Origin of the sequence: Streptomyces sp. NPDC002742, from assembly GCF_042888885.1 — a bacterium.
In the GTDB taxonomy this organism is placed as follows: domain Bacteria; phylum Actinomycetota; class Actinomycetes; order Streptomycetales; family Streptomycetaceae; genus Streptomyces.
Genome location: NZ_JBIAQF010000028.1, coordinates 1 through 57,671 on the forward strand (window position 1 = coordinate 1; position 57,671 = coordinate 57,671).

The 57,671-nt window shown below is 70.2% G+C and carries 40 protein-coding genes and 3 pseudogenes (1 of these 43 running past the window's edge); 27 read left to right on the forward strand and 16 right to left on the reverse strand.

The window, feature by feature from the left end:
* Nucleotides 1-128: 128 nt before the first annotated feature.
* The 5 genes from metF (at nucleotide 129) to ACFYW8_RS35800 (ending at nucleotide 4,899) form a co-directional block, all read left to right on the forward strand.
* The gene (metF, locus tag ACFYW8_RS35780; RefSeq protein WP_389088734.1) at nucleotides 129-1,001 is read left to right on the forward strand and encodes a methylenetetrahydrofolate reductase [NAD(P)H]; all 873 of its coding nucleotides are present in this window, start codon (nucleotides 129-131) and stop codon (nucleotides 999-1,001) included.
* Nucleotides 991-2,442, forward strand: coding sequence for an adenosylhomocysteinase (ahcY, locus tag ACFYW8_RS35785; RefSeq protein WP_389088329.1), 1,452 nt, complete (start codon nucleotides 991-993; stop codon nucleotides 2,440-2,442). The genes metF and ahcY overlap by 11 nt, the downstream gene beginning before the upstream one ends.
* A gap of 87 nt (nucleotides 2,443-2,529) precedes the next feature.
* On the forward strand, nucleotides 2,530-3,597 hold the full coding sequence (locus ACFYW8_RS35790; protein ID WP_389088334.1) for a glucose-1-phosphate thymidylyltransferase: 1,068 nt from the start codon (nucleotides 2,530-2,532) through the stop codon (nucleotides 3,595-3,597).
* Nucleotides 3,594-4,610 (forward strand): dTDP-glucose 4,6-dehydratase, encoded by a 1,017-nt coding sequence (gene rfbB / locus ACFYW8_RS35795; RefSeq protein WP_389088339.1) that lies wholly within the window; start codon nucleotides 3,594-3,596, stop codon nucleotides 4,608-4,610. Before ACFYW8_RS35790 ends, rfbB begins: the two co-directional genes overlap by 4 nt.
* A 28-nt stretch (nucleotides 4,611-4,638) precedes the next feature.
* Nucleotides 4,639-4,899 (forward strand): hypothetical protein, encoded by a 261-nt coding sequence (locus tag ACFYW8_RS35800; protein WP_389088344.1) that lies wholly within the window; start codon nucleotides 4,639-4,641, stop codon nucleotides 4,897-4,899.
* Between the two features lie 130 nt (nucleotides 4,900-5,029).
* Here ACFYW8_RS35800 and ACFYW8_RS35805 read toward each other — a convergent pair whose 3' ends face one another.
* From ACFYW8_RS35805 to ACFYW8_RS35825, 5 genes are all read right to left on the reverse strand, one after another.
* On the reverse strand, nucleotides 5,030-5,791 hold the full coding sequence (locus ACFYW8_RS35805; RefSeq protein ID WP_389088349.1) for an SDR family NAD(P)-dependent oxidoreductase: 762 nt from the start codon (nucleotides 5,789-5,791) through the stop codon (nucleotides 5,030-5,032).
* A gap of 86 nt (nucleotides 5,792-5,877) precedes the next feature.
* Nucleotides 5,878-7,476: an FAD-dependent oxidoreductase gene (locus ACFYW8_RS35810; protein WP_389088356.1), complete on the reverse strand. Its 1,599-nt coding sequence runs from the start codon at nucleotides 7,474-7,476 to the stop codon at nucleotides 5,878-5,880.
* Nucleotides 7,469-7,768, reverse strand: coding sequence for an antibiotic biosynthesis monooxygenase family protein (locus ACFYW8_RS35815; RefSeq protein ID WP_389088361.1), 300 nt, complete (start codon nucleotides 7,766-7,768; stop codon nucleotides 7,469-7,471). The genes ACFYW8_RS35810 and ACFYW8_RS35815 overlap by 8 nt, the downstream gene beginning before the upstream one ends.
* Nucleotides 7,769-7,871: 103 nt before the next feature.
* On the reverse strand, nucleotides 7,872-9,434 hold the full coding sequence (locus tag ACFYW8_RS35820; protein WP_389088366.1) for a class I adenylate-forming enzyme family protein: 1,563 nt from the start codon (nucleotides 9,432-9,434) through the stop codon (nucleotides 7,872-7,874).
* Nucleotides 9,427-10,395, reverse strand: coding sequence for an aromatase/cyclase (locus ACFYW8_RS35825; protein ID WP_389088371.1), 969 nt, complete (start codon nucleotides 10,393-10,395; stop codon nucleotides 9,427-9,429). Before ACFYW8_RS35825 ends, ACFYW8_RS35820 begins: the two co-directional genes overlap by 8 nt.
* A gap of 206 nt (nucleotides 10,396-10,601) precedes the next feature.
* Between ACFYW8_RS35825 and ACFYW8_RS35830 the strand changes: the two genes are divergently transcribed.
* From ACFYW8_RS35830 to ACFYW8_RS35860, 7 genes are all read left to right on the forward strand, one after another.
* Nucleotides 10,602-11,054 carry a nuclear transport factor 2 family protein gene (locus ACFYW8_RS35830; protein WP_389088376.1) on the forward strand — a complete coding sequence of 151 codons (453 nt, stop codon included), beginning with the start codon at nucleotides 10,602-10,604 and terminating at the stop codon, nucleotides 11,052-11,054.
* A 209-nt stretch (nucleotides 11,055-11,263) separates the two neighbouring features.
* Nucleotides 11,264-12,535, forward strand: coding sequence for a beta-ketoacyl-[acyl-carrier-protein] synthase family protein (locus ACFYW8_RS35835; protein ID WP_389088382.1), 1,272 nt, complete (start codon nucleotides 11,264-11,266; stop codon nucleotides 12,533-12,535).
* Complete coding sequence (locus ACFYW8_RS35840; protein ID WP_389088387.1) at nucleotides 12,532-13,791, forward strand: ketosynthase chain-length factor; 1,260 nt, start codon at nucleotides 12,532-12,534, stop codon at nucleotides 13,789-13,791. The genes ACFYW8_RS35835 and ACFYW8_RS35840 overlap by 4 nt, the downstream gene beginning before the upstream one ends.
* A gap of 67 nt (nucleotides 13,792-13,858) precedes the next feature.
* Complete coding sequence (locus ACFYW8_RS35845) at nucleotides 13,859-14,128, forward strand: acyl carrier protein (protein ID WP_389088392.1); 270 nt, start codon at nucleotides 13,859-13,861, stop codon at nucleotides 14,126-14,128.
* A gap of 29 nt (nucleotides 14,129-14,157) precedes the next feature.
* Complete coding sequence (locus ACFYW8_RS35850; RefSeq protein WP_389088397.1) at nucleotides 14,158-14,922, forward strand: SDR family oxidoreductase; 765 nt, start codon at nucleotides 14,158-14,160, stop codon at nucleotides 14,920-14,922.
* A gap of 9 nt (nucleotides 14,923-14,931) precedes the next feature.
* On the forward strand, nucleotides 14,932-16,236 hold the full coding sequence (locus ACFYW8_RS35855; RefSeq protein ID WP_389088402.1) for an FAD-dependent monooxygenase: 1,305 nt from the start codon (nucleotides 14,932-14,934) through the stop codon (nucleotides 16,234-16,236).
* A gap of 3 nt (nucleotides 16,237-16,239) precedes the next feature.
* A complete protein-coding gene (locus tag ACFYW8_RS35860) occupies nucleotides 16,240-17,013 on the forward strand; it encodes a cyclase family protein (protein ID WP_389088407.1) in 774 nt (257 codons plus the stop codon).
* A 112-nt stretch (nucleotides 17,014-17,125) separates the two neighbouring features.
* Here ACFYW8_RS35860 and ACFYW8_RS35865 read toward each other — a convergent pair whose 3' ends face one another.
* The 4 genes from ACFYW8_RS35865 to ACFYW8_RS35880 all read right to left on the reverse strand — a co-directional run bounded on the left by ACFYW8_RS35865 (nucleotide 17,126) and on the right by ACFYW8_RS35880 (nucleotide 21,654).
* Nucleotides 17,126-17,869 carry an SDR family NAD(P)-dependent oxidoreductase gene (locus ACFYW8_RS35865; RefSeq protein WP_389088413.1) on the reverse strand — a complete coding sequence of 248 codons (744 nt, stop codon included), beginning with the start codon at nucleotides 17,867-17,869 and terminating at the stop codon, nucleotides 17,126-17,128.
* Nucleotides 17,870-17,871: 2 nt separating this feature from the next.
* Nucleotides 17,872-19,134 carry a methyltransferase domain-containing protein gene (locus ACFYW8_RS35870; RefSeq protein WP_389088418.1) on the reverse strand — a complete coding sequence of 421 codons (1,263 nt, stop codon included), beginning with the start codon at nucleotides 19,132-19,134 and terminating at the stop codon, nucleotides 17,872-17,874.
* A 91-nt stretch (nucleotides 19,135-19,225) separates the two neighbouring features.
* On the reverse strand, nucleotides 19,226-20,239 hold the full coding sequence (locus tag ACFYW8_RS35875; RefSeq protein WP_389088423.1) for a Gfo/Idh/MocA family protein: 1,014 nt from the start codon (nucleotides 20,237-20,239) through the stop codon (nucleotides 19,226-19,228).
* Nucleotides 20,218-21,654 (reverse strand): NDP-hexose 2,3-dehydratase family protein, encoded by a 1,437-nt coding sequence (locus ACFYW8_RS35880; RefSeq protein ID WP_389088427.1) that lies wholly within the window; start codon nucleotides 21,652-21,654, stop codon nucleotides 20,218-20,220. The genes ACFYW8_RS35875 and ACFYW8_RS35880 overlap by 22 nt, the downstream gene beginning before the upstream one ends.
* Nucleotides 21,655-21,849: 195 nt before the next feature.
* Here ACFYW8_RS35880 and ACFYW8_RS35885 point away from each other — a divergent pair, with 195 nt between their 5' ends.
* The 5 genes from ACFYW8_RS35885 to mtmMI all read left to right on the forward strand — a co-directional run bounded on the left by ACFYW8_RS35885 (nucleotide 21,850) and on the right by mtmMI (nucleotide 27,529).
* Entirely contained in the window at nucleotides 21,850-22,791 is a 942-nt protein-coding gene (locus ACFYW8_RS35885; protein WP_389088431.1) for an aldo/keto reductase, read from the forward strand.
* A 192-nt stretch (nucleotides 22,792-22,983) separates the two neighbouring features.
* Entirely contained in the window at nucleotides 22,984-24,207 is a 1,224-nt protein-coding gene (locus ACFYW8_RS35890) for a nucleotide disphospho-sugar-binding domain-containing protein (protein ID WP_389088435.1), read from the forward strand.
* A 13-nt stretch (nucleotides 24,208-24,220) separates the two neighbouring features.
* Nucleotides 24,221-25,411, forward strand: a complete 1,191-nt coding sequence (locus ACFYW8_RS35895) for a nucleotide disphospho-sugar-binding domain-containing protein (RefSeq protein WP_389088440.1) — start codon at nucleotides 24,221-24,223, stop codon at nucleotides 25,409-25,411.
* Nucleotides 25,412-25,423: 12 nt separating this feature from the next.
* Nucleotides 25,424-26,452 (forward strand): methyltransferase, encoded by a 1,029-nt coding sequence (locus ACFYW8_RS35900; protein ID WP_389088445.1) that lies wholly within the window; start codon nucleotides 25,424-25,426, stop codon nucleotides 26,450-26,452.
* Between the two features lie 39 nt (nucleotides 26,453-26,491).
* Nucleotides 26,492-27,529, forward strand: coding sequence for a demethylpremithracinone o-methyltransferase (mtmMI, locus tag ACFYW8_RS35905; protein WP_389088450.1), 1,038 nt, complete (start codon nucleotides 26,492-26,494; stop codon nucleotides 27,527-27,529).
* A gap of 197 nt (nucleotides 27,530-27,726) precedes the next feature.
* Here the strand turns inward: mtmMI and ACFYW8_RS35910 are convergent, their stop codons facing one another.
* A complete protein-coding gene (locus tag ACFYW8_RS35910) occupies nucleotides 27,727-28,866 on the reverse strand; it encodes a glycosyltransferase (protein ID WP_389088454.1) in 1,140 nt (379 codons plus the stop codon).
* Nucleotides 28,867-29,085: 219 nt separating this feature from the next.
* Here ACFYW8_RS35910 and ACFYW8_RS35915 point away from each other — a divergent pair, with 219 nt between their 5' ends.
* Genes ACFYW8_RS35915 through ACFYW8_RS35940 form a run of 6 tightly spaced genes read left to right on the forward strand, consistent with a single transcriptional unit; the run spans nucleotide 29,086 to nucleotide 36,799 of the window.
* Nucleotides 29,086-30,261, forward strand: a complete 1,176-nt coding sequence (locus tag ACFYW8_RS35915) for a nucleotide disphospho-sugar-binding domain-containing protein (RefSeq protein WP_389088459.1) — start codon at nucleotides 29,086-29,088, stop codon at nucleotides 30,259-30,261.
* Nucleotides 30,258-31,811 carry an FAD-dependent monooxygenase gene (locus ACFYW8_RS35920; protein ID WP_389088464.1) on the forward strand — a complete coding sequence of 518 codons (1,554 nt, stop codon included), beginning with the start codon at nucleotides 30,258-30,260 and terminating at the stop codon, nucleotides 31,809-31,811. Before ACFYW8_RS35915 ends, ACFYW8_RS35920 begins: the two co-directional genes overlap by 4 nt.
* 58 nt (nucleotides 31,812-31,869) lie before the next feature.
* Complete coding sequence (locus ACFYW8_RS35925; protein WP_389088468.1) at nucleotides 31,870-34,326, forward strand: excinuclease ABC subunit UvrA; 2,457 nt, start codon at nucleotides 31,870-31,872, stop codon at nucleotides 34,324-34,326.
* Nucleotides 34,327-34,373: 47 nt separating this feature from the next.
* Complete coding sequence (locus ACFYW8_RS35930; protein WP_389088473.1) at nucleotides 34,374-35,012, forward strand: PadR family transcriptional regulator; 639 nt, start codon at nucleotides 34,374-34,376, stop codon at nucleotides 35,010-35,012.
* Nucleotides 35,009-36,034, forward strand: coding sequence for an ATP-binding cassette domain-containing protein (locus ACFYW8_RS35935; protein WP_389088477.1), 1,026 nt, complete (start codon nucleotides 35,009-35,011; stop codon nucleotides 36,032-36,034). The genes ACFYW8_RS35930 and ACFYW8_RS35935 overlap by 4 nt, the downstream gene beginning before the upstream one ends.
* A gap of 12 nt (nucleotides 36,035-36,046) precedes the next feature.
* A complete protein-coding gene (locus tag ACFYW8_RS35940; RefSeq protein ID WP_365868450.1) occupies nucleotides 36,047-36,799 on the forward strand; it encodes an ABC transporter permease in 753 nt (250 codons plus the stop codon).
* Nucleotides 36,800-37,197: 398 nt separating this feature from the next.
* Here the strand turns inward: ACFYW8_RS35940 and ACFYW8_RS35945 are convergent.
* A pseudogene (locus ACFYW8_RS35945) lies at nucleotides 37,198-37,395 on the reverse strand (CorA family divalent cation transporter); the annotation flags it as partial.
* Nucleotides 37,396-37,835: 440 nt separating this feature from the next.
* Here ACFYW8_RS35945 and ACFYW8_RS35950 point away from each other — a divergent pair.
* Nucleotides 37,836-37,979 carry a hypothetical protein gene (locus ACFYW8_RS35950; RefSeq protein WP_389088739.1) on the forward strand — a complete coding sequence of 48 codons (144 nt, stop codon included), beginning with the start codon at nucleotides 37,836-37,838 and terminating at the stop codon, nucleotides 37,977-37,979.
* A 229-nt stretch (nucleotides 37,980-38,208) separates the two neighbouring features.
* Nucleotides 38,209-38,442, forward strand: a pseudogene (locus tag ACFYW8_RS35955) (IS21 family transposase); the annotation flags it as partial.
* Between the two features lie 162 nt (nucleotides 38,443-38,604).
* On the opposite strand, the gene ACFYW8_RS35960 reads toward ACFYW8_RS35955, so the two are convergent.
* Nucleotides 38,605-42,519, reverse strand: coding sequence for a hypothetical protein (locus tag ACFYW8_RS35960; RefSeq protein WP_389088483.1), 3,915 nt, complete (start codon nucleotides 42,517-42,519; stop codon nucleotides 38,605-38,607).
* A gap of 640 nt (nucleotides 42,520-43,159) precedes the next feature.
* Here ACFYW8_RS35960 and ACFYW8_RS35965 point away from each other — a divergent pair.
* Nucleotides 43,160-50,101, forward strand: coding sequence for an RHS repeat-associated core domain-containing protein (locus ACFYW8_RS35965; protein ID WP_389088489.1), 6,942 nt, complete (start codon nucleotides 43,160-43,162; stop codon nucleotides 50,099-50,101).
* 627 nt (nucleotides 50,102-50,728) lie between these two features.
* Here ACFYW8_RS35965 and ACFYW8_RS35970 read toward each other — a convergent pair.
* Together ACFYW8_RS35970 and ACFYW8_RS35975 are read right to left on the reverse strand one after the other, a co-directional pair.
* Nucleotides 50,729-51,951 (reverse strand): annotated as a pseudogene (locus ACFYW8_RS35970) (tyrosine-type recombinase/integrase).
* A gap of 165 nt (nucleotides 51,952-52,116) precedes the next feature.
* Nucleotides 52,117-53,349 (reverse strand): magnesium and cobalt transport protein CorA, encoded by a 1,233-nt coding sequence (locus ACFYW8_RS35975; RefSeq protein ID WP_389088494.1) that lies wholly within the window; start codon nucleotides 53,347-53,349, stop codon nucleotides 52,117-52,119.
* A 248-nt stretch (nucleotides 53,350-53,597) separates the two neighbouring features.
* Here ACFYW8_RS35975 and ACFYW8_RS35980 point away from each other — a divergent pair, with 248 nt between their 5' ends.
* Nucleotides 53,598-54,704, forward strand: coding sequence for a winged helix DNA-binding domain-containing protein (locus ACFYW8_RS35980; protein ID WP_389088498.1), 1,107 nt, complete (start codon nucleotides 53,598-53,600; stop codon nucleotides 54,702-54,704).
* A 225-nt stretch (nucleotides 54,705-54,929) separates the two neighbouring features.
* On the opposite strand, the gene ACFYW8_RS35985 is transcribed toward ACFYW8_RS35980, so the two are convergent.
* Both ACFYW8_RS35985 and ACFYW8_RS35990 read right to left on the reverse strand, forming a co-directional pair.
* Nucleotides 54,930-55,721, reverse strand: a complete 792-nt coding sequence (locus ACFYW8_RS35985; protein ID WP_389088502.1) for a S1 family peptidase — start codon at nucleotides 55,719-55,721, stop codon at nucleotides 54,930-54,932.
* A 506-nt stretch (nucleotides 55,722-56,227) separates the two neighbouring features.
* A protein-coding gene (locus ACFYW8_RS35990; protein ID WP_389088506.1) for an AAA family ATPase crosses the window boundary here: on the reverse strand, nucleotides 56,228-57,671 show its 3' portion. The gene runs 1,415 nt beyond the window's last position; the window shows 1,444 of its 2,859 coding nt (coding positions 1,416-2,859); its start codon lies off the right edge, out of view; it ends in the stop codon at nucleotides 56,228-56,230.

Below are 57,671 nucleotides of genomic sequence, written 5' to 3' on the forward strand. Positions count from 1 at the left end.
ATCGGAGTCCACCTCTCCGAGGAGTTCCAGCTCCACCCCGAACAGTCCACCGACGCCATCGTCATCCACCACCCCGAGGCCAAGTACTTCAACGCGGGAAGTCGTTCGTGACTGTCACCCTCCGCGACATGGTCACGTCCGGCACGCCCGTTGTCTCCTTCGAGTTCTTCCCTCCGAAGAACGAGGCGGGAACCCGCGCCCTGTGGAAGGCGATTCGCCAGGTCGAGTCGTGCGCGCCGAGCTTCGTGTCCGTCACCTACGGTGCGGGTGGATCGTCGCGGGAGCGCACCGTGGAGGTGACCGAGCGGATCCTCACCCACACCACACTGCGCCCCGTCGCCCATCTGACCGCGGTCGGCCACTCGGTGGCGGAGCTGCGCCGGATCGTCGGGCGATACGCGGACATCGGTGTCAGAGATGTCCTGGTGATACGCGGCGACCCGCCCGGAGACCCACGCGGCCCCTGGATCCCGCACCCTCAAGGGTTGCGCCACGCTGCAGAACTCGTCGCCCTGGTCCGTGAGTCGGGTGACTTCAGCGTCGGTGTCGCGGCGTTTCCCGAGCGGCATCCGCGTTCGCCGGACTGGGAGAGCGACATCCGGAACTTCGTCGCCAAGTGCCGGGCCGGTGCGGACTACGCCATCACCCAGATGTTCTTCAATGCCGACGACTATTTGCGGCTGCGCGACCGGGTGGCGGTGGCGGGCTGCGACACTCCCATCATCCCCGAGATCATGCCCGCCACGGACGTACGCCAGATCCGCCGCTTCGCGGAGCTCAGCGACGCTGCCTTCCCCGATGCACTGGCCGACCGCCTGGAGAGAGCCCGGGACGATCCGGCCGAGGGCCACCGCATCGGCGTCGACCACGCCACCTCCATGGCCGCGCTCCTCCTCGCCGAGGGCGCTCCCGGCCTGCACTTCATCACGCTGAACCGTCCCCAAGCCGTCCTCGACATCCATCGCAACCTTCAGACCTCAAGGAGCCTCAGTGTCCGCTGACTTCACGGACTTCAAGGTCGCCGACCTCTCCCTGGCCGCTTTCGGCCGCAAGGAGATCACCCTTGCCGAGCACGAGATGCCCGGCCTGATGTCGATCCGCGGGGAGTACGCCGAGGCGCAGCCGCTGGCGGGCGCCCGGGTCACCGGTTCCCTGCACATGACGGTGCAGACCGCCGTCCTCATCGAGACCCTGGTCGCGCTGGGCGCCGAGGTCCGCTGGGCCTCCTGCAACATCTTCTCCACCCAGGACCACGCGGCCGCCGCGATCGCGGTCGGCCCGGACGGCACGCCCGAGAACCCGCGGGGCGTCCCGGTCTTCGCCTGGAAGGGCGAGACCCTGGAGGAGTACTGGTGGTGCACGGAGCAGGCGCTGACCTGGCCGAACACTCCCACCGGCGGCCCGAACATGATCCTGGACGACGGTGGTGACGCCACCCTGCTCGTCCACAACGGCGTCCAGTACGAGAAGGACGGCAAGGTCCCCTCGCTCGACACCGCCGAGTCCGACGAGCACCGCGTCGTCCTCGAACTCCTGCACCGCACCATCACGGACGGCTCGCAGAAGTGGACCGAGCTCGCCTCGGAGATCCGCGGTGTGACCGAGGAGACCACGACCGGCGTCCACCGCCTGTACGAGATGTACCGCGACGGCACCCTGCTGTTCCCGGCGATCAACGTGAACGACGCCGTCACCAAGTCGAAGTTCGACAACAAGTACGGCTGCCGCCACTCCCTGATCGACGGCATCAACCGCGCCACCGACACCCTCATCGGCGGCAAGACCGCCGTCGTCTGCGGCTACGGTGACGTGGGCAAGGGCTGCGCTGAGTCCCTGCGCGGCCAGGGCGCCCGTGTGATCATCACCGAGATCGACCCGATCTGCGCCCTGCAGGCGGCGATGGACGGCTACCAGGTCACGACCCTGGACGAGGTCGTCGACAAGGCCGACATCTTCGTCACCACGACGGGCAACAAGGACATCATCATGGCCTCGGACATGGCCAGGATGAAGCACCAGGCGATCGTCGGGAACATCGGTCACTTCGACAACGAGATCGACATGGCCGGCCTCGCGAAGATCCCCGGCATCGTCAAGGACGAGGTCAAGCCGCAGGTCCACACCTGGAAGTTCCCCGACGGCAAGGTCATCATCGTGCTGTCCGAGGGCCGCCTGCTGAACCTGGGCAACGCGACCGGCCACCCGTCCTTCGTGATGTCCAACTCGTTCGCGGACCAGACCCTGGCCCAGATCGAGCTGTTCACCAAGCCGGAGGAGTACCCGACCGACGTCTACGTGCTGCCCAAGCACCTCGACGAGAAGGTCGCCCGCCTCCACCTCGACGCGCTCGGCGTGAAGCTGACGACGCTCCGCCCCGAGCAGGCCTCGTACATCGGTGTCGAGGTCGAGGGCCCGTACAAGCCGGACCACTACCGCTACTGACAGCTGTCGACCGCCGGCGGTCGCGCCCCTGGGGGCGTCGACCGCCGCCCGAGCGGGCTTCCAGAGCACCTGCCTAGCGTTCATGGCATGAAGGCTCTCGTTCTGTCCGGTGGCTCGGGAACGCGCCTGAGGCCCATCACACATACATCGCCGAAACAACTGGTACCGGTGGCGAACAAGCCGGTCCTCTTCTATGTCCTCGAGGACATAGCGCAGGCCGGGATCACCGACGTCGGGATCATCGTGGGCGAGACGGCCTGCGAGATCCAGGAGGCGGTCGGTGACGGTTCCAAGTTCGGCCTCCAGGTGACCTACCTGCCGCAGGAGAAACCCCTCGGACTCGCCCATGCGGTCCTGATCGCTCGTGACTACCTCGGTGACGACGACTTCGTCATGTACCTGGGAGACAACTTCGTACTCGGCGGCATCGCCGGTCTCGTGGACGAGTTCCGCAGGGACCGGCCCGACGCACAGATTCTGTTGACCCGGGTGCCCGACCCGAGCGCCTTCGGCATCGCCGAACTGGGCGAGGACGGCCGGGTCGTGCGCCTGGAGGAGAAGCCGGCGCTGCCCAAGAGCGACATGGCCGTGATCGGCGTCTATCTGTTCACCCCGGCCGTGCACGAGGCGGTGCGCGCCATCAAGCCTTCCTGGCGCGGCGAGTTGGAGATCACCCACGCCATCCAGCGGCTCATCGACAGCCGGTGCGACGTGCGGTCCACCGTGATCCACGGTTACTGGAAGGACACCGGCAACGTCATGGACATGCTGGAGGTCAATCGGTCCGTTCTCGAGGGCATCGAGCCGTGCACCGATGGCCGGATCGACGCGGAGAGCGAGGTGATCGGCCGCATCAGGATCGAGGCGGGCGCCCAGGTCAGCAACTCGCGGATCGTCGGCCCGGCGGTCATCGGGGCCGACACGGTCATCAGCGGCTCGTACATCGGCCCGTACACCTCGATCTCGGAGAACTGCCGTATCGACGACAGCGAGATCGAGTTCTCCATCGTGCTGCGTGACTCCTGCCTGGAGGGTGTCCGGCGGGTCAGGGGGTCGCTTATCGGCCGCAACGTCACCGTGTCCCCCGCCCCACGGAAACCGTCCAGCAACCGGCTCGTTCTCGGCGACCACAGCGAGGTGCAGATCTCCTCATGACCACCAAGGCAATCCTGGTAACGGGCGGGGCGGGGTTCATCGGCTCGCACTACGTCCGGACCCTGCTCGGCCCGCACGGAGTGCGGGACGTCACGATCACCGTGCTCGACAATCTGACGTACGCCGGAACCCTCACCAACCTCACCGAGGTGAGTGGCAGTGACCGGTTCAGGTTCGTCCGGGGCGACATCTGCGACGCCTCCCTGGTCGACGAGCTGATGGCCGCACACGACCAGGTGGTGCACTTCGCCGCCGAGTCGCACGTCGACCGGTCCATCCTCGGCGCCGCCGACTTCGTACGCACCAACGTCACCGGCACCCAAACGCTCCTCGACGCGGCACTGCGGCACGGGGTCGAGACGTTCGTGCACATCTCCACCGACGAGGTGTACGGCTCCATCGACATGGGGTCCTGGCCGGAGACGGCGCCGGTCAGCCCCAACTCCCCCTATTCCGCCGCCAAAGCGTCCAGCGACCTCATCGCGCTGGCCTACCACCGCACGCACGGCCTGGACGTGCGTGTCACTCGCTGCTCGAACAACTACGGGCCCCACCAGTTCCCGGAGAAGGTCGTCCCGCTCTTCGTCACCAGCCTGCTCGACGGCCGCGAGGTGCCGTTGTACGGGGACGGCACCAACGTGCGCGACTGGCTGCACGTCGACGACCACGTCCGCGCGATCGAGCTGGTCCGCACGGGCGGCCGGTCGGGTGAGGTCTACAACATCGGCGGCGGCACCGAACTGTCCAACAAGGAGCTGACCCAGCTCCTCCTGGACGCCTGCGGCGCCGGCTGGGACCGCGTGCGGTACGTCACCGACCGCAAGGGGCACGACCGGCGCTACTCCGTCGACTGCACGAAGACCCGGCGCGAGCTCGGGTACCGGCCGGTCCGGGAGTTCGGGGACGCACTGGCGGAGACCGTCGCCTGGTACCGCGGCAACCGCGCGTGGTGGGAGCCGCTCAGCCGGCGTCTGGTCGCGGCGGCCCCCGAGCGGCCCGCTCGTCATGCGTGAGCGACGGCGTGCGGGAGCGAGGACGGACATGAACGGGTTGCCGCGCGGCGGGTACCACAGCCTCGTGGGCCGCGGCCTGCAGCGGGTGTGGCAGTGGCTCATCAGCTTCGGTGCGCTGCACACCGGCACCCTGTACTACGAGGACTCCCAGGTGGTGGCCGCACTGGGACAGGTGGGCTGCTTCGTGGACAGCGGAACGGCGAGCCGTGGCCGACCGCCCGAGCAGTTGCTGACCCGAGGACTTCGGGACGCCGGTCTCGGCGGCCCGGGCGCCGCGGACCCGAACTGAGCCGGGCCGTGCGGGAACCGGGGCCCGGCGGCTACGCGGTGCGCGAGGGATGATCTTCGGGCGGACGTGCGGGATCCGCCCGCCGGCGAGTGTGCTGACGGCGGGCGGATCCCGGAACGACGACGCCGGGCTACCGCCCGCCGGCCACCGTGAGGGTCTGGCCGGTGGTGTTGCCGTTGGCCGCCGAGCCCAGGAAGAGCACCGCACCGGCGACGTCCTCGGGACTGCTGAGCCGGCCGGTGGGAGTCGCGAGGGTCTCCCGCTCCCGCATCTCGACGGGCAGCCCGGTGAGCACGCGCTCGGTGGCGGTCAGGCCCGGGCATACGACGTTCACCAGGACCCCGTCGCAGCCCACGTCCCAGGCCAGGCTGCGGGCGAAGCCGTGCAGCGCCGACTTGGCGGCGCCATAGAACTCCTGGCCACGGTGGCCGTCGAGGGCCACGTGCGAGGAGATGAGAACGATGCGGCCCCAGGACCGCGCGCGCATCCCGGCCACCACGAGCTGCACGGTGCGCAGGGTCGGCGCCAGGTTGTCGTCGAGGAAGCGCCGCCAGTCACCGGCTGCGACGTCCTCGAACCGCTCGCCGGGCGGCCGCCTGGGAGCCCAGCGCACCGCGTTGGCGACGAGCACGTCCACCCCGCCCCAGCGTTCGGTGACCGTGGCGACGGCCGACTCCACGGTGTCCGGCTCGGCGAGTGAATACCGCACCGCCATCGCCGCGTCCCGGCCGGCGCCGAGTTCGCGGGCGAGCCGTTCGGCGTCCTCGCCGCTGCTCCGGTAGGTCAGGGCGACGCGTGCGCCCTCGGCCGCGTACGCGCGCGCGATGGCCGTGCCGATCCCGGAGGACCCACCCGTGACGAGCACCGTCCGGCCTTTCAGTTCCATGTCCATGCGTGTTCGCCTTCATGCTGATCCGTCGGGGTACGGGACGGACGGGGCCGGGTCGTGTCCGGCGACCGGGTGGGCGCCGGGCCGGTTCAGGAGCGAGGGGAGACATCCTTCTCGGCCCGCAGGCCCGCCGCGGCCAGGGACTGCCGCAGGTCCGCACCGGTGAGTTCCCGGCCGCGTGCGGAGACATAGCCGTCCGGGCGGACCAGGAGCCAGCCGCCCGGCGTGAGTCCCAGGGCGGCGCGCAGCCGGCCGTTCGGGTCGGCGAGCGGGCCGGGCCCCTCGGTACCGTCACCGAGCGTGCGGACCGACAGCCAGGCGTTCGCCGCGGGGGCCCCGTCCACCGCGTCCTGTGTCACGGCCAGCGTCCAGCGGGTGTCGCGCAGTTCCTCGGCCCAGGCCCGGCAGCCGGGGTCGGCCGGGTCGGCGCCCGCTCCGACCGAGGCGCGAGTGCCCGGCCGCGGCCCTGGTGCGGTGGCCGCGGGCCGGGTCAGCGGAGAGTCGGGGTAGCCGAGCTGGAGCCCGGAGATGCCGCCCAGGACCTCGCGCTGCACCTTTCTGCGCAGCGGCGCGAGATTGCGGATGACGCCGAAGACGATGGGCAGGGCGATCGGGGCGAAGGCGTTCTTCAGCTGCACCAGGAAGGTCGCCTTCTTGGTGGAGCCCAGGAGCCTCTCGCCCACCGGCACCCGCTCCGCGCTGTAGCTGTCGAGCAATTCCCGCTCCGCTTGGCCCTGGGCGACCAGGGCCAGCTTCCAGGCCAGGTTGTACGCCTCCTGGATGCCGGTGTTCATGCCCTGCCCGGAGGCCGGGCTGTGTACGTGGGCGGCGTCGCCCGCGACGAAGACCCGGCCCTCGCCCATGCGCGGCACCATCCGCTGCTGGAAGGTGAAAACCGACGTCCAGGTAGGGGTGCGCACCTTCGCGGAGTGGCCGAGGCCGGGGCCGAGTTTCTGCGTGAAGCGGTCGGCGATCACGGCGGCGTCGGTGCCGGGGGCCGCCGTGGTGGTGTCCAGCAGGCGCCAGCGGCCGCCGCGCTTGAAGGGCACCATCATCAGTGCCTGGGAGCCGGTGTGGATCCAGTAGATGCTGTCGCGGGGCAGGTCCACGTCGACGGGGGCGTCGGCGAGCATCCACGTCTCGCTGGCCTCCCCGAGCAGGGGCAGCCCGAGCACCTTGCGTACGGCGCTGTGCCCGCCGTCGCAGCCGACCAGCCAGGACGTCTCGGCGGACTCCGTGCTCCCGTCGGCGTGTTCGAGCGTGACGGTCACGCCGTCGGTCGTCTGGGAGAAACCGGTCAGCCGTGTCCCCCATTCGACGTCCACGCCGAGCCGGGCCACCGCGGCCCGTAGCACCGCCTCGGTGTCGGTCTGCTCGACGATCGCCGTGAACGGATAGCGGGTGGGCATGCTCGTGTAGTCGGCGGCCAGCCGCACCAGCCGACGGCCCTGGCTGAACATGGTGAACGCTCTGATCTGCTGGGCTTGTTCGAGGATTTCCTCGATGACGCCCATCTGGTCGTACGTCTCCAGCGTGCGCGGGTGGGTGGCCACGGCGCGGCTGGTGGTCGCGGGGTGGGGCGCGGCGTCGACCAGCCGCACTCGCAGCCCGCGCCGGGCGAGTTCGTGTGCCGCGGTGAGACCGACCGGTCCGGCCCCCGCGACGAGCACCTGCGTTCCGTCAGCCACGGTGGGCCCCGTCCTCGGCGACCTCTTCGTAGAGACCCGGCTCCACACTGGCCAGCGCGCCGAGGCCCTTGACCCGTGCCTGGAACTCCTCGCTGCGCACGGCGGCCTGGTGGGAGGCGGCGTCGTCCCACTCGGCCATCTCGATGAACACGTTGTGCAGACCGACGTGGCGCAGCGTCGAGGAGCTGCGGTAGCCGGGCTGGGCGGACATGAACTCGGTCAGCGACTGCTTGATCTTGAGGAACTCCTCGATGTCGCCGTTGACGGTCAGCTTGTTGATGAAGGTCACCATGATGGTTCTCCTGGTCGGAAGGGGATACTGGAACTGACTGACTGACTGACTGACTGACTGACTGACTGACTTGCTTGGCGTGCGGGAGCCGGTGTGCGGGATGTCAAGCCGCGTCGGCCCGCAGCCGCTCGCGCAGCGAACGTCGTTCGGCCTTGCCGTTCGGGGAGCGGGGTACGGCCTTGAGCCGTTCGGCGCGGCGGATCCACTGGTGTTCGGACAGCTGCGCGTTGGCCCGCGCCACGACCAGGCGCAGGTCCACCGGCCGGTCGCCGACGGGAACGACGCCGGCCCATACGACGGCACCGCTGAACTCGTCGGGCATGTCCACCACGACGCAGTCGGCGACGTCCGCGTCGTGCAGCAGGATCCGCTCGATCTCACTCGGCGACACCAGTTCGTTGTCGACCTTGAAGACGTCCTTGATGCGGTCGACCAGGAAGAGCCAGCCGTCCTCGTCCTGGTAGCCGACGTCGCCGGTGTGGAACCAGCCCGCGGCGTCGATGTCCGGCGCGTCGGGCAGGCCGAGGTATCCGGTCATCAGCTGCGGGCCGCGTAGCAGGACCTCACCCGGGTGGCCCGGGCCGAGGTCGGCTCCGGTCTCCAGGTCCACGACGCGGCACTCGGTGCCGGGGACGGCCGGACCGACCGAGCCGATCTTGCTCCGCTCCGGCCGGTCGTTGTGGCTGAGCGGGGAGAGCTCGGCGAGCCCGTACCCCTGGATGACCGGCACGCCGAGCTGGTCGCGCAGGCGCGCGGCGACCGCGGGGGCGAGCGCCGAGCCGCCCGAGGCCACCAGCCTCAGCCCGGACCCGGGAACGACCGAGGCGAGCCGCTGGTCCGCCGCCAGCCTGGTCAGCCGCACCGGCAGCCCGAAGTAGTGGGTGGCCCCGGTGTCGGCGGCCGCCGCGAACGAGGCCACCGGGTCGGGGTCGTGGCACAGCACCTGCGTGGCGCCCGCGTACACCGCCGCGTTGAGGTGCATCAGGTGGTAGAGCGGCAGGTGGTTGAGGCAGACGCTGTCGGCGTCGAGGCCGAGCGCGTGCGCCGCCTGGGCCGCGTTGGCCACCAGATTGCGGTGGGTGAGCTGGACGCCCTTGGGAGGACCGGTGGTGCCACTGGTGAACTGCACGCAGACGACCGAGTCCAGCTCGACTCCGGCGGGACCGGGCAGCGCGGGCGCGGCCGGCCCGCCCCCGGCGAGGAGGTCGGCCAGCGGGCGTGCGCCCTCGGGGAGCGGCCCGGCCCGGTCCGCGTCGACCACGTACACCTCCCGCAGGGCCGGGAGGTTCGCGCGGACCGTCGCCAGGCCTGCGGCGGTCTCGGCGGAGACCAGGGCGATCTCGATGCCGGCCGTGCCGAAGACGTGCTCCAGGACGGGCTCGCGCACCAACGGGTTGACCATCACGATGCGGTTGCCGCTGCGGGCGGCGCCGTAGAAGGCCGCCGCGAACACCTGGTCCAGCACACTCGCCACCCCGACCGCCGTCCGCCGTCCGCCGGTCAGCCGCAGCAGGGCGCGGGCGAACTCGTCGGCGTACGCGTCGAGTCGGGCGTAGTCCGTCGCTCCGCGCTCGTCCCGGACGGCGACCTGCTCGGGATGGCGCTCGGCGGCCCGGCGCAGCAGTCCGTCCAGCGGCACCGCCGGCCCGGACGGGATCTCAGACACCGGCGCGCTCCTCGGCGTGCGCCTTGGCCAGGCGCAGATTGCTGACGCTGTTGGCGCTCAGTACCCGGCGCAGGTACTTGCGTGCGTCGAGGACCGTCGTGCCCTCACCGAGGATGTGCAGGGCCGACGGCTTGATGGTCGCCGTGTGCCGGGCCTCGGCGATGACGCCCTCGGGGGTCTGCGTGAACTTCCAGTGCCCGGTGTGTCCGTCGAGCAGGGCGGGCAGCTCGGTCTGCTTGTACACGATGATGTCCGGCTCGACGGTGACCCGGACCGATCGGGTGCGGTGCGAGGAGCCGTCCGGGGTCGAGGTGAGCATGTCGAAGAACTGCACGTTGGGTGCGGGCTCCTCGAGGGCCAGTTCGGCGATGTGGGGGATGCGCTCCTCCCACTTGTCCGCCTCCCACAGGTATTCGTAGGCGTCCTTGACGTCGCCCGCGATGAACAGGGCGTCCGTGAAGGAGATGATCAGCCGGTCCAGTTCCTCGTGGTTCTCGGCGGCGTGGCCGAGGGTGCGCAGGTAGTCGCGGCTGCCCGCGTGCAGGCGGGCGGACAGCTCGTCCGCCAGGGTGTCCGGGCCGTCGGACAGGGTGAAGTCGTGGCGCATCTCCACCAGCGTCTTGCCGTCCCGCTCCCGGAACGTCCACGCGCCTTCGAGAGTCGCGAACGGCGCCTCGGGCTCCTCGTGCGTGAAGGAGATCCGGCTGCCGTCGGCGGCCTTGGTCCGGCGTGCGGTCCAGGTGCGCACCGAGTCCCGGCCGGTAACCGCCCAGTGCCGGATCCGCCGCTCGTCGCCGGTGTCTTCCAGGATCTCGGCGTGGACGGAGGGTTGATGCAGCTGGGTCCAGCCGGCGACGTCGTCGACCAGTGAGCGGACCCTCTCGGCCGGGGCTGCGATGAGCGTCTCGTCCCGGACGGAGTACTGCTGGCTGTTCGGCATCGTGTTGTCCTCCTGCGCCATGGGCGCGTCACTTTGCGGGCTTGCGGTCAAGGTTCCGCCGTGGCGCTTGAGGCGCATTGGATTCCGGCTGGACGCCGCAGGGAGCCGGTCCGGGCTGCAGAGCGACTTGAACGCGGCTCGACCGGGGCCGCCCACGATGGTCGGCGGACGGCCGGACGCCTTCCGGTCCCGGCCGCCGCCCGGCAGCCACACGAAACGGAGACACCGTGACCGCGCAGACCGAGACACCGCCGTACTCCGCCACAGGGTTCGCCGCCCTGTATGCGGAGATCCAGCAGTTCTACGCCCGCCACATGCACCTTCTGGACAGTGGTGCCGCCGACGAGTGGGCGGCCGACTTCACCGAGGACGCGTCGTTCTCGGTGCCGACCCTGCCTGCTCCGGTGTCGGGCCGTGACGCGTTGGTGTCGGCGGTGCGCCGTACCGCCGACACCAACGCCGCCTCCGGCGAGCAGCACCGCCACTGGCCCGGTGTCTTCGACATCAGGCCGCAGGAGGACGGCTCGGTGGTCGTCCACTCGTACACCACCGTGTACGCCTCGCCGCGTGGCGGGGAGTCCCGTGTGCACCGGGTCTGCACCTGCACGGACGTCCTGGTCCGCCAGGGCGGCCGGCTGCTCGTGCGGACCCGCGAGGTCACCCGGGACGACCTGCGCTGACCCTCGTTCCCGGGACGGACCCGGCCCTGCTTCGCACACCGGGCCGTGTCCGCCCCGTCCGGACCGCGAGCGGGCTGTACCCGACCGGGACTCCTGCGCGCTTCGAGCCGGGTTCGAGGGGGCTCGCGGAGCCTCGTCGGCAGGAACCGGCACACCTCAATCAGCAGGAGAGGACCCATGACCAGGGGGACAGTAGGCGGTGAGGGCCGATGAACCGTCGCGTCGTCATCACCGGCATCGGGGTCGTGGCCCCGGGGGCGGTGGGCGTCAAGGCGTTCTGGGAGCAGCTCACCGCCGGCCGAACGGCCACCCGGACGATCAGTCTTTTCGACGCCTCTTCGTTCCGCTCCAGGATCGCCGCCGAGGTCGACTTCGATCCGGCGCGGCACGGCTTCGACGCCGCCGAGGCCGAACGGCTGGACCGGGCCGCCCAGTTCGCCCTCGTCAGCGCCCGCGAGGCGGTCGCCGACGCCGGCCTCGACGGTGGCCTCCTCGACCCACTGCGCACCGGCGTGGCACTCGGCAGCGCGGTCGGCTGCACGACGGGTCTGGACACCCAGTACAACGTGGTGAGCGAGGGCGGCTCCGACTGGTACGTCGACCACTCCCGCGCGGTCGAGCACCTCTTCGACTACTTCGTGCCCAGCTCCATGGCCGCCGAGGTCGCATGGAGCACCGGCGCGCAGGGCCCTGTGGCGCTGATCTCCACGGGTTGCACCTCCGGCCTCGACTCCCTCGGCCATGCCGTCGAGCTCATCCGGGAGGGCAGTGCGGACGTGATGGTCGCAGGAGCCACCGAGGCGCCCATCTCGCCCATCACGGTGGCCTGCTTCGACGCCATCAAGGCCACCTCGCCCCGCAACGACGATCCGGCCACCGCCTCGCGGCCGTTCGACCGCAGCCGCAACGGCTTCGTCCTCGGGGAAGGCAGCGCCGTGCTGGTCCTGGAGAGTCTCGAGCACGCCCGACGCCGCGGCGCCCACGTCTACGCCGAGATCTCGGGGTTCGCAAGCCGTTGCAACGCGTACCACATGACCGGGCTGCGCCCCGATGGCGCGGAGATGGCCGAGGCGATCCGCACCGCGCTCGACGAGGCACGCCTGGACGCCACGGCCGTCGACTACGTCAACGCGCACGGCTCCGGCACCAAGCAGAACGACCGGCACGAGACCGCCGCCTTCAAGCGCAGTCTCGGCGACCACGCCTACCGGGTCCCGGTGAGCTCCATCAAGTCCATGATCGGGCACTCGCTCGGCGCCATCGGCTCACTCGAGGTGGCCGCCAGCGTGCTGGCGATCGAGCACGACACGGTGCCCCCCACGGCCAACCTGCACGATCCGGACCCGGCCTGTGACCTCGACTACACACCGATCACCGCCCGTGAGCAGCGCATCGACACCGTGCTGAGCGTGGGCAGCGGCTTCGGCGGGTTCCAGAGCGCCATGGTCCTGAGGGCGCCCGGACGTGGGGAGGCGGCGTGAGCGCCTTCACCGAACCCGCCTCCGCGCCCCAGGCCGCGGCCCACGACCAGGCGGTGGTCACCGGCATCGGGGTCGCCGCCCCCAACGGGCTGTCCGTGAAGGCCTGGTGGGATGCCGTGCTGCGGGGCGAGAACGGCATCCGCGGGCTCAGCCGTTTCGACGCGGCCCGCTACCCGGCACGGCTCGCCGGCGAGGTCCGCGACTTCGTGGACGCCGACCACATCCCGGGCCGGCTCCTGCCGCAGACCGACCGCGTGACCCGGCTGTCCCTCGCCGTGGCCCAGGAGGCCATCGAGGACGCGGGCGTCGACCTGGAGCGGCTGCCCCCGTACGCGGCGGGTGTCATCACCGCGAGTTCGGCGGGCGGCTTCGAGTTCGGGCAGCGCGAGCTGCAGGCTCTGTGGAGCAAAGGCGGGCAGTACGTCAGCGCGTATCAGTCGTTCGCCTGGTTCTACGCCGTCAACACCGGACAGATCTCGATTCGTCACGGCCTGCGCGGCCCCAGCGGCGTGCTGGTGACCGAGCAGGCCGGAGGGCTCGACGCGGTCGCCCAGGCTCGCCGCCAACTGCGGCGGGGCGGCGACCTGATGGTCACCGGAGGCGTCGACTCCGCGCTCTGCCCATGGGGTTGGACCGCCCACCTGGCGGGCCGCCGCCTGTCCACGAGCGATGACCCGACGCGCGCCTACCTCCCGTTCTCGGCGGACGCCGCCGGCGAGGTCGTCGGCGAGGGAGGCGCCCTCCTCGTGCTGGAGAGGGCCGCCACGGCCCGGGCACGCGGCGCACGCGTCTACGGCGCCTTCGCCGGATACGCGGCCACGTTCGACCCGCCGCCCGGGCGGAACCGTGCCCCACGACTCGCCCAGGCCGCCGAACTCGCCTTGCAGGACGCCGGACTGACGCCGGATCAAGTGGACGTCGTGTTCGCCGACGCCGCGGGCGACCGCGACGCCGACCGCGCCGAGGCCGAGGCGCTGGCCGGGCTGTTCGGCCCCTACGGGGTGCCGGTCACCGCGCCCAAGACCATGACCGGGCGGCTCTCGGCCGGCGGCGCGTCCCTGGACCTGGCGGCCGCTCTGCTGGCCCTGCGCGACCAGGTCGTGCCGCCCACCGTGAACGTCACCGAACCCGCCGACGACTGTCCCATCGACCTGGTCACCGGCCGCCCCCGGCCGCTGCCGCTGCGTGTCGCCCTCGTCCTGGCCAGGGGCCGTGGGGGGTTCAACGCCGCTGCCGTCCTGCGGGCCGTGGCCTGACCACCGCCGGCACGACGGCCGGCACACCCGGCGAGACACCGATCGAGAGCAGGAGCAGGAGAAACCCATGTCCCAGCAGATGCAGTTGGAAGACCTCACCACCTTGCTGCGCGAGTGCGCGGGCGAGAGCGAGAACGCAGACCTGTCCACGCGCGCCGACGATGTCTCCTTCACCGACCTCGGCTACGACTCGGTCGCCGTCCTGGAGACCACCGCGCGCATCGAACGCGATTACGGCGTCGCCCTCGACGACGAGGCCGTGTCCGAGGCGGAGACCCTGGGCCAGTACCTCGCCCTGGTCAACGAGGCGCTCGCCGCCGGCACCCGCGCCGCCTGAGCCGCCCGCCGACCACTGGGAGCCGAACCGTGACCACACACCACTCCACCGCCCCGGCACTGACCGGCCGCACCGCGCTGGTGACCGGCGCCACCCGGGGCGTGGGCCTCGCGATCGCCCGCAAACTGAGCGCCTGCGGCGCCGACGTCCTGCTCAACTACGCCGAGGACGACGCGAACGCCGCGAGCGCCCTCAAGGCGTTGGCCGGCCTCCCGGGCCGGGTCAGCGCCGCCAAGGCCGATGTCACCGACGACTTCGACGCGCTGTGCGACGAGGCCAGGCGTCGCTTCGGCCACCTCGACATCTTCGTCCACAACACCTCCTACTTCCGGCCGGCGCCCACTCTCACCACCGAACCCGCGCAGCTGGACCGCTCCCTGGCCGTCGCGCTGCACCCCCTGCTGACCGGAGGCTCCCGGCTCGCCGGGCTGATGGCGGGACGCTCCGGCAGGATCATCGCCGTCTCCAGCGCCGGTGCCCGCCAGGTCGTGCCACGCTACGCCGCGGCGGGCGTGGCCAAGGCCGCCCTGGAGTCCCTCGTGCGCTATCTCGCGGTGGAGCTGGCCGGATGCGGCATCGCCGTCAACGCGGTCTCCGCCGCCAAGGTCGACAAGGGGGACGGGAGCGTCCCGGCCGAGCTCGCCAAGGCGATCACGGCGCGCACGCCCGGGGGCCGGCTCACCACCCCCGAGGACGTCGCCGATGTCGTCAGCCTGTTGTGCACGGACGAGGCCGCCTGGCTGCAGGGCCAGGTCGTGACCGTCGACGGTGGCCTGGGTCTGGTGGCGGGCTGAGCGATGTCCATGACCACCGGCACGACACCGCCCGGACCGTCCGCACCCGACGACGACCTGCACACGGACGTCTGCGTGGTGGGCGGCGGGCCCGCCGGGCTCGCCCTCGCCCTGATGCTGCTCCGCTCGGGGGTGCGGGTCGCCCTCCTCGAGAAGTCGACGGGGTTCGACCGTGACTTCCGGGGTGAGATCCTCCAGCCCGGCGGCCAGCGCATTCTCGACGACCTCGGCGTCCTCACCGCCGCGCGCGATGCCGGGGCGTGCGAACTCGATGGCTTCCAACTCATCGACCATGGCCGTGTGTTGCTCGACATCGACTACCGGCTGCTGCCCGCCCCGTACGACCACCTGCTGGCGGTGCCCCAGCGGCACCTGCTCGACGCGCTCCTCGCGCAGTGCCGGGCGCTGCCCGGCTTCCGCTTCCTCGACGGCCACCGGGTGGGCGCTCTGGCGGAGGAGGACGGCCGGGTCACCGGCGTCGTCGCCCACGGCCCCGGCAGGCGCCGCACGGTGCACGCCCGGGTCGTCGTGGGGGCCGACGGCCGGTTCTCCAAGACCCGGGCGCTGGCTGGGATCGGTGCGGGCCGTGTGGAGGCGTTCGGGCACGACGTGCTCTGGTTCAAGGTGGATGCCCCCGACCGGCAGACCGGGTACGTCCGCATCCACCGCACCGCGGGCAACCCCGTCCTCGTGCACGACTCCCACCCCGGCAAGCTGCAGATCGGCTGGACCCTGCCGCACAAGAGCTGGCCGGAACTCGCAGCCCGCGGCGTCGGCGAGGTCCGACGCGAACTGGCCGCAGCACTGCCGCAGTTCGCGGACCTCATCGAGGACTCCGTGGGCAGCCTGTCCGACCTCAGCCTGCTCGACGTCTACGCCGGGAAGGCCGACGCCTGGACGCGCGACGGTCTCGTGCTGATCGGCGACAGCGCCCACACCCACAGCCCGCTGGGTGCCCAGGGCATCAACCTCGCTCTCCAGGACGCCGCGGTGCTCCACCCCGTCCTGGTGGCGGCCCTGCGGGCCGGGCGCCTGGAGCGGGAGCGGTTCGCCTCCTTCCTCGACGCCCGGATGCCGGCGGTGGACGCCGTCATGAAGATGCAGGGGATGCAGGCCAAGGGCATGTTCGGGACCGGCGGGCCGGTGGCCGACCGGCTGCGCTCCGGCATCGCCCGGCTCATCCGGCACAGCCCGCTCGGCAGGAAGATCACTCACCGGGTGGCCTTCGGCCACCCCTCCGTGGACGTCCGCACGGATCTGTTCACCACCGGCCCGACTGCCCGTGCCGAGCGCACGGGCAGCTCGAAGGGATGACCCATGCGCATCATCGACCTGTCCTCGCCCGTGGACGCAACGGCCTGGGAACCCGACCCCGTGGTCCACAAGGTCCTCACTCCCGCCGAGGGTGCCCGGCACATGAGCGATGAGATGAAGGCCCACTTCGGCATCGACTTCGACCCGTCCGTGCTGCCCGACGGCGAACTGCTGTCGCTGGACACCTTCACGCTCACCAGCCACACCGGGACGCACGTGGACGCGCCGTCCCACTACGGCTCGACGGCCGCCTACGGCACCCCGCGCCACATCCACGAGATGCCGCTGGACTGGTTCCACCGCCCGGCGATCCGCCTCGACCTGCGCGACGAGCCGTTGGGAGCCGTGGGCGCCGAGGTCCTCAAGCGGGAGATCGCCCGGATCGGCCGCACCCCCCAGCCCTACGACATCGTCCTCCTGAACACCGGGGCCTCCGCGTACGTCGGCACCGAGAAGTACTTCACCGACTTCACCGGACTCGACGGCGAGGCCACCGACTTCCTGCTCGACCTCGGGGTCAAGGTCATCGGCACCGACGCCTTCAGCCTCGACGCGCCGTTCGGTGACATGATCCGCCGGTACCAGGAAACCGGTGACCGCTCTGTGCTGTGGCCCGCACACTTCGCCGGCCGCCGACGTGAGTACTGCCAGATCGAACGCCTCCACAACCTGGACGCCCTGCCCGGTGACCTCGGCTACACCGTCTCCTGCCTTCCGGTGAAGCTGATCGGCTCCGGCGCGGGCTGGGCCCGCGCCGTGGCCTTGGCGGACGACTGAGGAGCTTTCGGGCAGACGACATCGGGCCTGGTGCCCGCCCGGCCGGGCGGGCACCAGGCCCGATGTCGCACGCGCCGTCCGGTGGCTGCCCGCCGGACGGCGCCGGTGACGGTCAGCCCACGCTCAGACCGCCGTCGACACGCAGGATCGCGCCGGTCAGATAGCCGGCCTCGGGACGGGTCACCTCTGTGATCCACCAGGCGATCTCCTCCGGCCGGGCGGGGCGGCCCAGCGGGACGCGGGAGAAGTCGCTCCGCTGCTCGGGCGGCAGCCCGGACCGGGCCTCGGCGAGGGCGGGCGTCACCGTCGGCCCCGGGGCCACCGAGACGACCCTGATGCCGCGCGGCGCCAGTTCCACCGCCCAGGTCAGGGTGAGGAAGTCGAGGCCGACCTTGGTGCTGCCGTACACCGAGTTGGCGGGCCAGCCGCGCGTCGGCGGGTTGGAGCTGATGTTGATCACCGTCGCGCCGGGCGGCATGTGCGGCGTCGCGCTCTGGGTCAGGAAGAGCGGGCCCAGCAGATTGGTGGCGATCTGGCGCTCGGTCCGCTCCCGGTCGATCTCGCCGAGCCGGGCCCGCCACGGGACGGAGGCATTGTTGATCAGTACGTCTATCCGGCCGGTGGCGTCCAGCGCCGCCGCCACGATCCGCTCGGGAGCGTCGCGGTCGACGAGGTCGGCGACGAGCCGCCGGATGCGCGGCTGCCCCTCGGCGGTCTCGGCCAGACGCTCCTCGGTCCGCCCCACGACGAGCACATGGGCGCCCTGGGCCGCGAACGCCCGGGCGGTGGCCCGGCCGATGCCGGAACCACCGCCGGTGACGACGACGCTCTGGGCGAGGTCCGTCGTCCGTGCCACCGTCACGCTCCGGCCGACACGATCGACGGGCGCGGGTTGGGCAGGATGAACCGTCCGCCGTTCGCCAGGAACGACGCCTCCTTGGCGATGATCTCCTCCCGGTAGTTCCAGGCCAGCAGCAGGTAGTGGTCGATGGCCTGCGTCTTAGCGTAGGCCGGGCTGTGCACCGGGATGTGCGTGCCGGGGAGCACCAGACCCTGCTTGAACTCCGTGGTGTCACAGCAGAATTCGAGATCGTCCGTGGTGATCCCGCAGACGTTCAGGAGGGTGTTGCCCTTCGCGGGCGCCCCGTATCCGGCGATCCGCTTCCCTTCGGCCCGCAACGAGCGGACCAAAGCGGTGAGTTCGCCGGTGATCCGTTCGACGTGCTCGGCGAACCGCTCGTAGGTGGCGTCCTCGTGCAGGCCGCTCCGCTTCTCCAGGGCGATGAGCTCCTCGACGGCGGGTGCCGTCGGCCGGGTGCCGTCGGCCAGGCCCACGAAGACCAGGATGGATCCGCCGTGCACCGCGAGGCGTTCGGCGTCCACCACCCGCAGACCGTGCCGCTGGAAGAGGGCGACCAGAGAGCCGACGCCGAAGTAGGACAGGTGCTCGTGGTAGATGGTGTCGAACTCGGTGCGTTCGAGCATGTCCACCAGGTACGGCACCTCGATGGCGAACAGGCTGTCCGGGCCCAGCAGATCGCGCACGCCCGCGGCGACCGAGGCGACGTCGTCGATGTGCGCGAAGACGTGGCGGCCCAGGATCAGCTGGGGCGTGCCGTAGGTCTTCTTCACGAGGGCGGCGGTGTCGACCGAGAAGAACTCCGGCAGCGTCTCGATGCCCCGCTCGTTGGCCACCGTGACGATGTTGCGGGCCGGGTCGATGCCAAGGGTCCGCATCCCGGCGTTCTGGAACGCCTTGAGCTGTGAGCCGGTGTTGCTGCCGATCTCCAGGACGAAGCTGCCCTCGGGAATGCCGAAGCGCTCGACGCACATCGAGACGACGTGCCCCATGTGTTTCTTGATGGTCTCCGAGTCGGACGTCGTGTAGGGGTATGTCCGGTACAGCACCTCGGGATCCACGACGTGCGTCAGGCTCATGAGCCGGCACGAGCGGCAGGAGATCACGGCCAGCGGGTAGCGCGGCTCGTCGTCGTAGGAAGCCGCGGGTTCGAGGAAGCTGTCCGCCAGGGGCACGGGGCCGAAGTCCACGACCTTCTGCCAGTCCTGCGCTCCACACATCCGGCAGGTGGTCACTTCCCGCGCGATGCCAGAGATGTTCATGTGGTCGACCTTTCTCTTCGTGGTTCGGGGGCTCGTGCGACGGTCGCGCGCGAGGCTCGGCACGGCTTCCCGCAAGCGGGCGGGGAGCCGGTCACCGGGGGAAGCGCCGGGCGGTGGCGGCGATCCGCTCCACCAGGCGTGCCTGTCGTTCGAGGTCCTGTGCCGGACCGGTGACGTTCTCGCGGCGGATGGCTGCGGCGAATCGCTGGAAGAGCTCTGTGAACTGCTGGTCCGGAGCCAGCCGGCGCTCCTCGATCCGCCCGTCCCGCTCCCACGTGAGCTTCGGCGCGAAGTCGTCCGGAGCGCTGTAGGCGCGGTCCAGGCTGATCCGCCCCGCCGAGCCCCACAGGGTGTAACCGCAGCGGTAGGAGTGGACGAAACCGAAGCTCACGTGGGCACTGATCCCGGTCGGCCCGGTCAGCAGCGCCGCACCCGCGACGTCCACCCCGTGCCCGGGATCCTCGCGCAGCGTGGCGCCCGTCACCTCGAGCTCGTCGCCCAGGAACATCCGGGCCGCCCGGAGGGGGTACACGCCCGCGTCCAGCAGAGCGCCGCCTCCGAGTTCCCGCCGGTAGCGGATGTCGGTGTCCACCAGTGGAGGGAAGGCGAACTCGGCCGACAGGGAGCGCAGTTCCCCGATGGCGCCCTCCGCCAGCAGGGTCCGGACCGCCTCCTGCTGGGTGTGGTGGACGAACGCGAAGTTCTCCATCACCACCAGGTCGCGCTCGCGGGCCAGGCGGGTCAGCCGGGCGGCCTCCTCGGCCGTGGCGGCCGCCGGTTTCTCCACCAGGACGTGCAGCCCGGCCGCGAGCGCCCGGCCGGCCCAGGGCGCGTGCAGCGCGGCAGGCAGCGGTATGTACACCGCGTCGAGGTCCTTTCGGGCGAGCAGTTCCTCGTACCCGGCGACCGGGGCCGCGCCGAACCGGCGGGCGAAGAGCTTCGCCTTGTCGGCGTCACGGCTGGCGACCGCGGTGAGGGCGAAGTCCGGAACGCGGACGAGCGAGGGCAGCGCACGGCGCTGAGCGATGTCGGCGCAGCCGAGCAGGCCCAGGCGCAGGGGGGCACGCTCCTCGGACACGGCGCTCACCAGACGGACTGCAGACACGCGATGAGGCTGCGGGCCTGGATGTTGCAGTAGTTGCTGTGCTGCAGCAGGGTGACCAGCTGCGCCACGGTCATCCAGCGGTAGTCCTCGGGTACGGCCCGGTCCTCGTCGGTCTCCACCACCATGTAGCGGCTCAGCGCCCGGTAGAAGCGGCCGCCCTCCTCGGACTGGACGACGTCGTAGAGGATCTGCTCCGGCCGGGCGGCGAGCACCTCGTCCAGGAACCTCGGCCGGCGCTCGGGGGGCAGATGAGCGTGGTTGTCGGGCACGCACTGGACGGTGGGGCCCAGCTCGACGATGTCGACGTACCCCGGCTCCGGGTGGGCGTGCGCCAGGACGTGGAGGACACCGTTGATCCGCTTGGCCAGGAAGGCCACCACTCCGGTGCCGCGCGGGCTGAGCAGCGGCTGGGTCCAGCCGGTGACCTCGCGGTTGCCGGCCTCGACGGAAACGGCGACGATCGCGAAGTGCCGGCCGCTGATGTGGCGGATCTCGTTCGCGTCGCGCACCCAGTCGTCCACGGCGGCCAGCGGTACGGGCTCCACGGTGACCTCGCTGCGCGCCCTGATCGCGTTGAACCAGCGCAGGAGTTCGGGCAGGGTGTGTGCAGCGGGGGCCCGCGCGGACAGCGAGGCGGTCAGGGCGGTCGCCGCGCCGTCGCCCGGACCGCCGGCCGGGCCGACGGGGAGGCAGGCCAGGACCGTCCGGGTGTCCATGTTGACCAGGTCCGGGATGCCCAGCAGCCGGCGGACCTGGCCCAGCGTCAGCCAGCAGTAGTCCTCGTGCTCGGGAACGTCGCCGACGGCCTCGACGACCATGTTGCGATTGCGCTTGCGGTAGAACCAGTCGCCGTGTTCGGACAGGAGCACGTCGGCGAGCGCCCGGCCCTTGCCGGGATCCGTGAAGTACTCCAGATACCGGACGGCGCTGCCCTCGTGCACTCCGGTGTAGTTGCTGCGGGTCGCCTGCACCGTGGGTGACAGCTGGAGCCCCTCGGCGTTTCCGGGCTCGGCCTTCGCCTGCATCAGGCAGTGCAGGACGCCGTCGAACTCCTTGACCAGGATGCCGAGGAACCCGACTTCCGGCTGGTTCATGATCGGCTGGGACCAGGAGGCCGGGTTCGGGCCGTCGAAGCGGGCCCGCAGCCCTTCGACAGCGAAGAAGCGGCCGCTGTCGTGCACCAGGTTCCCGGTGACCGGCTGGAAGCTCCAGCGCTGGAGCTCGGCGAAGGGAATGCGCCGCACGTCCATCCGGATGGCTTTGCGGCGTTCGTCGAACCAGCGGTGGAAATCGGTCATGGACAACAGGCCGCCGTCGACCGCGGCCGCCGATGCGGCGATGCGCTCGAGGTCCGGGCCGCCGTGGTTGTCCGGGGGTACTGCTGGATGCTCTCTGCTCATGATCGCCTGAGTCATTGACGTCTCTCCCATCGCAGGCATCGGCAGCGCGCTCCGGGCCACCGTCGACACCCGGACTGGAGCCGCGCTCGAGTCCCGATCGACCTGCCTCCGGGCGGGCAGGGGCTCCGCCAGGGCTTGAGCCGCCTTCGATCCGGGCAGCTCAGCGTTGTCGCCGTGGAGTTTCGAACCCTTGGCCGAAGCGGCCTTTCAGTGAGCGAGATCGTTTACGGCAACCTGCTGTACCCCCAGGACGACACCCCCGACGAGGTGGTGATCTCCTCGATCAGAGCGGCGCGTGACGCCGGGGTGACGACCTTCGACACCGCCGACGTCTACGGCATGTTCCGGTCCGAGACCCTGCTGGGTGAGGCGCTGGCCGGGACACCCCGCGAAGAGCTGGTGCTGTGCACCAAGGTGGGGATGCCGATCGGGCTCGGTCCCAACGGGCGGGGGCTGTCCAGGAAACACGTCATGGAGTCGGTCGACGGCTCGCTGCGCCGGCTGCGCGTCGACCACATCGACGTCTACACCGCGCACCGCTACGATCCGGCGACTCCGCTGGAGGAGCTGATGTGGACCTTCTCCGACCTGGTACGGGCCGGGAAGATCCTCTACGTCGGCATGTCGGAGTGGCCCGTGGAGCGGATCACCGAGGCGGCGGAGATCGGTGCCCGACTGGGCGTGCCGGTGATCTGCCACATGCCCCGCTACTCGATGCTGTGGCGGGTACCGGAGGCCAAGGTGATCCCGGCCTGCCGTGACCTGGGCATCGGCCAGATCTGCTACTTCACCCTGGAACAGGGCGCGCTCACGGGCAAGTACGCGCCGGGCGCGCGGCCCCCGGCCGGTTCCCGGGCCACCGCACCCAAGGGCGGCCGGGCCCCCTTGCTGCGGCGCTGGCTGGACGACGACACGGTCCTCGGCCGCGTCGGGAGGCTGCGCCCGCTGGCCGAAGAGGCCGGCCTCACCACTGCGCAGCTCGCCCTCGCCTGGGTGCTGCGCAACCCCGGCGTCAGCGGAGCCGTCATCGGCTCGTCCAACGCGGAACAGGTCCTGAGCAACGTGAAGGCGGCCGGAGTCCGTCTGGAAGCGGACTTGACGGCGGAGATCGACGCGGTCCTGGGCGACTCCGTCGTGCACGACGAGGAATAGCCCTCCACGGCGGCCGACCGGCGGCTCGCCGACGCCGCTCGTTCCGGCCCGGTGGACGGGCGGGCGCCTCCGGTTGCCTGCGGGGAGCGCCGTGGAGCGCCCGCTCGGGGTGACGGACCGGCTCGGCACGCCCTTCCCACCGACGAGGCCCGACACCCCTTCATCCGACGCTACTGGAGAGGCACCCGACGGATGCGCATTCTGTTCACCACGTTTCCCTGGCACTCGCACCACTTCCCGATGGTCCCGCTGGAGTCGGCGGCCCTGGCCGCCGGCCACGAGGTCCGGGTGGCGAGCGCGCCGGGGCTGATGCCGATCGTGACCGCGTCCGGCCTGCCCGGGGTGTCGGTCGGCCGCGACGTCGACCTCGCCTCGTTGTCCAACGACCGCAGCAGGGCCGCCTGGCACGTCCAGAGCCGTTGGCCCGACGACTGGCCCGTCCGTCCGGACCTCCTGAACGACGAGCAGTTCGCGTTGATCGAGAACCTGGGGCGGATGCAGGCGGTCATGGCCGCGGCCATGCTCGACGACCTGCTCGATCTCGCCCGGTACTGGCGGCCCGACCTGGTGGTGCACGACGCCGTCACACTCGCCGGGCCCGTGGTCGCAGCGGCCCTGGGCGTGCCCAACGTCAGTCATCTGTGGGGCACGCCCGGGCTCCAGCGCATCGAGATGCGCCGCATGGGCAGCGAACCGCTGCCGGAGTACGCCGAGTTGTACGAGCGGGTCGGGGCGGCCGTGCGGACCGAGCCCACCGCCTGGATCGACCCCAGCGCCCCCGGCATCCGTTACCCGGCCGGGCCGACCTGCCATCAGATGCGCTACATCCCCTACAACGGTCCGGGCCTGCTGCCGGACTGGCTGCTGCGGGAGCGGACCGGAAGCCGGGTCTGCGTCACCTGGGGCGCCACCTCCATGGCACTGCGCGGCGGCACGGTCGTCGAACTCGTACGCCAGTGCGTGGAAGCCGCCGCCGAGGTGGCCGACGAGGTCGTCGTCGCGGTGACCGAGCAGACCGCGCGGGCTCTGGAGGCCGCGCCACTGCCCGACCGGGCCCGGGTCGCGGTCGGGCTACCGCTGCACTTGCTGATGCCGTCCTGCGACCTCGTGGTCCATCACGGGGGCGCGGGCACCAGCATGACGGCCGCGGCCTGGGGGGTCCGGCAGCTCCTGATCACCACCCGCCCCGAGCCGACGGTCAACGGCACCCGGCTCGCCGCGTCGGGCGCCGCCCGGCACCTGATGACCGAGGAGGTGCCCGTCGCCCAGGAGGGAGTGGACCTGCTGCGCGCCGAGATGGACCACCTCCTGTCGGACCCCGCCCACGGCACCGCCGCGCAGAAGCTGGCCGACGGCATGCGCACCCAGCCGACGCCGGCCGACCTGGTGGCGGAGCTGACGAACCTTGCCCGATAGAGAGGAGAAGGAGATGCGTGTTCTGGTGGCCACCTCCCCGTGGCCCACCCACTACTTCGTCGTCCAGCCGCTGGCCGCCGCGTTCCGCGCCGCTGGTCATGAGGTCCTGGTGGTGGCCCAGCCCTCCATGGCGGACCTGGTCACCCGGTCGGGCCTGCCCATGGCCGCGGTCGGCAGCGACATCGACCTGGTGGAGATCCGCCGCAAGACCCTGTCCCAGGAGCTGAAGGCCCGCCAGAAACCCGAGGACCCCGCCCGGGCCGAGGACGGTGGTCAGGTCTTCGACACCTGGCAGCGGGCCGCGCTCGCCAACCTCGATCCGGTGATGGAGTTCGCCCGGGCCTGGAAACCGGACCTGGTGCTCGCCGACACCATGTGCCCGCCCGGACTCGTCGCCGCGCAGGAACTCGGAGTGCCCGGGATCCGGCACCTGTGGGGCTGGGACTTCTTCGGCTCGGCCGGAAGCGAGAAGATCCTTGCCGCGCTGCCGGGCTTCTACGACCCGTATCGCGCCTACGGGCTGGACGTCCAGGGCGATCCCGCGCTGCGCACGGTGGATCCCTGCCCGCCGAGCCTCCAGCCCCCGGCCTCACCCGCCCGGCTGCAGGTGCAGTACGTGCCGTACAACGGTGCGGGCCGCGCCCCCGGCCCGGAGCTGCGCCGCAAGGACAAGTCCACGCCGAGGGTCTGCCTCACCTGGGGCAGGTCCATCACCCGGATCATGGGGGAGCGGGCCTTCCTGCTGCCCCGGATCATCCGGGCGCTCGACGGGCTGGACATCGAGATCGTGGTCGCTGCCGACGCCGCGTCCCGCGAACAGCTCGGCGAACTACCGGGCAACGTCCGGGTCCTCGACTCGCCGCCCCTGCACCTGGTGCTCGGCGACTGCGACGCCATCGTCCACCAGGGCGGCTCGGGCACCGTGTTCAACGCGATCCGCGCCGGCCTCGGCCAACTGGCCATCTCCCACATGGCCGACCAGGACAACATCTCCGCCGCGCTCGCCGAGTCGGGCGCCGGCATCCACATGCGAGGAGAGCAGGCGGACGAGCAGGCCATCCGCGCCGCGGTGATCAGGCTGCTGGAGGACCCGGAGATCCGTACCGCGGCGGATCGGCTGCGCGCCGAGATGCTCTCCCAGCCGACCCCCGCCCACGTGGCCGCCGAACTGGCCGAGTCGGCCACCGCATCCACCCACCACTGAGGAAGAGGGATCGTGACACAGACCACCGTTTCCACGATCGACGAGTTCACCCTGCTCAACATGGCCCAGGCGGTACGCCGCGCCGGAGTGCTGTGCGCCGGGCTCGACCTCGCCGTGTTCGACACGATGGCGGACGGTCCGGCCGACGCCGAGACCGTCGCCGCACGGCTCGGCGTGCCCCCTCGGGGCGTACGCGTCCTGCTGCGGGCGCTCGCCGCCATCGAACTGCTCCGCACGGACGGCGAACGGTTCCGGCTGGCGCCGGGCGTCGACCGCGTCCTGGTCAAGTCGAGCCCCGGCTACTTCGGCGACACCCTTCGGCTCGCGGTCAGCCGCTACGAGTGGGAGGCCCTGGGCCACCTCTCCGACGCGGTCAAGCGCGGCGGGACCGTACTGGACACCAACGCCGAGACCCCCGAGTACCCGTTCTGGGAGGACCTGGCCCGTAATCCCACCCCGCACACGCCCCTGATCGCCGATCTGCTGGCCGACACGCTGGCCCCGTGGGCGGCGGGCCGCGAACGCCTGGAAATCCTGGACGTCGCCTGCGGGCACGGCCTGTACGGCTACACGGTGGCGCAGCGCAACCCGCAGGCTCGGGTCCGCTCCGTGGACTGGGCCAACGTCCTGGAGTACTCCCGGGGCCACGCGGAGCGCCTGGGTGTGCTCGACCGGGTCGAACTGACCCCCGGTGACATGTTCGAGCTGCCGCTGGGCGGCCCGTACGACCTGTCGCTGATCACCAACGTGCTGCACCACTTCTCCGCCGAGCGCGCCGGGGACATGCTGCGGCGGCTGGCGGAGGCGACCCGGCCGGGCGGACGGATCGGCATCGTCGCCGTCACCGCGGACGGCCGCGACCCGGCCTCCGATCCGGTGCCCCACCTGTTCGCCGCGCTGATGCTGGCCTGGACTCACGAGGGCGAGTCGCATGCGCTGGAGACGTACCGGGACCTGCTGACCGCCAACGGCTTCGGGGAGCCGCAGCTGCACCAGATAGGCGGGGTGCCGCTGCGCCTTCTGATCGCCGAGCGGATCTGACCCGCTGCCAGATTCTCCCTCTCGACCGAAAGGCACGTGATGACGAACGCGACGTCAAACGCCCCCTCGCTGGCCGACGCCCGCGAGATCCTCCAGCTCAATGTCGCCTACACCCGGGCCAGGGTGCTGCACACCGCCCTGGAGCTGGACCTCTTCGGGTTCCTCGCCGAGGGCCCGCGCACCGAGGCGGAGATCCGCGAGCAGGGTCGGCTGCACTCCCACCTCGTGAACGACTGGCTGGACGCGCTGGTCGGGCTCGGCCTGCTGACCTTCGACGGCGTCAGGTACGCCAACAGCCCCCGCGCCGAGCACTTCCTGGTCCCGGGCCGCCCGCACTACATCGGCGGCGCCGTGCTCCAGCACGGCCGGGTCCACTACGAGCTGTGGAACCGCTTCGCCGACGCGCTGCATGACGGCAGGGCCACCTCGGGGAAGAACATCACCGCGGGCGCGGTGGTGGAGGAGCAGCCGGACCTGGACCGGGCCCGCCGGTTCCTCGAGCACATGGACACCTTCAACCAGTTCGTGGCCGCGGAACTGAGCCAGGTCCTGGACTGGAGCCGGTGGGACACGTTCGTGGACGTCGGTGGGGCCCGCGGCAACGTCGCGGCACAGTTGGTGCTGGACCACCCGAACCTGAAAGGCTCGGTCTTCGATGTGCCCGGCATCGAGCCGTTGTTCGACGAGCACATGGCGGCCCGCGGCACCGCGGGCCAGGTCGGCTTCGTGGGAGGCGACTTCTTCGGCGATCCCCTGCCTGCCGCCGACGTGATCCTCTTCGGCCACGTCCTGCACGACCACCCCGAGGAATCCCGCAAGAGGCTGCTGGCCCAGGCCTTCAGTGCCCTGCCCCCGGGGGGCACGCTGCTGGTCTACGACGCGATGCTCGACGACACCTCCGAGGCGGGGGCGTATCTGCAGAGCCTGGTGTGCTCCGTCATCCTCGACGGCGGCTCGGAGTACCGGGTGCGGGACATTTCGGCCTGGGCGGAGGCGGCCGGCTTCGAGACGGAGCGGGTGATCCCCCTGGACACGATGACGCATGACCGGCTCCTGGTGGCCCGTAAGCCTGCCTGACCGCAGCGGTGCGGCGGTCCCACGAGCATCCCGGGCCCGCCGTACCGTCTGCCCGGCGACTCTCCACGGCCGGACGACCGGTGCATGCCGTCCGCGATACCGGGATCGACCGGAGCCGGACCGAAGCCGCACGAGGATGCGCCGCCGTCCCCGATACCGGGACGGCGGCGCATCCGTTTTCTCCCGCGGCGTCCCGCTCAGCCGAACGCGGCGGTGAACCCCGCCGCGACCTCGGCGGGTGTCGGCCGGTAGGCCTGCTCCGCGGCGACCTCGGCGGCCCGGACGCGCCAGGAAGGCTCGGTGAGCAGCGCCCGGCAGGCCGCGACGACCCGCTCCGCGTCGAGGTCGAGAGCGGGCAGGGCGATGCCCAGCCCCGACGCGTCGATGCGTTGCGCGTTGTCCGGGGCGTCGGCGATCGGCACGGTCAGCACGACCTGGGGCACCCCCGCGGCCATCGCGGCCATCGTCATGCCGGAGGCCCCGTAATGGACCAGGACGGCACAGCGCGGGACCACGTGGTCCAGCGGCTGCCAGCCCACGGACAGCACGCCGGGCGGCGTCGGCCGCAGTCGCTGCGCACCCGCCGGGTCGATGGCTACCACCACCTCCACGTCGAGCGCGGGCAGCGTGTGCATCAGCCGGGTGATCAGGGTCCGCATCCGGTCCGGCGCCAGTGACGGGAGCAAGCTGCCGAAAGTGAGGCACACCAGGGGGCGGCGCCTGGGCTCGTCCAGCCAGCCGGGCAGCTCGGCGGGACCGGTCACCGATATGTAGCGCATGGGGTCGCCGAACGTGCCCGGGCGCTGGAGACTGGGCGAGCAGGTGTCGAGGACGCGGGTCGGCCGGGGGAGCCCGGTGAGCCCGAACGCGCCCAGCTCCGGCTCGAGTTCCTCCTCGGCGGCCAGCGCGAACTCGGGGCTGGGCCGGATGCCCCAGCCGTGCTCGATCCAGGGGATACCCAGGCGCGCGGCTGCCAGCGGGCCCGCGAACTCCACGGGGTCGGTGACGACGAGGTCCGGGCCCCATCGGCGCATCAGCGCGATGGTCTCCGCCAGATGCCGGGCGCCGAGCCGCCCCCAGCCGTGACCGCTGCGCCACATCCGGTCCGCCTCGGCCGTGTGCGGCACCGGCCGGCCGGCCCGGTCCCGTGCCATCACCTCCCGCAGTTCCACGGGCGACAGCGACGCCACAGGCAGTCCGCGCTCGAGAACCCGCGGCGCGAAGCTCTCGTCCGTGGCCACCAGGACCTCGTGCCCCTCGGCCCGCAGCGCCCAGGACAGCGGAAGCATGGGGTTGAGGTGACCGAGCAGAGGAATGGAACAGACTAGAACGCGCATATCAGACAATCGCTTTCATTGCGGCCCACCTTCGGATGGGAGAGAGGTTCCGGCGCCCGGCCGTCAGCCGCGCCGCCGTGTCCCGAACACTCCTGGAAGCGGGTCGCGCTGCCCTCGAGCGGTGCTGGAAGAAGCGGACGCGGTCCGGGCTCATGCCAGCCTCTAGGGCCCCTGCCTAATTTCGGTGCGGTCTCCCGGCGCCCAGGATCAGGGGCTTTCATGCGCATCTTGTTCGTGACGTCCGTCTCCAGTTCGCACCTCGCTCCCATGGTTCCGCTGGCCTGGGCCCTGCGGGCCGCAGGGCACGACGTGAGGGTGGTCTGCGACGCCGACACGGCGCCGGGCGCGCTGGCGCTCGGGCTGACCGTGGTGCGGGTGAGCGCGGACGGAGGGTTCGCCCGGCGGCACCGCGAGAGCGTGCGGGGAGTCCCCGGCGAGCCGTACTACCAGGAGCGGGGCGCGCTGCCCCGCATGTTCGCCGACAACGCCCTGGCCATGCTGGACGGGCTCGCGGCACTCGTCGACCGCTGGCGGCCGCACGCGGTGGTGCACGAGCCGGTGGCCTTCGCCGCAGAGGCGGTCGCCGCGGCACGGGGCATCCCCACGCTGCGGCACCTGTGGGGGCCGGACCCTTTCGGTACGCCGCCCGGCGCCTGGCTGCGAGAAAGGGTGCGCGAGCTGGTGACGGCCGAGGCGCCGGGGAGCGTGTGGCCGTCGGCGCGGGAGTTCGTGATCGACCCATGTCCCGCTCCGATGCAGCGGCCGGGACCGGGGATCGGGGTTCCGGTCCGCTTCGTCCCGGTGGACAGGCCGGGGAAGGTGCCCGCCTGGTTGTTCGATCCTCCCGAACGGCAGCGGCTCTGTGTGACGTGGGGGACGTTCGCCGACGGCGTGCCAGGCGGCCACCCGCTGATGCGGGCGGTGCGCGGGTTGCCGCGGCCCGGCATGGAGGTGGTGCTCGTCGCACGCGCCGAGGACCTCGCCGGGCTGGGTGAACTCCCCGCCGGGGTGCGGGCGGTGACCGGCGTGCCGCTGCATGCCGTACTGCCCTCGTGCACGGCGGTCGTGCACCACGGCGGGGCCAACACGCTGCTGGGCGCTGTCGTGCGCGGACTGCCTCAGCTCGTCGTGAGCGACACCTTCGAACGGGCTCTGAACGGAGGCAGGTTGGCGGAAACCGGCGCCGGACTGCACCTGAACGCGCAGGAGGCGGATCCGGACGCCGTCGATGCGGCGGTAGGGCGGCTGGTCACCGGTGATCGGCACGCGCGGGCCGCCGCGGCACTCCAGGACCGGGCCCTGGCCCGCCCTTCCCCGGCCCAGGTCGCCGGTTCCTTCGAGGAGTTGGTCGTCCAGTGGTCGTCATCGGCTGAACCGATCGCGAAAGGCGCATGATGCACAACGGCAACGCGGACGAAGCCACCCTGACGACGGATGTCGTGGTGGTGGGAGGAGGTCCGGTCGGCCTGATGCTGGCCGGGGAGCTGCGGGCCGGCGGGGTGGAGGCCCTGGTGCTCGAGAAGCTCGTCGAGCCCGCCGGACACGATCGGGCAGGGGCCCTGCACACCCGGACCGTGGAGATGCTCGACCTGCGCGGGCTGCTGGACCGCTTCCTCGAGGGGACGCAGGTCGCCAAGGGGCTGCCCTTCGCCGGGATCTTCAGCCAGGGCCTGAACTTCAGCCTGTTGGACACCCGGCACCCGTACACGGCCCTGGTGCCGCAGTCACGCACCGAGGTCCTGCTGGCGGAGCACGCGCATCAGGCCGGCGCGGAGATCCGCCGCGGCCACGAGGTGACCGGACTGCGCCAGGACGCGGAGGGCGTGGAGGTGACGGTGGAGGGGCCGCGCGGCCCCTACCGGGTGCGGGCCCGCTACGCGGTCGGCTGCGACGGCGGGCGCAGCGCGGTGCGCCGGCTGGCCGGGATCGGCTTCCCCGGCACCGGGGCCACCGTCCGCGCGCTGATCGGCTACGTGGCCACTCCCGAGCGCGATGTGCCGCGCTGCTGGGAGCGCACCCCCGACGGCATTCTGGTTCTGGCCTTCCCGCCGGAGGGCGGCACGGGCCGGGCGGTCGTCATCGAGTACGGGCACGCCCCGGCGGCGGACGAGGGTCCGGTGACCCTGGAGGACCTCAACGCCGCGGTCGCGCGCGTGCGGGGCACGCCGCTGAAGCTGACCGAACCGGTGACGTGGCTGTCCCGGTTCGGGGACGCCAGTCGGCAGGCGGAGCGCTACCGCAGCGGGCGGGTGCTGCTCGCCGGTGACGCGGCGCACGTGCACTTCCCGATCGGCGGCCAGGGGCTGAACACCGGCCTGCAGGACGCGGTCAACCTGGGCTGGAAGCTGGCGGCCCGGGTCCGCGGGTGGGGTTCGGAGGAACTGCTCGACACATACCACGACGAACGGCATCCGGTCGCCGAACGGGTCCTGCTGAACACGCGGGCGCAGCTGGCCCTGATGCGCCCGGACGAACAGCACACCACCCCGCTGCGCGGCTTCATCGAGGAGTTGCTCGGTATCGACGAGGTCAACCGGTACTTCGGCCGCATGATCACCGGTACCGACGTGCGCTATACGACGTTCACCTCCGCTTCGCCGGGCCAGGCGCATCCGTGGACAGGGTGTTTCGCGGGCCGGCTGGTGCTGTCCGGTCGGCCGGAAGAGCCGGTGCCGGTGGCCGAACTGCTGCGCCCGGCCCGGCCGTTGCTGCTCGATCTGGCAGGGAGGGCCGATCTGCGGGAGGCGGCGCGGCCGTGGGCCGACCGGGTGTCCGTGGTCGCCGGGGAGGCGGCCGTGGAGCCGTCGGCGCAGGCGCTGCTGGTCCGTCCGGACGGCTATGTCGCCTGGGCGGGTTCGTCGGCCGACACGGCCGACGAACTGCGCGCGGGGCTGGCCCGCTGGTTCGGCCCACCGGCCGCCGAGGGCCGTCGTCCGGCACTTTGATCCGCAATAGCCGAACCCTTATATTCGGAACCGACTATCTGAATCCGAGGAGGGTGTTATGGGATCTGGGGAACACGCCATCGAGGTGGTCGGTGCCCGCACGCACAACCTGGACGACCTGACGGTCTCTGTGCCCAAGGGGAGAATCGTCGCGTTCTCGGGGGTGAGCGGCAGTGGCAAGACCTCACTGCTGATCGACACCATCCACGCCGAGGCCCAGCTGCGGTATCTGGAGGGGATCAGCCCGTTCGTCCGCCAGTTCATCACCCCGCGCGACCGCCCGCAGGTGACCCGGATCGAGGGGCTGCCCCCCACGCTCGCTGTTGACCAGCGGGTCCCGGCGCGCAGCCCGCGCTCCACGATGGCCACGGTCACCGGCGTCAACGACTACCTCGGCCTGGCCTTCGCCCGACTGCCTCCGCTGGGCCGGGACTGGGACCCCGCGCTGGGCACCGCACTGAAGCCCGCGCAGTTCAACCCGACCATGCCGGAGGGGTGCTGTCCGGAGTGCCGCGGGAGCGGCGGCCGGGCCCGGTCCGAGGAGGCGCTGCTGATCACCGAGCCCGGCCTGTCGCTGCCGGCCGGAGCCTCGCCGTGGTTCGCCATGGCGCGTACTCCCGAGCGGGCGACGATGGCGGCGCTGGCCCGCGGCTTCGGGACGGATCTCGACCGGCCCTGGCGGGAGCAGCCCGCGGCCTTCCGGGAGGCGGTGCTGCACGGCACGGGCGAGGAAGCCGTGGAGATCGCCTACGAGACGACCATGAAGAAGAGCGGCACCGCGATCAGCGTCCGCGACAGCCGCCCCTGGCCGGGGGCGATCGCCGAGGTCGAGCGGCTGTACGCCGCCGCGGCCAACCCGGCCATGCGGGAGACGTACGAACCCTTCGTCCGCAACGAGCCCTGCGCCGAGTGCGAGGGGACGGGCCTGGGCGCGGTCGCCCGTACCGTGCGGCTCGGCGGACGGCGCCTGCACGACCTCCTCGACCGTCCGGTCGAGGAGGTCCTCGACTGGAGCGAGGGGCTGGCCGCGACGCTCGGACCGGCCCAGCGGGAGGCGGCGCAGGCTGTCCTGCCCGCGGTGCAGGCGAGGCTTCGGCTGCTGGTCCGGCTCGGCGTCGGGCACGTCCAGCTCTCCCGGCCGGCGCCCACGCTCTCCGGTGGAGAACTGCAGCGGGCACGGGTGGCGGCCCAGCTGTGCACGGAGCTGTCGGGGGTGGCGTTCGTCCTCGACGAGCCGTCCGCGGGGCTGCACCCGGCCGACAAGGCGCGGCTGGCCGAGCTCATCGAGGACCTGCGCGGCTCCGGGAACACCGTCCTCATGATCGAGCACGATCCCGAGCTGATCGGCCGGGCGGACTGGGTGATCGACGTCGGCCCGAGGGCCGGACGCGGGGGCGGGCGGCTGGTGGCCCAGGGCACTCCGCAGGAGGTGGCGGCCTCTCCCGAATCGCTGACCGGCCGCTACCTGGCGCTGCAGGGCGGGCGGGTACGGCGCGCCCGGCGCCCGGTCCGCGACGACCGGATGCTGACGCTGACCGACGTCGCGGTGCGCACGGTGCGCGCCGACCGGATCGACATCCCGCTGGGAGCGCTGACCTGCCTCACGGGCGTGAGCGGCAGCGGCAAGAGCACCCTGCTCATCGAAGGGGTGGCCGGCGCGGTGCAGGCCCGTCTCGACGGTACGAGCGCGCCGGGTGTGGGCAAGGCGGCCTGGACCGGCCCGCTGCACTGGGCGACCGTGGTCGACCAGGAGCCCATCGGCCGGACCCCGCGCTCCAACCCGGCCACGTACACCAAGGCGTTCAACCTGATCCGCAACCTGTTCGCGGGCACCGACGCCGCCGCCCGCCGCGGGCTGACGGCGGCTTCCTTCTCCTTCAACTCGCCGGGCGGCCGCTGCGAACCGTGCACCGGGTACGGCGTGCGGCAGGTCGACATGAACTTCCTGCCCGACGTCTGGGTCACCTGCGACGTCTGCGACGGCAGGCGGTACGGGCCCGAGGTGCTCGCGGTGACCTATCGGGACCTGGCCATCGACGAGGTGCTGGAGCTGACCGTCGACGAGGCCGCCGAGCGCCTCGACGCCCCCGCGCTGCGTCCGGTGCTCACGGCCCTGCGGCAGACGGGGCTGGGCTATCTGCATCTGGGGCAGAGCGCCACCGTGCTGTCCGGCGGCGAGGCGCAACGGCTGAAGCTCGCTGCCGCGCTGACCAAGGGTTCGCGGCAGCCCGGACTGGTGGTACTGGACGAACCGGTCACGGGTCTGCATCCGGCGGACGTCCAGGTGCTGGTCGATGCGTTCGACGTGCTCATCGCCGCGGGCAATACGGTCGTCCTCGCCGAGCACGACCTGCATCTGGCCGCTGCGGCGGACTGGCTGGTCGACATGGGGCCGGGCAGCGGTGAGGCCGGCGGCAGGGTGCTGCACTGCGGCCGCCCGGACGCCCTCCGCCCGGACTCGGGCCCCACGGCCGAGTATCTGCGGAAGATCCTCCCCAGGGCGGCTGCATCGTGAGCATTAGTCGATACCGTATAGTCGGATCCGACTAAAGGAGGCGACCTGTGACGGTGCGCAAACGGCCGGTGTCCAATCTGCTGGGACTCGCGGTCCTCGGACTGCTGCTGGAGCAGCCGATGCATCCCTACGAGATGGCCGCGACCTTGCGGGAGCGCGAGAAGGACGCCAGTTTCAAGGTCAAGACCGGTTCGCTCTACGACGTCGTCGAATCCCTGGTGCGGGCGGGCTGGATCGCCGAGCACAGCACCGAACGCGCCGGACGCCGGCCGGAGCGCACCGTGTACGCCCACACCGAGCTGGGCCGCAAGGAGTTCATGAGCTGGCTCGACGAACTCGTCCGCACCCCGGTGAAGGAGTACCCCAGCTTCCTCGCCGCGGTGAGCTACCTCGGCGCCCTGGGGCCCGAACGCGCCGTCGAGGCTCTCGGGGAACGCATCGCCCGCCTGGACGAGCAGATCGACGAGGCCCGCCAGGCACAGGCCGACGTGCTGGGTCAGCACACGCCACGGCTGTTCGTGATCGAACTCGAATACGCCCTGACCATGGCCGAAGCCGAGCGGGACTGGGCTCGGCGGATCGTCGGCGAGATTCAGAACGGCACCCTCACCTGGCCCGAACTCATCACGAGGGAAGGCCGTCAGGTGTGGACCGACCACGACGAGACCGAAGGACAGCAGGCATGACCGCACCACCCGCAACGCACCAGCGGGCCGAACCGTATCCGCCGAGGAAGGCGTTACCCATGATCCAGGCCAAGGGGCTGGCCAAGACGTTCCACACCAAGCAGGGCTCGGTCCAGGCTGTGGCCGGAGTCGACTTCACCGTCAACGCGGGAGAAATCGTCGGCTTCCTCGGGCCCAACGGCGCAGGCAAGACGACCACCATGCGCATGCTGACCACCCTGCTCCCACCGAGCTCGGGTACGGCCGTCATCGCCGGCTGCGATCTGCTGCACGAGCCCGCGAAGGTCCGCACACACATCGGTTACGTCTCCCAGGCGGGCGGCGCCAAGCCAAGCTCCCCGGTCCGCCGGGACATCGTCCTGCAGGGCCGCCTCTACGGCATGTCCCGCCCCGAGGCCGAGGCCCGCGCCGACGAGGTGATCGCCCAGCTCGGTCTCGGGGACCTCGCGAGCCGCGCCATCCGGACGCTCTCGGGCGGCCAGCGACGCCGCGTCGACATGGCGCTGGGCCTGGTGCACCAGCCGAAGCTGCTCTTCCTCGACGAGCCCACCGCCAACCTCGACCCCGAGAGCCGCAACGGCGTCTGGGACCACATCCGCCGCCTGCGTGACGAGCAGGGCACCACCGTGTTCCTCACCACTCACTACCTCGACGAGGCCGACAACCTCTGCGACCGTGTCCTGATCATCGACAAGGGCCGCATCATCGCCGAGGACAGCCCGCGGAGCCTGAAGGCCGCCATCTCCCACGACACCATCGAGATCGAGGTCGACGGCGACGCCGCGCGCGCCACCGACCTGCTCGCCGCCCACGCCGACGTCCACGACGTGTCGCTGGACGGCTTCGTTCTGTCGGTCGGTTGCCGCGACGCCGAGCGCCTCCTCGCCGACCTGCTGCGCGTGCTCGAGTCCGCGCGCATCCGGGTGGAATCCCTGCGTGTGGTGAAGCCCACGCTCGACGACGTCTTCATGACCATGACCGACCGCCGTCCGCAGCGAGACGCGGACGCCGTCCACGCCTGAGGGGAGCCGTAGATGCACACGATCCGAGACGCGGCGATCGTTTTCCGCGACGAGGCCGCCGCTGTGGCACAGAAGAGGATGGGTCTGCTCATCGGGCTCGTCCAACCGTTCGTCTACATGGCCCTGTTCGGCCCCCTCCTGGTCAGAACGCTGCCGGAGAGCGGCGCGTCGGCCTGGCAGATCTACATCCCGGGCCTGCTCGTCCAACTGGGCTTGTTCGCCACCGGCTACGCGGGGTTCGGACTGATCCCCGATGTCCGTTCGGGCTATCTGGAACGACTGCGGGTGACCCCGGCGAGCCGACTCGGGCTACTGCTGGGACGGGTGATCTGGGACGTGCTGGCGCTGCTCGTCCAGTCGGTCGTCATCGTCCTCATCGCCATGCTCTTCGGGCTGCGTGCTCCGGTAGGGGGCGTGCTGGCAGCCATCGCCATGATGATGCTCGTGGGGATCAGCCTGGCCTTCCTCTCGTACTCGCTGGCGCTGAAGCTGACATCGGAGTGGCTCTTCGCGCCCGTCCTCAACGCCATCGCCCTGCCTCTGATGCTGCTGTCCGGCATCCTCCTTCCACTGACCCACGCTCCCGGCTGGCTGAAAGCGATCGGCTCCGTCAACCCCCTGCGCTACGCGGTGGACGCCATGCGCGGATTCTTCGCCGGCGAGTACGGCTCACACGCCGTCCTGACCGGCATGTGCGTGGTGGTCGGCCTGATGATCGTGTCGGCGGTGGCCGGCACCCGCATCTTCGCCAGGTACAACGCTTGAGCCTCTTACGCCTTCGCTGTCGTCACAGGCGTGGTGGGCGATCGGCGCGGTACTGCCACTCGATGACGTTCACGGCGGCCGGCGGACCTCCCTTCGGCTGCCGCAGCTGATCAAGCTCCTCCGCCGGCACCGGCAGGAGCGGAGCGGGAACGCATCGTGGCCGGTGCCGTCCGGGCGGACAGGGGCACATCTTCGCCTCGCCGGCCGGGGGCCACCGGTCCCGTTGCGGGCGTGCGCGAGATGGGCCGACGGCTGTGGCGCCCGTCATCCGCCGGCCCATCGGGGAGTGGCGGGCCGGAGACGGTGTGTCCCGGAACACCGGGACACACCGTCGGGCTCCTGCACTGCTCAGGCTCCCTTCCGGCGGCGAGTCCGCTGGTGCTGGTGGCCGGCCGGGCCTAGAGCCAGTCCCGTCGCTTGAAAATCACGTACAGACTGGCGCAGACCACCCCCATCAAGCCGATTGCGAAGGGGTATCCGAAGCGCCAGCTCAACTCCGGCATGTGGTCGAAGTTCATCCCGTAGATCGTCCCGACCAGCGTCGGGGCGAACAGGATCGCCGCCCACGACGAGATCTTCTTGAAGTTGTCTACCTGGGAGCGCTGACCTGGGAGGATATCGAAAAAGAGGGCTCCGGCCTGGGCTGATCCGTCTTTCTGGATCTTTCACGCTCTTGCCCGGTTACGCGGTCGACTCTCCCCACACGCTCCCCAGAGCCGCTCGTACTCCCCAAATTCTCCCCAGAGAACGGGCCCACGCGTGGTCGGTGGGGCGTGCTACAGAAGCTCCGCCGGTGGGACCGGTGATCACAGGCGGTTACTGTCGACGGTTGGGACAGATGCCGTCGGCAGTCGGTGCCGCCCATTTTGGCTGTCTCTCCATGACCTCCGGATGGCGTTGGCCCGCTTTTAGAAGTCCTGACAGAAGCTGTTGATCATGTGACCTTCGGCTTGGACGTCAGTTGGTCCGAGCGTGGGGGAAACGTCAGTCGCGGCTGTGGACAGCGTCGGATGAACTGTGGTCGTTTATCGAGCCCTTGCTGCCCGGGGCGGCACCGAAGCCGGCCGAGGGCAGACCGCGGGTGCCGGACCGGCAGGCCTTGTGCGGGATCCTGTTCGTGCTGCATACCGGCATCAATGGGATTACCTGTCGCAGGAGTTGGGCTTCCGCTCGGGCATGACCTGCTGGCGGCGCCAGGCCGCGTGGAACGAAGCCGGCGTGTGGGATCAACTTCATCTGGTGCTGCTGAGGGTTGGACTGGTCGCCGGCGGTGATCGACTCCTCGCATGTACGGGCGGTCCGGCGGGGCCCAAAAGCGGAGCCAGCCCGGTTGACCGCGCGGCCAGGCAGCGAGCACCACGTCGTCACCGACGCCGAGGTCATCCCGCTCGCGGTGTCGCTGAGAAGCGCACGTCGCGGCCTTCCGCTACTTCGGTGGACACCGAGCCGGCTTGTGCCGGACAACCTGAAGACCGGCGTCGACAAGCCCGACCTGTACGACCCCAAAATCAACAAGGCATACGCCGAACTCGGCACCCATTACGGGGCGTTGGTTGACTCAGCCCGCGCACTCCGTCCGACGGGCAAGCCACGGGGTCGAGCGCCCTATGCCCTACATCCGTGACTTGCTCTGGCGCAGGAGGTAGTTCACCTCGATCGAGCACATGCAGGCCGAGGCCGTCACCTGGGCCCGTGAAATCGCGGAGCGGAGCCCGTGCCGGCCGCTGGGCAGGGGCACACATGAGCGCGGCACGGTCTGGGTGCGCCACAAGAGCGCTGTGGTGCACCCAGCCGCTGTGACTGCGTTACGCGTCCGGCCCGAGTGAGGCGAGGTCGTAGGCGTTGCTGATGGTGAGGTAGCCGTCCGGTGTGAGGTTGACGTGGTCGCCGGAATCGAAGTCCGCGGGGGCCGCGTCGTTGCCCAGTTTCAGTGCCTGTGGATCTGCTGCACTCGTTGGGTCCGGGACGGAGACGAGTGACTCCGCGTCCATGTAACTCACAGTGGGCGAAGTGAGGTCGAACTGGTCGGTGATCCAGGTGTTGGTGTCGATGCGGTTCTGGTCGACTGCCGCAGTGCAGGTGGTGTAGCCGTCGCAGGGAGTCAGGGTCGTGAAGACGACCTTGATGCCCCAGCCCTTGAGCTGGTCGCGGAGCAGTCCGAGTGCGTTGTCGATGTCGACGTCGTCGTGGCCTGCGACAATGTCCTCCAGGCCTTGGGTGACCACGACCGTGCGGATGTTGGGGATCGAGAGGACATCCCGGTCCAGGCGGGTGACTGCCGCGCGACCGCCGGCGCCGGCGCCCTGGTCCGTGCCGAGGTAGTTGTTCTCGATGCCGGAGGCCACGACTCCGTAGACCGGGATGTTGTCGGTGTTGATGCGCAACCGGTAGGACAGCCACTGGTTGACGCGCTCGTTCTCCCAGCCCGCGGTGTTGCCTGCGGTCCGGGTGTTGATCATGTTGTCACCGAGCACGGAGACCGTCGGCCGGTGATCCGAGGTGGTGACGTCCACTTCGGTGAGAATGTCGGAGAAGCGGCCGGAGACGAAGCCCGTCGCCGTGAATGCTGTGCCGAGGGTGTCCGCGGTGTGGTCGCCGCTGCCGACGGGGCTGATGTAACTGAGGGTGTCTGTTGCTGTCCAGGGGTGCATGACCAGGTAGCTCACCTTGTTGACGAGGTGCATGCTGGTCGTCAGTGATGCGCCGGGGCTCATGGCCATCGGGATCGGGTCGCTGTAAAGTTCGCCGCCCTCGGGAATCACGATCGACTTGCTGCCGCCGAACGACACGTCGACGGGCGCGGCTGCGGTCGTCGCGCCGCTGCTGTACCGGGCGACGGTGACGTGGTCGAGGGTCAGCGGGTCGGTGCCCAGAGCGTTGGACAGCCGCAGCCGGACGTTGTCGCCGCCGGCGCTGGTCTGGGTGACCGTTCGGATGGTCTGGTTGGTGAAAGCGCCCATGCTGGGGAACTGGAACCGTTCCTCGGTGGGTGCGCTCCAGCTGCCGGTCCAGGTGGCACCGTTGGCCGCCGTGGTGTTGTCGCGGACGGACATGCCGACGATGTGCAGCCCGGGGACGTACTGGCGGGCGGCGGCGGCGAGGTCCGGCAGGGTCACCGAGTCGAGGGTGGCGCCGTCTTTCAGGGGCACGGCGAAGGCGTAGATGTTGGTGCTGCGGGTCTGCTGGGCGCTGGGGGTGTTGCGGTGGAGCAGGGTGACGGCGGCCAGGGTGTCCGAGCCGTAGACCCAGTCGGGCATGGTCAGGTAGTAGGACTGTGATGTGCCGTCACCGTAAGTGAGGGATCCGGTCGGGGTGGTGCAGTCCTCGTAGGTGCCGTTGCCCAGGTTGCAGTTGGTTGCCGAGGTGTTCGTGTTGTCCGGCACGACAGGGCTCGTGGTGTCGCCGTACTGGTGCTGGGAGCCGATGAATCCGTAGGTGGAGAAGCCGAGGAAGACCAGGGCCCGGCCGCTGGTGCCGTTCATCTGGATCGTCTGGTTGGCGGCCATCACGTTGTCGCCGGTGCCGGCACCCCAGTTGGGCAGGGTGAAGGTGGCGCCGTCCACGGTGACCTTGCCGCCGGGCTGCCAGCCCGCCGCCTTGAGGTCCTGCAGCGAGAGGGTGGATCCCACGCCGTCGGCGTCGGCGGTGGTGCGATTGGTGTCGTCGGTGGTGGCGGTGTTGTTGAAGGCGGCCTGGAGGCTGGTGTAGGTCTTCGTGGCGTGGCCCAGCGCGGTGAACTCGTACTGCTGCTGGGAGGAGACGTTGCCGGCCGAGTCGACGGCGTAGACGTAGAGGGTGTGCGTGCCGGGTGCCACCGGGGTCACGGTGATCGTGGCCGCGTTGTTGCTCGCCGTCGCGGTCTGTGAGGCGGGGGTGTTGGAGACGGGCGGGGCGGTGTCCAGTCCGTAGAGGAACTTGGCGGCGTTGTTGCCACTGCTGCCCGGGTTCACCGAGACGGTGAACTTGCCCGCGGTGCCCGCCAGGGTGGTGCCGGCCGCGTCCTCCGGGTAGAGGTTGTCCGCGGTCTTGACGGTCGGCTGGGCGGGACTGTGCAGGTCGACGGTGAAGTGGCAGGTTGCCGAGGTGGCGGAGGTGTCCTCACCGTCCGAGGAGGTGACCTTCCAGCTGACCACGCTGCCGTCGGCAAGCCCGTTCATGAAGGAGGAGGACAACTGCTTGGGCGCGTTGGCGCCGCTGGCGACGGTGGCGCTGGTGGTCGTGGTGGCCGTTCCGCTGCCCGCCCAGTACGAGTAGGTGGCGGCCAGAGCGTCCTTGTCGGTGTCGCTGACCTTGGCGTTGAGTGTGGGCGGTGTGGTGGCCAGGGTCTTGCCGACGATCGGGTAAGGGGTGGCCGTGCCGCAGCCGAGCGAGGTGGAGCCGACCTTGGTGGCCAGAGTGCCGGGCTTGTTGGGCACGTGGTTGTAGGTGATGGACATGGAGGGGTTGTTGTCGAACCTCTTGAAGTAGTCGCCGTCGCCGCTGCTGTTCTGGCTGTTGACCAGCGCGAAGGTCCAGCTCTTCCAGTGTGCCGCGGCGCCCTTGGCGATGGTGGAGGTCACCGTGAAGCCACCGGAGGGCTCGCTGGTGCAGGCCGGACCGAAGCTCTTGGTGGCCAGCTTGCTGGTCAGTGACGGCTTGCTGTTCCAGGTGGTTCCTGAGCTGATCGCGCCCGACCAGTACAGGTGGATGTCCGAGGAGAGACTGCAACTGGCGGAGTAGTTCTCCTTGGCGTCCACGGTGGCCGAGACGATGTGCGCGTTGTAGATGCTGGAGGGGACGGCGAGCTGGAAGTAGGAGCGTTCGCCGCCGATGCAGTCGGACCAGCTGTTGTAGCCGGTGCCGGGGTCGCCGTACTGGATGGAGTCGTAGTTCTTCGCGGTGGGGCAGCCCTGCTGGGTCTCCACGTAGTGCTGTTTGGCACCGCTGGCGTAGTGCGGGTTCCAGGTCGGGTCGATGAAGACCGGGAACCTGGTGTGCGCGCCGGTGAGCAGCTTGGCATCGGGGGTCAGGGAGAGTGTGTGGCCGTGCAGGCGGCCAATCACACGTGCGGCGTGGGCTTTGGGGGCGGGCCCTGCTTCCGGGGCGGCACGCTGGTCGCCGATGCCGCTGGAGTCCCACATCGCCGGTTGCGGGGCGCTGAAGAGGACCTGCCCGTCGGGCGTGGTCGCGGCGAGGTTGCCCTGTCCGTCGTCGGCTACGGTCACGCCTTTGGCCTGCGTGGTCAGGGCGAGTTGGGCGAGTCCGGGGTCGGCCGCGGCGCGCGCGTTCTTGACGACGAGGACCTCGGACCAGCCGCCCTGGGTGTCGGCGGTGAGCTTGAGGTCCACGTCGGGCAGCACGCCCGGGTAGGTCAGGCTTGCGCCGACGACGTGAGGGGTGGGCAGCGGGTGCGGCCAGGACAGGGCGAGGGACGCGTTGCCCTTGGCCATGGTGGCGAGCGGGATGCTGCCGCCACCGGAGAAGACGAGCGGCTCGGCCGCTGCCTTCGGGCTGAAGGTGCCGTCCGTGTTGCGGGTCAGGGTGGCGTCCACCGGAATCCAGTGGTGGGCCTTGCGCACCCGTACCGGCAGCAGGCTGGAATCGTAGGTGACTGTGCCGGACGGGTTCGCCGTCGTGGTGGCCGTCTCGGTGGTCAGGGCGTCGACACGGACTGGCTCACCAGTCGCCGTGGCCTGCTTCTGGGCGCTGGACAGCGCCGTCCGCTCGGCTGTCGTCAGCACGCCGTCGTCGGACGGACGCAACGAACCGGTCGGCTCCGGCGGCTTTGTGTCATCCGATGGCGCCGGAGTCAGATCCGGCTGGCTGGTGTTGACGTCCGCGACGGATCCCGGGGCGGAGTCGGCCGCGGCCGACTGGGCGGCGAGTGGAGCCAGGCAGAGCGCACTGACCGTTGCTAAGGCCAGGAACCGGGCCGGTATTCGCGGGTTCTTTTTGAATGGACCGACGGAGGAACGTCGGCGGAATCGGTCGGACATCTGCCCCCCAATTTGAGTCCGAATGAAAAGTGCCTGTGGGCGCGAGGGAGGCTACCCGTAGTCACGTCAAGACGACAACAGCCTTAGGAGGAGAGCCGAGGTTGTGAAGTCGTTGGGCGAATATGTCAAGCATTCAACCTTGCTGACTGGTGGGCCAGTTGAGACTCTTCCTGAGTAATCGAACACGTTTGTATCGAAGTTGACGCATTCGACCTCGGGCTTTGGTTGGATGCAGGGGAGTGCATGGTGATCTCTATACCTTTTGATCGTGTGAAATGACTGTGAGGGGCGTCCATGGTCTGATCAAATTCTCCCTTGGTAGCCGTGCTGGAATGGGGGGTCCGGAGTGCGTCGGAATTTACGTTGGCGGATTTACAGAAAGACCATGCGGATACGCAGGGTGCCCGCCTTATGGATTGTGGCCGTCAGCACACTCGGCCTGCTCGTCGGCTTTGTCGCGCCGACGGACGCGCTTGCCGCCGGACAGCACGCTGACTATCTCGTCAAGGCGAAGCAGGAACGATCGGTGCCGGTCTCGCCGGTCAGGGGCAAGGCCGCCAAAGTGCCGCAGATGGCCCGCTGGAGCGCCTCCCGAGCGCACAGGACCTGGCCCGCCAAGGGGGCAGCCGACGTCGCGGTTCCCGCACGGGGCACTGCCGCCAAGCGGATTGGCGGCGTTCCGGTGACCGTTGCGCAGGCGGAAGACGGACGCCGGGTGGTTGCGGGCGCTCGCGTGCACGTGTCGCTGCCGGGGCAGACGGCCGCCCAGAAACTGGGCGTGCGCGGCGTCGTTCTCACCGTAAGGCCGGACGGCACCACTTCGGGCGGCACCGCCCAAATAGGCCTGGACTACTCGGCGTTCAAGGACGTCTACGGTGGCGACTGGGCCGGCCGACTGCGCCTCGTCCAGCTTCCGGCCTGTGCGCTGACCACGCCGCAGGCCCCCGCATGCCGTAAGCAAACTCCGCTGGCCTCGACCAACAACGCCAAGACTCAGACGGTCTCGGCCCAGGTCACGCTGTCCGGTTCGACCGCGGCGCAGCCGCTGGTACTCGCGGCGGCGGCAGCAGCCTCGGGCGGCGGCGGCAGCTACGGGGCCACCTCCCTGGCCCCGTCCGGCCAGTGGTCGGCAGGCAGTTCGAGCGGCGGCTTCAGCTACTCGTACCCCGTTTCCGTGCCCGACGTCCCCGGCAGCCTGGCCCCGAGCGTGTCCCTGGACTACAGCTCGCAGAGCGTGGACGGGCGCACCTCCTCGACGAACGCCCAGTCCTCCTGGATCGGCGACGGCTGGGACTACTCGCCCGGCTTCGTCGAGCGCAGCTACGCCTCCTGCTCCGACGACACGGCGAACGGCTCCCCCAAGACCTCGGACGAGTGCTGGTCCGATGATGTCGACACACTCACCCTGTCCCTGAACGGTTCCTCCAACACCATCGTCCACGACGACAAGTCCAACACCTGGCATCCACAGGGCGACAGCGGCGAGAAGATCGAGGTCAAGACCGACACGGTCAACGGCGACAACGACAACGAGTACTTCGTCGTCACCACCGCCGACGGCACCCAGTACTACTTCGGCAAGAACCGGCTGCCGGGCTGGGCGACGGGCAACGCGACCACCAACTCGGTGTTCACCACGCCCGTCTACGGCAACGACTCGACCGAGCCGTGCCACGCCGCCACTTTCGCCAACTCCTGGTGCCAGCAGGGCTACCGGTGGAACCTCGACTACACCGTCGATCCGCACGGCAACGCCATCAGTTACTGGTACACGTCCGAGACCGGCTACTACGGCCGGGACAACGCCACAACTGCGACCGTGTACGCCCGCGGCGGCTACCTCTCCAAGATCCAGTACGGTCAGCTGGCGGGCAAGGTCTACGACAGCACCGCCCCGGCCGCCGCCCAGGTCTTCTTCGACACCTCCGAGCGGTGCCTGGCCGACTCCAGTTTCGACTGCGCGACGTCGAAGATGACGACGGCCAACGCCTCGCACTGGCCCGACGTCCCAGTCGACCAGACCTGCGCCTCCTCGGGTACCTGCAACAACCACGGTCCCGCCTTCTTCACCACCAAGCGCCTGACGGGTATCCGTACCCAGGCCCTGGTCGGCACCGGCTATCAGGACGTGGACGCCTGGACACTGACCCACACCTTCCCGTCGACCGGGGACACCACCACCCCGTCCTTGTGGCTCAGCCAGATCGTGCACACCGGCAAGGACGGTGGAAGCCTTGACCTGCCTCCGGTGAAGTTCGCCGGCCAGGCACTGGCCAACCGCGTGGACGGCCTCGACGGCTACCAGCCGATCACCCGCTACCGGATGACCACGGTCACCACCGAGTCCGGTGAAGTGATCACCGTCAACTACACCGGGCCGCAGTGCCACCGCACGGGCACACCGGTGCTGCCGTCCAGCGAGGACAACAACACCTATCGCTGCTATCCGCAGTACTGGACACCGCCGGGACAGACCTCCCCGCAACTGGACTGGTTCAACAAGTTCCTCGTCAACTCCGTCACGGCACAGGACCCCAGGGCCGGCGGCCTGCCCGTCCAGACCTCCTACACCTACGTCGGCGACCCGGCCTGGCACTACAGCGACGATCCGATGGCCCAGGTCAAGTACCGCACCTGGAACCAGTGGCGCGGCTACGGCACGGTCGAGACCCGCACCGGCACGGCACCCGCGAAGATCACGCTGTCCCGGGCGACGTTCTTCCGCGGCATGGACGGCGACAAGACCTCCGCCAAGCCCCGCGGCGTCACGCTCAACGACACGGCCAACGACGACCCGCAGAAGGACTCCGACTGGCTGGCCGGCCAGACCTTCGAGGCGCAGTCCTTCAACGGCGACGGCGGCGAACTGCTCTCGGACAGCGTCACCGACCCCTGGAGCTCGGCGGCGACGGCCACCCAGGACCGCACGAAGGCGAATCTGGACCCGCTGATCGCACACCGCACCAACATCCAGCGGGCCCGCACCGTCACCACCAAGGCGGACGGCACCAAGCGCACCACCGAGACCGACTACACGATCGACGGCGCCACCGGCCTGCCCCAGACCATGGACGACCTGGGCGACGTCGACACGTCCACCGACGACAAGTGCACCCGCACCTGGTACGACACGGACGCCTCCGGCAACCTTCTGCCGGTGCCGCGCCGGGTCCAGGAGGTGGCCGTCTCCTGCTCGACCACCCCGAAATACCCGCAGGACCTGCTCAGCGACGACCTGACGTTCTTCGACGGTTCCACAGACAACACCGCCACCCCCACCAAGGGGGACGTGACGATGGTCCAGAAGGCCGACTCGGTGGCGGCCGACGGCACCCCGCACTACATCACGGCGCTGAAGAACACCTACGACTCCTACGGCCGCGAACTCACCGAGACCGACGCCGACGGCCGCGTCACGACCACCGCCTACACCCCCACGACCGGCTCTTCCCCGACCTCCATCACGTCCACCCGGCCGAAGGTCACCGGCCAGACGGCCGGCTTCACCACAACGACCACACTGGACCCCGCCCGCGGCCTCGACCTGAAGACCACGGACGCCGCCGGCTACTCCACCACCAGCACCTACGACCCGCTGGGCCGCCTGACCGCGGTGTGGAACCCGGGCTTCCCCACTGACAACAACCCCAACACCAAGTACAGCTACAACCTCTCACCGTCGGTGCCCTCCACGGTCACGACCCAGACCCTCCAGGACAACAACGCCTACCGCACCAGCATCTCGATCTACGACGCGATGCTGCGCCCGCGCGAGACGCAGACGGCGACCGTCGACGGCGGCCGCACGATCACCGACACGGTCTACGACTCGCACGGCTGGGTGGTCAGCTCCTCCGACGCGTACTACAACACCGGCGCCCCGTCCGGCACGCTGGTCGACGCACCCGACAACAAGACGCCGTCCCAGACCGGTGCGGTCTACGACGGCGCGGGCCGGGTGACCGCCTCGATCGCCTACCACTTCGCATCCGAGACATGGCGCAGCACCACGGCCTACCCCGGCGCCGACCGCGTCGACGTCACCCCGTCCGCAGGCGACACCCCCTTCGGCGCCACACCCACCACCACCTACACGAACGCGCGCAACCAGTTGGTCAAACTGCTGCGCTACCACGGCACAACAGCCAGCGGCGCCGCAGACACCGTCACCTACGCCTATGACGCCTCCGGCCACCAGACCGGCCAGGACGACGGACAGAGCCACACCTGGAGCAGCGGCTACGACCTCCTCGGCCGCCGGACCTCCCAGACCGACCCGGACACCGGCTCCTCCAGCTCGACGTACGACAACGCCGGCCAGTTGCTGACGACGACCGACGCCCGCGGCAAGACCATAAGCTCCACGTACGACGAGATGGGCCGCAAGAAGGCCGAGTACGACATCACCGGTGGCGCCACGCCGTCGACGACCAACGAGCTGGCCTCCTGGACGTACGACTCGCTCAAGAAGGGCAAGCCCACCGCGTCCACCCGCTATGTGGGCGGCACCGGCGGATTCGCCTACACCGAGAAGGTGTCCGGATACGACAGCCACGGCTGGCCGCAGGCCACCCAACTCACCGTGCCCGCGTCCGAGGGGGCCCTGGCCGGCAACTACATCCACCAGAACACGTACAACCTCACCGGCACGCTGCGGAGTTACACCGACCAGGACCCGGCCGCCGTCTCGCTGCCGCAGGAAACCGTCTCCTACAACTACGACGCGTACGGCCGCCCCACGTCTGTCGGCGGCACCACGAACAGCTGGGACTACGTCGACAAGCTTAGCTACACGGAGTTCGACGAGCCGTACCAGTTCACCTACGGCACCTCGGGCAACTTCGCCCAGCAGACCCTGAACTACGACGACCAGACCCACCGTCTGTCGGACTCCACGACCGTCACCCGGTCCGGCGCCGCGATCGCCGACAAGACCGGCTACACGTACCAGCCGTCCGGCAACGTCACCAAGATCACCGACAAGCTGGAGACCGGCACGACCGACACCCAGTGCTTCGGCTACGACTGGGCGCAGCGGCTGAAGAACGCGTGGACGGCCACGGACGACTGCGCCGCCACCCCGGCGCCCGGAGCCTCCACCACGGTGGGCGGCACCTCGCCGTACTGGCAGTCCTGGAGCTACGACGCGACGGGCGCCCGGTCCTCCCAGGTGGACCACGACCCGTCGGGCGACACCTCCCACGACGCGACGTCCTCCTACGACCAGGTCAAGGCGGGCAAGGGCCCGGCCCACGCGGTGTCCAAGGTGGACAAGGTGACGCCCGGCGACGCGGCGGCCGACACCACCAACTCCTACACGTACGACGAGGACGGCAACGTCCACACGCGCACCACCCGCGCGGGGACGGACACCCTCGACTACGACGACGAGGGCAACCTCTCGGAACTGTCCTCGACAGGCTCCAGCGGTGACACCAAGTACCTGTACGACGCCGGCGGCAGCCTTCTGATCCGGCACAGCCCGGACGCCACCACCCTCTACACCGGTGACGAGGAGATCACCCTCAAGACGGGCGCCACCAGCGCCGACGGCGTGCGCTACATCTCCATCGCCGGCGAGACCGTGGCAACCCACTCCTCCGACGGCAAGTTCACCTACCTCGTCCCCGACCGCCAGGGCACCGGCACCCTGGCCATCGACTCCCAGACCCAACAGGTAACCCGCCGCCAGTACAAGCCCTTCGGCGAAACACGCGACCAGTCCGGAACCTGGATCGGGCAAAAGGGGTACGTCGGCGGCACCCAGGACGACAACACCGGCCTGACCAACCTCGGCGCCCGCGAATACGACCCCTCCATCGGACGCTTCCTCAGCCCCGACCCCCTCCTCGACCCAGGCTCCCCGCAATCCTGGAACGCCTACGACTACGCGGACGACACCCCCGTCACCACCTCCGACCCCACCGGCGGCTGCGCGGACATCGACTGCCCGACCCGCAACTGCGCCTACTGCATCAACGGCACACCCACCGACTCCGACTCCATGCACCGGGCCATGAACGACCACCCCGGCTCGGGCAGCACCCCCAACAACACCAAGGCATACGCCAAGAAGTACAAGGCCGACATCAGCAACTCCACCGCGAACGCCCAGGCGGAGGAACGCGCCCTCCAGCGACAGAAAGCAACAGCAGACGCAGCCGCCGCAGCAGCCAAAAAGCAAGCCTCAGGCTTCAAACACCGCCTGCTCAGCCTGGTCGCAGACATCATCGGCCTCACCGACGCCTACAACTGCTTCACCAAGGGCGACGTCATGGGCTGCGTCAACACCGCCCTGACCGCAGTCCCCTGGGGCAAGATCTTCAAGGCCATCAAGGTCGGCGTCGAAGCGTTCAAGATCTGGCGATCCCTGGACCGGGCCTACACCGTGGTCAAGGACGCGGAGGAGGCAGCCAAGATCGCCGAGGACGCTGTCAAGGCTGAACACATGGTCATGGAAGCGGAGAAGGCAGAGGGAGCCGGAGCCGAAGCAGCCAGTTGCGCAACGCACAGCTTCGTACCCAGCACAGAAGTCCGCCTCGCAGACGGCTCGTCCAAACCGATCAGCAAGATCAAAGCCGGTGACACGGTCCTGGCCACCGACCCCCAGACAGGTGTCACGGCCCCGGAGAAGGTCCAGAACGTCATCATCACCACGACGGACAAGGACTTCACCACCCTCACCCTGGACGCGGCCCCCACCCGCGGCCCGCCCCGGCACACGAAGACTCACGGGCCGGCCAAGCAGACCCTCACCACCACCTGGCACCACCCCTTCTGGGACGCCACCCACCACCGCTGGACCGACGCCCACGACCTGACCCCCGGCACGAAGCTCCGCCAGGCCGACGGCACCGGCGTCGTCATCCTCGGCGTCCATAGCTTCCACCAGCACGCCACCACGTACGACCTCACCGTCGAAACCCTGCACACGTACTATGTGCAGGCGGGAAGCACGCCAATCCTGGTGCACAATACGAGCTGCCCAGTCTCGGTGAATGACGCAGGTCGATATGCAGACTTGAAGGGTGTCGTAGGCGATGGTCTTGAAGCTCATCACATGCCTCAGGATGGCCTGGGCTTTGCACCGAAGGCTGATGGCGGTTCGATCGTGCTGACGCGAGCCGATCACATGCTCACTCGGACCTGGGGTGCCAGGGGGGCTGCGACTAAATTGGCCGAGGCTGGCTTGCCTTTCCGCACTGTCCTCGCCAGGGACGTTTGGGATCTTCGGCGCATCGGCCAGCTCAATTATGGTGACCCGGGGTACTTCAATAAGGGAATTCAGGGCCTATTTGCCTACTATCGCAAAACTGGCCAACTGTAACGGAGCGGCATGATGGCAATTCGACGCGAAGTAGAGATCTTGGCTGAGGCTGGCCCCCTGCCTTCGGAGGATGAGGCTACCCCGGAGGAGTTGGAAGAGTGGGAGCGGCTGCTCAAGCAGGTCGCTGAGCCCTTGTCGGATGATGAGGCTCAGCTCTTGCTGGCAACCTTCGGCCCAGATGGTTGTTTCGGACTGGCGTGGTTCGTCCTGCATCTGATTGAAAGCGCCCCGGGTGCTTTGACGGCAGTTTACGTAGTTAACGTAGACAATGAATGGGTAAAGTTGCTGGAGGATCGACGCGGCCAGAGGTCATAATTTTCCGATGCTGGCTCACGGCGTTCCCGCCTTGGCTTTTTCCGGCGCTGGCAAATTTTACTATTTGGTCAGCAGTCAGCGGATTTCTGAAAATTATGACCACGCGGCATTGCCTAATTGAGGGTTGGGTCATTTGGTTCCAATGGCGCCGGTCGTTGATTTCCCTTCTGTTCATATGCGGGGAACTTGCAACTTCTGCTCGCGCAAGGCAGAGGGCTCTTGATTGGAAATATGGGAGGCGCCGCCGGATAATTTCCGGCGGGGCCTCCATGGCATGTTGCTGGCGTCTGACGGCAGTAATTGACGGCAACGTCAACGGACGGGTGCTGCACAAAGCGGTGGTTCGTCGCCGTCGTCGGGCCGCGTGGCGGGCTCGGTGGGGTTGCGGAGGGCGTTGCCGAGGAGGTCGATGGCGTCGCGTTGGAGGCGGAGCCGGACGTGGGCGTACACCGTCGCCGTCACCCCGATGTGGGCATGGCCCAACAGCTCCTTGATCACGACGAGTTCGACGCCCTGCTCCAGGAGGAGCGTCGCCGCCGAGTGGCGGAGGTCGTGGAACCGGATGCGGCGGAGCGTGGCCCGGCGGAGCAGGGCGTTGAAGTGCCGGGTGAGAGTGGCCCCCTCGATCGGGCTGCCGTCGGGCCGGGTGGAGACGTAACCGCCCGCCCTCCAGCCCGCCCGCGCCGCCTCGCGTTCCTGGTGCTGCCGGTCGCGGTGCTGTTCGAGGGACTGCAGGCACTCGGTGGGCAGGGCGATCCGCCGTTCCGAGCTCTGCGTCTTGGTGGGGAGGGCGACCAGGCCGCCGCTGTTGGTGCGTTGGAGGGTGCGGCGGATGCTGGCGGTCCCGCCGGCCAGGTCGAGGTCTTCCCAGCGCAGGCCGAGGAGTTCGCCCTTGCGCAGGCCGGTGCGCAGGGCGAGCTCGAACAGCGCGCTCAGCCGGTGCCCGCTGGTGGCGGCGAGGAAGTCGCAGGCCTCCTCGGCGGTGAGGGGTTCGAAGCGGCGGGGCCGGGGTGTGCCCATGCGGACGTTGCGGGGGATCTCCTCCTCGCGGACGGCGTGCTCCAGGGCGGACTTGAGCACAGAGTGCACGTAGGCCAGCGTCAGCGGGGACAGCCGCTTGCGGCAGCACTTCCCGAGCGCGCAGCACTGGCAGGTGGTGCGGAGCTGGTTGAGCCAGGTGCGGACGTCCTTGGCGGTGAGCTTGGCGAGCTTCTTCCGTCCGAGGCCGGGGATGAGGTAGAGCCGGGCGACGGCGGTGTAGCGGGTGTGGGTGTTCTCGCGGAGGTGGTAGACGGCGACGTTCTCCAGCCAGTACGTCAGGTACACAGCCACACTGCTCTGCGCCGAGGGGACAGGGGGCTGCGGTTGCTGGCAGCGATCTTCTCGGTCAGCTCGGCCAATGCCTCCTTACGCAAGCTGCCGTAGACGCGGACGCGTTTGCGGGTGTTGCCGGGGGCGAGGACGTATCCGGCGGCTTCCCAGCGGCTGTCCTTGCGCTGGTAGACGGTTCCGTCGCCGTTGGCGCGGGTGCGGATGAAGTCGGTGAGGGCTGGGTGGGGATGCGGCGGGCGCGGCCGAGGGTGAGGGAGGGTGGGCTGTCATTCATTTCTCCCCGGATTCTCCCCAGGGCCCCTTCTGGCTCGATCCGTGAGAGATGCGAGAGTGAAGCGCGATGAAGAGCTGAGCGTGGTGCGAGGAGCCTAGAGCCAGTCCCTCCGTTTGAAAATCACGTACAAACTGCCGCAGACAACCCCCATCAGGCCGATCGCGAAGGGGTATCCGAAGCGCCAGCTCAACTCCGGCATGTGGTCGAAGTTCATCCCGTAGATCGTCCCGACCAGCGTCGGGGCGAACAGGATCGCCGCCCAGGACGAGATCTTCTTGATCTCCTCGTTCTGTTCGAAGCCCGCCTCCGCCAACGCCCGCATCTCCGCGTTCTGTTGCTGAGTGACCAGGGTCGCGTTGACGGTGAGGATGTCGGTGAGGGCCTGGCGGAAGCCGTCGACGCGTTCGCTGGTGTGCGTGACGTGGTCGGCGACGTCACGGAGGTAGCGCTGGAGCTCCTCGTCCGTGCGGTACTTGGCGAAGCCGGCCATCAGGCTGTGCAGCATGCCGACCAGTGGGCGGGTGGCACGCTGGAACTCGACCATCTCGCGCGAGAGTTCGTAGATACGGCGGGACGCCGCCGGGTCGCCGCGGAAGACCTCGGTCTCGATCTCGTCGATGTCGTTCTGGACGCCGGAGACCACCGGGACGTAGCCGTCGACGACGGAGTCGAGGATCGCGTAGAGGACGGCTTCCGGACCGAGCCTCAGCAGCTCCGGGCTGCTCTCCATGCGACGGCGCACCGCGGAGAGGTCCGGTGCCGCGCCGTGCCGGACCGTGATCACGAAGTCGGGTCCCACGAACACGTGCAGCTCGCCGAAGTCGACCTCCTCGACCGCGTCCAGATAGCGCGCGGCGCTCAGCACGACGAAGAGCGTCTCGCCGTAGCGCTCCAGCTTCGGCCGCTGATGTGCCTCCATCGCGTCCTCGACGGCCAGCGGATGCAGGTCGAACTCGGCCGCCAGCGAGTGGAGTTCGGCCTCCGTCGGACGGGCCAGGCCGATCCACGCCATGCCGTCCGGCTGTTCGCGCAGCTCACGGAAGGTCTCGGCCAGCGACGCGGGCGTCGCCACCCGCAGCCCATCGCGGTACAGCGCGGACTGGACGACGCTCGCGACCTCGGCGGGCTCCGGCGCGGGAGGTGGTTCGAGCGGCGCCGGAGGCTGTGGCGGCGGCGCGGACGGCGGGGTCAGGGCGCGCCGCCAGAGGGGCTTCCGCGCGGCCTTCGCGCCGGCCGCACCCTCGGGGTTCCCCGCATTCGCGGAGCTGTCCGCGTCGCTCGTGCTCTTCCGGTTCTTCGAGGCTTGGCGGGCGCGTCGCTCGGACATCGCGGCTGCCTCCAGGGTCGAACGTACGTCTGTGTGATCACGGAGCAGGATATACGGGGCAAACGCTCCGTGAGTGGTCGGCGGCTTCGGCATCGGCTTCGGGATCAGCTTCGGTTTCCGTTGCAGATTCGGCTTCCGTTTCAGATTCGGGATCGGCTTCGGGATCTGGATCGGGATCCGCTTCGGGATCGGGATCGGGTGAGAGTTGCGGACAGGGGGTGTCCGCAAGCGGCGCTAGCGTGCTGGGCATGACGAAGACGACCGCGACGGCCCCCGTGCTCGGCGCCCGCGCCCTCAACCGGGCGACCCTCGACCGTCAGCTCCTGCTGCGCCGTTCCCCGCTCTCCGCGACGGCCGCCGTCGAGCACCTCCTCGGCCTCCAGGCGCAGAACGTGAAGCCGCCGTACTACGCCCTCGCCGCGCGGCTGGACGGCTTCCGGCCCGAGCGGCTGTCGGCCGCCATGGGCGCTCGCGAGGTCGTCCGGATCGTCACCATGCGCTCCACCATCCACACGCACACCGCCGAGGACGCCCTCACCCTGCGCCCGCTGGTGCAGGCCGCCCGCGACCGGGAGCTGGGCCAGTTCCGCAAGGGACTCGTCGGCGTGGACCTGGACCGGCTCGCCGCTGTCAGCCGTGAGCTGGTGGAGGCCGAGCCGCGCACCATGAAGCAGCTGCGCGAGGCACTGCTGGCGAAGTGGCCGGACGCCGACCCGTTCGCCCTCGGCATCGCGGCACGCTGCACGCTGCCGCTCGTCCAGATCACCCCGCGCGGTCTGTGGGGGCGCGGCGGCCAGGTCGCCCTCACCACCGCCGAGCACTGGCTGGGCCGCCCCGCCGAGCCGGCCCCGGCGCCCGACGCCACCGTGCTGCGCTATCTCGCTGCCTTCGGCCCCGCCTCGGTCAAGGACATGCAGACCTGGGCCGGCCTGACCCGGCTCCGCGAGGTCTTCGAGCGGCTCAGGCCCCGCCTGACGACGTTCCGTGACGAGAACGGCGCGGAGCTCTTCGACCTTCCCGGCGCGTCCCGGCCCGACGCCGACACCCCCGCCCCGCCCCGCTTCCTGCCCGAGTTCGACAATCTGCTGCTGTCCCACGCCGACCGCTCCCGGGTCGTCCCCGCAGACCTCAAGGGACGTGCCTGGCAGGGCAATCAGGCCTACCGCACCCTGCTCGTCGACGGATTCCTGTCCGGCCTGTGGAAGCTGGAGGAGGGCACGCTCGTCGTCGAGCCCTTCGGCCGGCTCACCAAGGCTCAGCGGGACGAGGTCACGGCGGAGGGGGAGCGGATGCTCGCGGTGATGCACGAGGGGGAGGGGTACGACCTCCGGTTCGGCACGGTCGCTCGGCCCTGAGGCCCCGTCGCGGTGTGCGACGTGAAGTGGATACGGCTGTGGTGCCGGCGGACGGTTGGGGGGCTGCGGGGAAGCAGCCGTCCGCCGGCAAGTCTGAGGGCCACCGAAGTCGAGGCCGAGGACGGACCGGCGACCTGAGTGGATGAGGGGCGTTGCGGGCCGCTCGTGGAGGCTCGCAACGCCCCTCGGCTTTTACCTGAGGGGTGCTCAGGAGATCATCGGTTGCTACGAGTTGACCTGGGTGGTCACCAGGCTGGAGAACGTCGTCAGGCGGGTGTAGACGCCCGGGTAGCCGGCCTCGGCGCAGCCCTCGCCCCAGGAGGTGATGCCGGCCAGCACACCGCCGATGAGCAGCGGGCCGCCGCTGTCGCCCTGGCAGGTGTCGACGCCACCGGCGGTGTAGCCGGCGCAGACCATGTCGGAGGCCACGTAGTCGGAGCCGTACGAGCTCGCGCAACTGGAGTCGGACACGATCGGGACGGTCGCGGTGCGCAGCTGGTTGGAGGAGCTGCCGTTCTCCGAGGTGGTGCCCCAGCCGACGATGCGGGCGGTGGTGCCGGTCGCGTACAGGCCGGTGTCCGAGGTGGCGACGTACTTCGCCGGGGTGTACGACATCGACGTCGACAGGGTCAGTACGGCCACGTCGTCGCCGTTGGTGGCGTCGGTGTAGGCGGGGTTGATCCAGATCTTGCTGACCTTGCTGACGGTGCCGTTCGTACCGCTGAGGTATGTTCTGCCGCCGACCACGCGGATGCTGCTCGTGCTCTCGCCGGTCATGCAGTGGGCGGCGGTCACGACCTTGTTGGCGGCGACGAGGGTGCCGCCGCAGAACTGGTTCTGCGAGGCGTCGGTGATCTGCATCATGAACGGGTACGCGGTCGTCGTGGTCGTCGTACCGCCGACGATGGGCTGGGGTGCGGCTGCGGCGGAGGGGGCGCCGAGCAGCGTGGTCGCGGCGGCTGCGGCGGTCGCCGCGCAGACGGCGGCGGTCTTTTTGACGCGGTTGAGCCCGAACATCGGTCTCCTTGAAAGTTGCCGGTGGGGGGACGCGCGGGTGTGGGGGGTAGTCACGACGCCTCTGGATGGGGTGTCGTGTGCCCGAGCGAGCGGCACGCCCACACGCTAGGGGGTGGGACCGCTCCCTCCCTATGAGGGAACCCCCTAGTGGAGATGGCGGAGGGAAAACCCTTGCATGGGGCGAGCGGTGTTTGACGCGGGCGCCGTCCGGTTGGTCCCGGCCCGCGGGCCTCGTCCGTCTGACGCCCGTTCACCCGGAGGAGTCACCCAGGAGCTCTACCGCCCTGGCCCTGAGCTCTACCGTTCCGGGCCGGAGCGTCACCGTTCCGGCCCGCAGTCTCACCGGTCCGGCGGCTTCCCGGCGGTGCTCGGGTCACCGTTCCGGCCCGTGTCCCCCGCGTACCGCCCTCGGCGGCGGAAGGCCGCGGCCGACCGCGGGAGACCCGGCCGACCGCGGGAGACCCGGCCACCGGACGGGGGGAGACCCCGTCCGGTGGCCGGAGCCCTCAGTCGGCCCTGCGTTCCGCGGCCAGCCGCACGATGTCCACCCGCGAGCGTATCCCCAGCTTCCGGTACACCCGGGTGAGGGTGGCCTCCACGGTCTTCACGCTGATGAACAGGCGTGCGGCGATCTCACGGTTGGTGGCGCCCTCCATGACGAGGGCGGCGACCTGGCGCTCGGTCGCCGCGAGGGCGTTGAGGGCGACGGAGGCGAGGGGCGGAGTGGCCGGAGCGGCGGGAGGGGGCGCGGACGCCGTCTCGACCTGACGGAGCCACGGCAGCGCCCGGCAACGGCGAAACAGGCGGGCGGCCTCGTCGTAGGACGTGGGCCCCGGGACGGGGGTCACCCCTGCGCGAGCGAAGCCGAGAGCTGGGGGGCGGGTGCGCAGATCGGCGAGGGCGTACGCGGCGCGGGCCTCCTCCAGGCCGTAGCCCAGCTTGGCGAGGCGGTCCTGAGCGGAGGCCAACTGGCGCTCCGCAGGCCCCTGTTCGCCGCGCGCCGCGCGGACCAGGGCCTCGGCGCGGTCGAGCACGGCGAGCACGCTCTCGCGTTCCAGCCGCAGCGCGCGCCGCCGGGTCACGTCGATGACGTCCTGTGCCTCCGCGGTCTCGCCGATCCTGACCAGGGCCTCGGCGAGGTCGCCGTGCCAGCGGCCGCGGGCGGGGTCGATGACACCGAGCCCCTCCTCCAACTCCCGGACCCGGCGCAGGGAGTGGACCGCGGCGGACGCGTCTCCGGCGACCAGCTGGGCGTGGCCGAGGGCGCCCAGCGCGCGCGAGAGGTAGACCAGGTCGCCGTCCTCCTCGGCGCGGTCCACCGCCTCGTGGGCGAGGGTGAGCGCCCGGTCCACGTCACCGCCCGCCGCCTCGGCGAGCGAGGTGAACATGGCGGTGGCCGCCTCGCCGATGCCGGTGTCGCGGGCCAGCCTGAGGCTCTCCCGGGCCAGGTCCAGGGCGCGGCCGCAGTGACCGGAGCGCAGTTCGGTCTCGGCGAGGCCGCGCAGGAAGTGCAGCTCGCTCTCGACCATGCCGCGCCGCTGCACCTCGCGCAGCAGCGCGGTGATGGCCGTACGGGCCTCGGCGAGCCGGTCGCCCATGATGAGCCAGCGGAAGCGGGCGGCACCGGCGCCGTTGTGGTCGCAGGCGACCCGGGGGTCCTGCGGCTCGCGCATCGCCCGCTGGATGGTCGACGGTGCGTCCGGATGCCCCATCAGGGTCTCCATCTGCGCCTGGAAGCCGAGCGCGAGGAGTTCGGTGCGCCGGTCCCCGGCGCGTGCCGCCAGCCGCGCGGCCCGGGCGGCCTCCTCGCGTGCCTTGGCCATCTCGCCGTCCATGAGCAGGGCCCGCCAGGCGAGTTGGTAGCGGACGAGGGCGACCAGGCCGGGGTCGTCACCCGCGTCGGCGAGGGCCTGCGGGAAGACGGCGTCGATCTCGGCCATGGCCTGTCCG

Bases quoted from the DNA above. Each gene is read 5' to 3' on its own strand.
- ACFYW8_RS35880 (WP_389088427.1), bottom strand. From the start codon at position 21,654: ATGACTCAGGCGATCATGAGCAGAGAGCATCCAGCAGTACCCCCGGAC.
- ACFYW8_RS35825 (WP_389088371.1), bottom strand. From the start codon at position 10,395: ATGGCGCAGGAGGACAACACGATGCCGAACAGCCAGCAGTACTCCGTC.
- ACFYW8_RS35815 (WP_389088361.1), bottom strand. From the start codon at position 7,768: ATGGTGACCTTCATCAACAAGCTGACCGTCAACGGCGACATCGAGGAG.
- ACFYW8_RS35920 (WP_389088464.1), top strand. From the start codon at position 30,258: ATGATGCACAACGGCAACGCGGACGAAGCCACCCTGACGACGGATGTC.
- ACFYW8_RS35980 (WP_389088498.1), top strand. From the start codon at position 53,598: ATGACGAAGACGACCGCGACGGCCCCCGTGCTCGGCGCCCGCGCCCTC.
- ACFYW8_RS35910 (WP_389088454.1), bottom strand. From the start codon at position 28,866: ATGCGCGTTCTAGTCTGTTCCATTCCTCTGCTCGGTCACCTCAACCCC.
- metF (WP_389088734.1), top strand. From the start codon at position 129: ATGGTCACGTCCGGCACGCCCGTTGTCTCCTTCGAGTTCTTCCCTCCG.
- ACFYW8_RS35975 (WP_389088494.1), bottom strand. From the start codon at position 53,349: ATGTCCGAGCGACGCGCCCGCCAAGCCTCGAAGAACCGGAAGAGCACG.
- ACFYW8_RS35985 (WP_389088502.1), bottom strand. From the start codon at position 55,721: ATGTTCGGGCTCAACCGCGTCAAAAAGACCGCCGCCGTCTGCGCGGCG.
- ACFYW8_RS35890 (WP_389088435.1), top strand. From the start codon at position 22,984: ATGCGCATTCTGTTCACCACGTTTCCCTGGCACTCGCACCACTTCCCG.
- ACFYW8_RS35925 (WP_389088468.1), top strand. From the start codon at position 31,870: ATGGGATCTGGGGAACACGCCATCGAGGTGGTCGGTGCCCGCACGCAC.
- ACFYW8_RS35805 (WP_389088349.1), bottom strand. From the start codon at position 5,791: ATGGACATGGAACTGAAAGGCCGGACGGTGCTCGTCACGGGTGGGTCC.
- ACFYW8_RS35800 (WP_389088344.1), top strand. From the start codon at position 4,639: ATGAACGGGTTGCCGCGCGGCGGGTACCACAGCCTCGTGGGCCGCGGC.
- rfbB (WP_389088339.1), top strand. From the start codon at position 3,594: ATGACCACCAAGGCAATCCTGGTAACGGGCGGGGCGGGGTTCATCGGC.
- ACFYW8_RS35895 (WP_389088440.1), top strand. From the start codon at position 24,221: ATGCGTGTTCTGGTGGCCACCTCCCCGTGGCCCACCCACTACTTCGTC.
- ACFYW8_RS35860 (WP_389088407.1), top strand. From the start codon at position 16,240: ATGCGCATCATCGACCTGTCCTCGCCCGTGGACGCAACGGCCTGGGAA.
- ACFYW8_RS35940 (WP_365868450.1), top strand. From the start codon at position 36,047: ATGCACACGATCCGAGACGCGGCGATCGTTTTCCGCGACGAGGCCGCC.
- ACFYW8_RS35965 (WP_389088489.1), top strand. From the start codon at position 43,160: ATGCGGATACGCAGGGTGCCCGCCTTATGGATTGTGGCCGTCAGCACA.
- ACFYW8_RS35870 (WP_389088418.1), bottom strand. From the start codon at position 19,134: ATGAACATCTCTGGCATCGCGCGGGAAGTGACCACCTGCCGGATGTGT.
- ACFYW8_RS35845 (WP_389088392.1), top strand. From the start codon at position 13,859: ATGTCCCAGCAGATGCAGTTGGAAGACCTCACCACCTTGCTGCGCGAG.
- ACFYW8_RS35915 (WP_389088459.1), top strand. From the start codon at position 29,086: ATGCGCATCTTGTTCGTGACGTCCGTCTCCAGTTCGCACCTCGCTCCC.
- ACFYW8_RS35790 (WP_389088334.1), top strand. From the start codon at position 2,530: ATGAAGGCTCTCGTTCTGTCCGGTGGCTCGGGAACGCGCCTGAGGCCC.
- ACFYW8_RS35835 (WP_389088382.1), top strand. From the start codon at position 11,264: ATGAACCGTCGCGTCGTCATCACCGGCATCGGGGTCGTGGCCCCGGGG.
- ACFYW8_RS35855 (WP_389088402.1), top strand. From the start codon at position 14,932: ATGACCACCGGCACGACACCGCCCGGACCGTCCGCACCCGACGACGAC.
- mtmMI (WP_389088450.1), top strand. From the start codon at position 26,492: ATGACGAACGCGACGTCAAACGCCCCCTCGCTGGCCGACGCCCGCGAG.
- ACFYW8_RS35935 (WP_389088477.1), top strand. From the start codon at position 35,009: ATGACCGCACCACCCGCAACGCACCAGCGGGCCGAACCGTATCCGCCG.